A 56,245-nucleotide genomic window follows, 5' to 3' on the forward strand; every position below is an offset into this window, starting at 1 on the left:
CGCAGTGCGCCGATCTTCCCCGCAATCCTGCGCGCTTTCAGCTGCGACCGAGGTGCCCGCGATGATGCGTTGTGAACCGGCGTTCAGGCCGCAGGATCGTGCTGCGGGGTGCCGGTGTTGATCGCGATGATCTTGGGCTCGGTGAGTTGCTGCACCGCTGACTCGACGCCTTCTCTGCCGATGCCGGAACGCTTGAAACCGCCGAAGGGCATGGCGTCGATGCGGAAGTCCGATGTGGAGTTGATCAGCACCGCGCCGACGGTCAGGGCGTTGGCGATCGTCATCGCTCGGTCGATGTCCTGGGTGAAGACTCCTGCTTGCAGACCGGTGTTCACCGCGTTCGCCGCGTCGATGGCGGCGGTCGTGTCGGTGAACGGGTCGAGCAGCACGACGGGGCCGAAGACCTCGTCGGTCCGGACCCGCGCGTCGGAGGGTGCGCCGGTGAGCACGGCGGGCCGCACGAAGGTACCCCGCCGCTGACCGCCGGTGTGCAGCGTTGCGCCGCCGGTGACCGCTTCGTCGATCCAGCGCACCACGCGCTCGGCCGCGTCGGCGTCGATCATCGGTCCGACGTCGGTCGCGGGGTCGCGCTTGCTGCCGACGACCAGGTCCCGCGCCGCGCTGACGACGCGTTCGAGCACCGCGCGATAGCGGGAAGCGTGCACGAGAACCCGCTGGACCGACAGGCAGTTCTGGCCGGCGACGCCGAAAGCGCCGTCCACGACGGCGGTCGCGACCCGGTCGGGATCGGCGTCGGAGCAGACGATCAGCGCGTTGTTGCCGCCGAGCTCCATCAGGAGCTTGCGCGCCGGACCGGCCTGCGCGATGCGGTCGGCGGTGCGGGGACCACCGGTGAAGGACACCACGTCGATGCGCGGGTGGCGGACGAGCGCCTGCCCGGACGTGCGGCCCGGAACAGCGGCGATGCGGTCGCCGGGAACACCGTTGCGCAGCAGGAGTTCGACGAGCGCGAGCGCGCTCAGCGGTGTTTGCTCGGCGGGTTTGAGGACCACGGCGTTGTCCGCGACGAGGGCGGGGCCGAGCTTGTGGGCGACCAGGTTGAGCGGGTCGTTGAACGGGGTGATCGCGGCGACGATGCCGAGCGGTTCGCGGGTGTGCCAACCGGTCCAGCCCAGGCCGCGCGGGGTGTTGTCGAAAGGCACTGTTCGACCGCTGAGGCTCGCGGCGGCGTGGGCTGCCAGCTCCAAGGTCTCGACGGCGCGGGACACCTCCGCGCGGGCTTCGGAGACCGTTTTGCACCCCTCCGCGGCGATGATCGCGGTGAACCTGTCCACCGACCTCGACAGCTCGTCAGCGGTGCTTTCGAGCGCTCGGCGGCGTTGCCAGAGCGGCCAGCAGCCGGGGCGCCAGTGCTCGGCCAGGTGCGCGACGGCGCGGTCGACCTCCGCGTCGGTGGTGTCCACGACGGACCCGACGGTCGAACCGTCCTCGGGGTCGCGCACCGGCATCCGGCGGTCGCCGTCCTGCCAGCTGCCCGCCCAGAAGCCTCCGGCCGGTGGTGTCCACACCTGGTCTTCGAGGGGTGCCGGTGCGCTGGTGGTCATCGGGACTCCTCGGTCGCCAGCGTGATCCGCGCTTCGTTCCAGTGGTGGCAACGCACCTGGTGCCCCGGTGCGATCTCCTGCGGTTGGGGGACTTCCGAGCGGCACCGCTCGGTCGCCAGCGGACATCGCGGGTGGAAGCGGCACCCCGACGGCGGATGGATCGGCGACGGCGGCTCGCCGGTCGCGGTCACCTCCGGCGGGGCTTGCGCGCAGGCCCCCGCGGAGGCCAGCAAGGTCAACGTGTACGGGTGGCAGGACCGCTCGAAAAGCACGTCCCGGTCGGCGATTTCGACGATCTGGCCGAGGTACATCACCGCGATGCGGTCGCCGATGAACCGCACCACGCGCAGGTCGTGCGAGATCATCACCATCGTCAGCTGGTGGTCGCGGCGCAGCCGGTGCAGCAGGTTCAGGATCCGCGCCTGCACCGAGGCGTCGAGCGCTGAGGTCGGCTCGTCGCAGATCAGCAGCTTGGGTCGCAGCAGCAAAGCGCGGGCGATCACCACGCGCTGCAGCTGCCCACCGGAGCATTCGGCCGGATAGCGGTCCAGGTAGCCCTGGTCCAGGCCGACCTCGGCCAGCGCCTCGGAGGCCGCCTGCACGCGCTGGTGCTTCCTGCCGATCCCGTGCTGCGCGAAGACGCTGCAGAGGCTTTCGCCGATGGTCATCCGCGGATCCATGGCGGCGTGCGGGTCCTGGAAGACCAGCTGCGCGGTGCGGGTCAGCCGCTTGCGCTCCGCCCCGCTCAGGTGGCCGACGTCCACGCCGTCGACGGCGACCCGACCGGACGTGGTGGGCGTCAGGCCGAGGACGACCCGGGCGAGGGTGCTCTTGCCGGAGCCGGATTCGCCGACCAGTCCCAGCACTTCCCCGTGGCGGACCCGGAGCGTGACGCCGTCGATGGAGTGCACCCGCTCGCGAGGCCGAAAACCGCGCCGCGGCAACGGGAAGTGCTTGACGGCGTCGTCCAGGACGATGACATCGCGGTCCTCAGCGCTCATAGCGGTTCCTTCGTCTGCTGCAGCGGAATCCAGCACCGGCTGGTGTGCCCGGGCGTGCCCGAATCGACGAGCGCCGGTTCGGCGTGCGCGCACTGGTGCTCGATGTGCGCGGACTGCGCGGTCGCGCACCGGTCCCGGAACCGGCAGCCGACCGTGATCTCCCGCGCCGAACCGGCCTGGCCCGGGATGGCGTAGAGCTCGCCCTGCGCGTTCTGCCGCAGCAGCGAGCACTCGATGAGCGCGCGCGTGTAGGGGTGTTCCGGTGCGGTGAGGATTTCCTCGGCCGGGCCCTGTTCCACGATGCGCCCGGCGTACATGACCGCGATCCGGTCGGCGATCGCGGACACCACGTTGAGGTCGTGCGAGATGAACAGCACCGACATGCCCAGCTCGCGCTTCTTCGCCGCGATGAGCCGGAGGATCTGGGCCTCGACGGTGGCGTCCAGGGCGGTGGTCGGTTCGTCGGCGATGAGCAGGCTCGGTTGCCCGGCCAGCGCCACCGCGATCATGACGCGCTGCGCGATGCCGCCGGAGAGCTGGTGCGCGTATGAGCGGGCGCGCCGCTCGGGTTCGGGGATCCCGACGTCCCGGAGCAGTTCGACGGTCGTCCTCCGCGCCGCGGACCGGCTCATGCCGCGGAACCGGCGCAGCGGTTCGGCGATCTGCGCACCCGCGGTGCAAGTGGGGTCGAGCATCCGCTTGGGCTGCTGGAACAGGACGCCGACCTGCCCGCCCCGGATCGAGTTCATCTCCTTGTCCGTGGCGCGCAGCAGGTCGTGGCCGCCGAGCGTCATCTCGTCGGCGCCGGCGGTCAGCGGTGCGGGGAGCAGGCGGATGAGCGACATCGCCGTCATGCTCTTGCCGGAGCCCGACTCGCCGACGACGGCCAGGACCTCGCCCTCGCCGATGCGCAGCGAAACGCCGTCGAGGATCGGCGGGCCGGTGGGCGAACCGACCGAGAGGTTGGTGACGGTCAGCAGATCGGTCATGCCCGCCTCCCCGGTCCGGGCGGCACCTCGGTGTCGGTGTGGTGCCGCAGGGTGATCATCGCTTCCCCGAAGTGCCGGTCCAGGGCCTCCAGCACGGCCGGGCGATCGCCGGCGCTGATCAGCTTGAGCAGCTCCCGGTGTTCGTCGACGAGGTCGGTGCGCCCCTTGTAGGTGCCCAGCATCAGGTTGAGGCCGAGCCGGGTCTGGTCCGCCAGCGAGCCGTACATCAGCGAGAGGCGTTCGCTGCGCGCGGCGTTGACGATGTGCTGGTGGAAGCGCAGGTCGGCGGCCGAGACCTGGTGCCAGTCCTCGTTCTCCACGGCCTGCGCCAGCTGCTCCACCGCCTGCTCCAGGTTCGCGATCAGCGCTGCCGGGGCGCCGTGCGAGGTCAGCCGCTGCAGCGCGGCGCGTTCGAGGGCGGCGCGGGCGAAGTACAGGTCGTCCAGGTCGTCGGCGGTCAGCACCCGAACGGCGATGCCCTTGTGCGGGGTGCTGATCAGCAGACCTTCCTGCACCAGTCGTTGCAGCCCCTCGCGCACGGGCCCGCGGCTGGTGGCGAAGCGCGCTGCCAGCTCGCCCTCGTTCAGCTGGGTACCGGGCGGGTAGGCGCCCGCGATGATCCGTTCGCGGATCTGCGACGTGACGACGGCGGCCAGCGTGCGCTTCGGGACACGCGGCTCGGGCTTGCGTTTCGGCGAGCTCACGGCTGCTCCTCGATCCAGATGCATCGGCTCAACCCCGGCTGCTCCGCCGGGCGTTGATTCCCTGACCTATCAGTGTGATGCTCAGCGCGGTCGCGAAAATGGCCAAACCGGGGTAGATCACCAGCCACGACGCGCGGGTCAGGTAGGGCTGCCCGTCGGCGAGCATGGAGCCCCAGTCGGCATCCGGGGGTTGCACGCCGAGACCGAGGAAGGACAGCGCGCCGACGGTGATCAGCTTGTGCCCGAAGCGGGTCGCGGCGTGGGCGAGCAGCGGGCCGAGCACGTTCGGCAGCACGTGGCGGAACACGATGAACGACTTCGAGCAGCCGAGCGCTCTAGCGGCCTCGACGAAGTCCCGCGCGGACACCTCCAGGGCCAGCCCGCGGGCGAGCCGGGCGAACGGGGTCCACCCGCTGATCACCAGCGCCAGCACCAGGGTCAGGTAGTTCGCCCCCAGCACGGACACCAGGAACATCGCGACGATGATCTCGGGGAAGGCCAGCAGCACGTCGCTGAGGCGCATCACGAACTCGTCCAGCGCGCCACCGCGCCGCGCGCACACGATGCCGATCAACGTGCCGGACAACGCGGAGATGGCCAGCGTGATCGCCGCGATCGACACCGAGAAGCGACCGCCGTCCATCAGCCTGCTCAGCACGTCGCGGCCGAGCTGGTCGGTGCCGAGCAGGTGCTCGCCACCGGGTGGCGCCAGCCGGGCCGCCAGGTCCTGCGCGGTCGGGTCGTGCGGTGCGATCCACGGGGTCAGGGCCAGCACCAGCAGCACGGCGGCGAACACCGCGACGCCGACGCGGAGGCTCACCGGCCAGGTCCGGACGTTCGCCCAACCGCGCCTGCGGGTGAGCCGCGGGGACGAGGTTTCGGTGCGTTGCGCTTCGGGTGCGCGCAGGTGGTCGTCAAGCAGAGACATGGGCTGTCCTCACCGTCGGATTGATGCACGCGTACACCAGGTCGGTCAGCGTCGTGATGAGCACCGCCAGCCCGACCAGGCTCACGATGCCGGCCTGCAGCGCGGGGACGTCGTTGTTCACCACCGACTCGTAGAGCAACCGCCCCATGCCAGGGATGGAGAAGATCACCTCGACCACCACGGATCCGCCCAGCAGCCCGGCCAGCCACACCGAGAAGAGCGTGATCACCGGCAGCAGCGAGTTGCGCACGCCGTGCCGGAGCATCGTCGTGCCGAATGCCAGCCCGCGGGCCCGGGCCGCGGTGATGTGCGGGGATTCGAGCACCTCGATCATCGATGCCCGGGCCACCTGCGTGAAGTAGCTCATCGGCCGGAGGGCGAGGGTGATGCAGGGCAGCACCATCGACTGCGGGCCCTGCCACCCCGCGGAGGGCAGCAGCCCGAACTGCATCGCCAGGACCAGGATCAGCACCGGTGCCAGCCAGTACTCGGGGATGGCCACGAAGCCCTGCGTCACCGTGGTGATCGCGGTGTCGGTCGGCTCGCCGCGCTTGACCGCGGCGAGCGCCCCGAGCGGCAGCGCGACCAGCAGGGCCAGCAGCAGCGACGCGACGGCCAGCACCGCGGTCACCGCGAGTCCGTGCCCGATCATCTCGATGACGGGGGAGCGGCTGGTGTAGGACAGGCCGAGATCGCCGCGCAGCGCGCTGCTGAGCCAATCCCAGTACTGCACGAGCAGTGGCCGGTCCAGGCCGTACTGGTGGCGCAGGTTCTCCAGCGCGGCCGGGTCGACGTCGAGGTCGCCGACCCGGGCCCGCAGGATCTTCCGCACCGGATCCCCCGGTGTGAGGTACGGGATCAGGAAGACCGCGAACGAGACGATCACGAGCGTGCTCATCAGCACGATGAGCCGTTTGACGACGTGGAACACGGCACGCCCCCTTTCCGCTGCTGGTAGGGGAGTTCAGCTGACGCGGTCGAGGAACTTGAAGAGCACACCTGCCGGGGGGAGGAACCACGGCGGGCCGAAATGTCCTGGCATGGCGCGGAACTTCAGGTCGCGCCACGGGTTGGCGGCCGGTTCGCCGGCGAGGACCTGGGCGAGCACCTTGCCCATGTGGGTGGCCATCTGCACGCCGTGGCCGCTGTAGCCGACCGAGTAGAACACCCCGTCGCGCTCCCCGGCGTGCACCATCTGGTCGAGGGACATGTCGACCAGCCCGCCCCAGCAGTAGTCGATGCGGGTACCGGCCAGCTGCGGGAAGACCTCGCGCATCGCGCGCTGCAGGATCCGCCCGCTCTTGCGGTCGGAGTCCTGGTTCGACAGGGCGAAGCGGGCTCGTCCGCCGAACAGCAACCGGTTGTCCGGGGTGATCCGGAAGTAGTACGTCAGGTGCTTGCTGTCGGAGGCGACCCGCCGGTTCGGCAGCAGCTCGTCGACCACCGCCGGGGAGAGCGGTTCGGTGACGACGATGAAGCTGCCGATCGGCACGATCCGCCGCTGCAGCCACGGGGTCAGGTTCCCGGTGTAACCGCTGGTCCCGACGACGACCTGATCGGCGCGGACCGTGCCGAGCTCGGTGCGCACGTCGTGGGCGTGCTCACCGCGCCGGACCAGCTCGACGACGCGGCATTCCTCGTGGATCGACACGCCGTTCGCCGCCGCCGAGCCGGCCAGCCCGGCCGTCAAGCGGCCGACGTGCACGGCCGCGCCGAGCGGATCGACCATGCCGCCGTGGTAGTACGGGCTGCCGATCTCGTCCCGGAGCCGGGACGGCGGCACGAGCCGCACGTCCTGCCCGGCCATGGTCCGCATCAGCTCGGCGGATTCCTCGAAAGCCCGGTAGTGCGACGGTTTCGCGGCCAACGTCAGCTTCCCGGTGCGCTCGAAGGAGCAGTCGATCCCCTCGGTCCGAACCAGTTCTTCCAGCGTGTCGATCGCGTCGTTGTAGGCGCGGAACATCGCCGTCGCCGGTCGCTCGCCGTATCGCTGGACGCCGGTGGCGAACGAGATGGCCAGCCCGGTGGTGGCCATCCCGCCGTTGCGCCCGGAGGCACCCCAACCGACGGTGTGCGCGTCCAGCAGCGCGACCTGCGCACCGCGGCGAGCCAGGTGCACGGCGGTCGACAGACCGGTGAGCCCGGCACCCACCACGACCACGTCCGCCCGCGCCGGGAGTTCGTTGCGCCGGAAGTCACCAGCGGGTTTCGCGGTGTCCAACCAGTACGACAGCAGTTTCACGAGGTCCTCCGATGTCCTGGTTCACAGACCGAGCAGCGGCGGCACGCCGGCCAGGTCGGTGGTCTCGGCGTACTCGTAGAACGGAACCGACGGGTCGTAGCCGCGGTTGACGTACACCTTGTGCCGGATGCGCAGCTCGTGCGCCGGGATCACGTCGTACCAGATGTGCGAGGAGACGTGCAGGATCTCGTCCCGCTCCGCGCCGAGCTGGTCGAGCATGTACTCGAACGCCCGGTAGCGCGGCTTGTACGCGCCGGCCTGCTCCGCGGTGAACACCCGGTGGAAGTCCACCCCGAGCTGCTCGACGTTGTTGCGGAACATCGCGTCCGCGGCGTTGGAGAGGATGACCAGCGGGTAGGCCGCGGCCAGTTTGCCGAGCGCTTCCGGCACTTCGGGATGCGGTCCCCACGAGCCGACCGCCTCGACGATGGTGTCGGCGTCGCCGGCGCGGTACTGGATCCGCCACCGGTTGCAGGCCCGCTGCCAGGAGTCGCGGAGGACCTGCTGGTAGGGCTTGTACTCGCCGATGACCTCGTCGATGCGGTAGGCGCGGAAGTCCTTGATGAACGTCGGGGTGTCCTCCGGCGCGATGCGGTCCGCGATGAGCGGGAGCACCGTCTCGGTCATCTGGAAGTTGGTGAGGGTTCCGTAGCAGTCGAAGGTGATGTACTTGGGTGTGTAGCCGAGCAGGTCCATGCGGAGCCTTCCCTTCGGTGCTTACTGGTTCGCCACGGTGAGCGAGTTGGTGACCGCGTACCTGGCCATCGGGTCGTCGACGAATCCGCGCACGGAGTTGCGGTGCGCGGCGAAGGTCTGCTCGTGCACCACGAAGGCGGTGACGGCGTTGTCCTCGAGCTGTCGCGCGATGTCGGCGTAGACGGCGTTGCGCTCGTCGGGTGTGGCCATCGCGTTCGCGGAGTCGAGCGCGGCGTCCACGGCCGGGTCGCAGAACTTGCTGATGTTGAACCCGCCGTTGCAGCTGTAATCGGCGGTCAGGTAGCCGATCGGATCGGCGATGTCGGTGAGGTGGTTGCGGGACAGCAGCGCCAGGTCGTAGTTGCCGTCCAGCAGCGTGGGTTCGATCGCGGAGTAGTCGCTCATCCGCACCTCGACGGTGATCCCGATCGCGGCCAGGTTGGCTTGGACAACTGCGGCCAGGTCGCCGAACTCCGGCCGTTCGGCGTAGGCGAGCAGGGTCAGCTTGAGCTGCCCCGGGGCGTATCCGGCGTCGGCGAGCAGCTTCTTGGCCTTCGCGACGTCCTGCGCCGGCGGCTTGGCGCCTCGCGGTGCCCACGCTTCGTCGGGGGAGAACGGTCCCACGGCCGGTTTCGCGCCGTTGTCGTAGACGCTCGTGGCGATGGCCCCGAGGTCGAGCGCGGCCTGAACGGCCTTGCGCAGCTCGGGTTTGTCGAACGGGGCGCGGGAGTTGTTGAAGTACAGGCCGGTGGTGCGAGGGGTGAACGCCTCGGTCACGGCGAGCTCGCTGTTGCTGCGCAGCTCGGCCAGCTTGGTGGCGGGGATGCCGAGCGCGATCTGGGATTCACCGGTCTGCAGCTGGGTGGCTCGGGTGGTGCCTTCCGGGGTGAACCGAGCCTCCACATGGGACACTGCAGCAGGGGGACCCCAGTAGTTCGCGTTGCGCTCCAACGTCATCGATTGGCTCGGTGCCTCGGAAACCGGGGTGTACGGGCCGGTGCAGTGGCGAACGGGGTCGATGCCGGAGTCGGTGTAGGCCGCGGGGGCGAGGATCCCGGTGTTCGCGCTCGCCAGCCGGAAGGGCAGCAGCGCGCTCGGTTTTCCGGTGGTGATCCGCACGGTCGACGGGTCGAGGGCGTCCACGCCCGCGATCACCTTCGGCGTGAACGCGCGCGGCGGTGCCTCGGCCTTGAGCAGTCGCCGCAGCGAATCCGCCACCGCGGCCGCGGTCAGGTCGGTGCCGTCCTGGAACTTGACGTTCTCGCGGAGCTTGAAGTCCCAGGACGTCGGGCTGCTCTGCTGCCAGGACGTGGCCAGCATCGGTTTGAGCTCGCTCGCTCCGGCGTCGTAGGTGAGCAGCGTTTCCAGGCAGCCGACCTGGCTGAGCACCAGGGCGTCGTCGGTTTCCAGGGCGTAGTGGGACTTGGGGGTGAACTGGAGGTTGATCACCAATCCGCCGTCGGCGCCGCCGGGGGAGCCGTTCTCGAAGGTGCCGCAGCCGGCCAGCGCCAGTGCGGTCGCCGCGGTGAGGGCGGCGTAGCGGACGAGTCGTGAGCTTCTCATGGGAACCACCTGGGGAGGGGGACAGCCGCCGGTAGATCACGACCGCCAGGCGTGTGCGTCGATCTCGTGGTCGGTTCCGGGCGACGGGCGCCTCGTCGACTTCTCGTCTCCCGCTCCGCTGCTCGCCGGTAGTCCTGGCCATCGGCGAGGACGGGCGATCGCGGCGCACTACTGGCAGCTGCTGCAACGGTGCGGACGCCGACCGCTGGGGAGAGCGGCCGACCGAGGTGAGCCGGATGATCGGCTCGGCAAGGATGCGGGCAATCATGTGGCAGCGATCAGGCGTTGTCAACAATTCCTTCTGCTGAGCGGATCGTTGACCGGTCACCTCCCGCCGGGATGCGTCTGAACGGGCGAAAAAGCTTTGCGCACCAGGAGTTTCGCGAGGAGTGTCGGTAGCCCGCCGGGCCGGCTCGCGGTCTGGGCCACTTTGTTAACAACCTGGGTCGGACGTCTTCCGGAGCTCGTTCAGCGGTTGACGGTCCGGGCCGAGCATTTGTAACGTCTCACGTGAAACATCACGCGCTGAACATCTCGCGCGCTCCCACCACAGACGGGAATTCGGTCTCGATGAGCAGCGAAAACTCGACCAGTGCGGCCGGAGCTCGGGCAGTCGGCCACGAGCACGAACACGACGACCACGGCGCGCACCACGGACACGGACATGGACATGGGCACGGCCACGGTCATGGGCACGGCGACGAGCACGGCTTCCTGGCGAAGCTGAAGCACGTCGTGGTGCCGCATTCGCACGACGCCAACGAAGCCATCCAGTCGGCGGAGGAGACCAGCGGTCAGGGGATCCGGGCGGCCTGGATCGGCCTCGCCGGGATGATGGCGACCGCGATCCTGCAGATGGCGATCGTGGCGATCTCCGGATCGATCGCGCTGCTCGCCGACACCCTGCACAACCTCGGGCACGCGGTCACGACGATCCCGCTGGTCATCGCCTTCCGGCTCGGCAGGCGCGCGGCCACGAAGCGCTACAACTACGGCTACCGCCGGGCCGAGGACCTGGCCGGCGTGCTGATCTCCCTGGTGATCGCGGCCTCCGTGGTGCTGATCATCTGGGAGTCGGTGGACGCCCTGATCAACCCGCGCCCGCTGACCAACCTGTGGTGGGTCTTCGCCGCGGGTTTCGTCGGCGCCGCGGGCAACGAGATCGTGGCGATCTACCGGATCCGCACCGGCCGCAAGATCGGCTCGGCGGCGCTGATCGCCGAAGGGCAGCACGCCCGCGCCGACGGGCTCACCTCGATCGCCGTGGTGCTCGGCGTGGTCGGGGTGTGGCTCGGCTTCGAGCGGGCGGACGCCATCATCGGCCTGATCATCGCGCTGGTGATCTCGGGCATCCTGATCAGCACCATGCGCACCGTGTTCCGCCGGCTGATGGACGGCGTCGAACCCGGCGTCATCGATTCGATGACCCGCACGACCTCCGCCGTCGACGGCGTGGTGGCGGTGGACCGGGTCCGCGCCCGCTGGAACGGCCACCGCATGGAGGCCGACGCGGAAGTCGCGGTGGCGGGCGACCTGAGCGTCCTGGAAGGACACCGGATCGCCGACCGCGTCGAACACGAACTGCTGCACGCGACACCGCACCTCGAATCGGTCGTCGTGCACCTGCACCCGATCGTCGACGGAGCAAGACCAGCAGATCTGCACGAACTCGCCGGACACCACGCGAGCGCCGAAGCCCGCGCCGAGTACCGGGCGAAACTGGCCGCCCAGCAGTAGCGGCGGTTCCGCAAGCCAACACCGAACCGGAGGTTCGCGCCATGCCAGCGAATTCCGACCACGACACCGGATACCTCGTTCGAGAACTCACCGCCGCCGACATCCCGGAAGCGCGAGCGCTGATGCTGCGCACCGTCCGGGAGGACTTCGGCGACCCCTACGACCCGGTCGTGCACGCCGACATCGACGACATGGCCGGCTGGTACCTCGAACCCGAGGCACCGTTCCTGCTCGTCGCCGAGGACCAGCGCACCGGTGAACTGCTGGCCACGGCGGGCATCCGCGGCGGAGCGCTGAAGGAAGGGCTCAGCCCGCCGCACCTGGTGGAACGCTACCGGGACGGTCGCACCGGCCAGCTCGTCCGCGTCTACGTCCTGCGCGAGCACCGGCGACGCGGCATCGCTCGGGTCCTGATCCGCGAAGTCCTGGACCGCGTGCGGAGCGAAGGCCACTACGACACCGTCGCGCTGCACACCTTCCGCCACTCGCCGGGCGCGGTGCCGTTCTGGCTGTCCATCGGCTCGGTCCTGGTCGAGGACGACACCGCCGGGGTGTCCCGCGCGGTGTTCATGGAAATCCCGCTCGCCGTGCGCAACTCCGCATCGGTCTGATCGACGAAATGAGGAACTGACGATGGCCAAACGGCGTGACGTCTTCATCTACGTCTCCGAACCGGGCAAGGTCGACGAGGCCAAGGACTGCCTCCGCGAGTTCCTGCGGTCCCTGGACGGGCATCCCGGCTACCTCGGCGGCTCGGTCCTGGAAGAAGTCGCGAACGAGCTGCTGCCGGGCACCCTCGTGCTGATCATCGAATTCGAGTCCACCGAAGCGGCCCGCGCGTTGTGGCCGAAGATCGAGAACACCAGCAACCCGCTGTACCCCGACGACAAGTCCGACAAGTCCCCGGACCAGGGCGCGGCGTTCTTCAACCGGGCCGAGCCGCGGCTGAAGTTCTCGCGCGGCAACGGTTCGCTGGCCCGCATGCTGCACGTCCACGCGTCCGAGGTCGACGAGTTCGTCGCGGCCTGATGGGTCTGATGTCCATGTCCCCCGAGGCGCAGCACGACGCCGATGTCGCCGTGATCGGACTCGGTGCGATCGGAGCCATGGCCGCGTGGCGGCTCGCCGTCCGCGGCCACGGCGTCCACGGGTACGAGCGGTTCGGCATCGGGCACGACCGGGGCGCGTTCTCCGGGCAGACGCGGCGGTTCTCCGTGCAGAGCCAACGAGAACCGCGGCTCACCCCGCTCGCGCTGCAAGCGCTCGACCTCTGGCGCGGCCTGGAGAGCGCGACCGGGCGCAGCCTCCTGCACCTCGTCGGCGGCCTGATCCTCGGGCCGTCCGACGCGCCGGCGCTCGTCGCCGCGCACGCTTCGGCGCGCGCGGCCGGGCTCGACCACGAGGTGCTGGACAGCGCCGAGCTCAAGGAACGCTTTCCGCAGCACCTGGTCCGAGCCGGCGACGCGGGCGTCCTCGACCCGAAGGCGGGTTTCCTGCGACCGGAGCTGTCGGTGGTGACCGCGGCCCAACGGGCCGAGGAACTCGGTGCGGTCGTGTTCGACCACACGCGAGTGCTGGGCGTGGAGCCGGAAGCCGACGGCGTCGTGGTCCGGACCGAGACCGGTTCCCGGCGCTACGCCCACGTCGTGGTGGCGCCGGGAGCGCGGGCGCGCGACGTCCTCCCGGCGATGCGCACCGCGGTGCTGCCCCGGCGGGTGGTGCAGGCCTGGTACGTGCCGGACGACATCGACCGGTACCGCGGCGACGTGTTCCCGGTCTTCGAACGCGTCGGGGACGTCAACGCCTACGGCTTCCCGGTGGTCGACGGCGCCACGATCAAGATCGGCATCTACACCACCGGGCACCCCGTCGTCCACGACACCGACAACCCGCCGCTGACCGTCGGCCGGGAACTCCTGCACCTCTTCCGGGACGCGGTGGCGACCTACTTCCCCGGGCTGCACGCCGACCCGGTGGCCACGACGATCGGGCTGGAGGGCTACACCACCGACGGACAACCACTGCTGGGCGCGCTGCCCGACGAGCCGCGGATCATCGTTGCCTGCGGCTTCTCCGGGGCCGGGTTCAAGTTCGCCCCCGCCGTCGGCGACGTCGTCGCCGACCTGGTCACCGACGGGCGCACCCCGCGCGACGTCGACTTCCTGGCCCCGGACCGGCCGCTGGCGGACTGGCCCCCGGACGCCCTGACCCCGGCGTGACCTGCCGCGGCGCTGCCGAGCGGTATCATCGCACCTGACATGTCACGAAACGTTTCAGGCAGCGCGACCGAGAGCGCCTACCAGCACCTCAAGCACCTGATCCTGACCAGCGAGCTGGCGCCGGGGGAGGAGCTGCGCGAGGTCGCCCTCACCGAGGCCACCGGGTTCGGCCGCTCCCCGGTCCGCGAGGCGCTGCGCCGCCTGGTGCAGGAGGGTTTCGTCGAGGTGCGCCCTCGGCAGGGCTACCGGGTCTCGGTGGTCACCCTGGCCAGCGTCCAGGACCTGTTCGAAATGCGACTCGTGCTCGAACCGGTGGCGGTCGAGCTCGCCGCGCAGCGCGCACCGCAGGAAGAGCTGGAGGAACTGCACGCGCTCGCCCACAAGACGTACGTGCACGGTGACACGCTCAGCTACGAGCGGTTCCTCCAGGACAACCGGGAGTTCCACGTCCGCATCGCCAAGGCGACCGGCAACGAACGCCTGGCCAGGACCCTGCAAGGCCTGCTCGAGGAGATGCAGCGGCTGTTCTTCATCAGCCTCGGCAACCGCGACCGCGCCGCGGAGATGGTGCACGAGCACCACGACCTCCACGACGCGCTCCTGGCCCGAGACGCTCCCCGGGCCCGCGAGATCGTCGTCCAGCAGATCGAAGCGAGCCGAGCCCGGGTCCTCGAAGGGCTCGTCTCCGGAACCGAGCACCCGAACCGGGCCGCCACCGGCATCGTCCTGGCCGACACCACAGCCCCCCGACGCCGCTGAACACCCGCCAGCCTCAACGGCGTGCAGCGCTAGTGCCGCATCAGGCAACGTTCGCCCTGTCGACTGCGGCTCGCAGTCGTTGATCGTCAGCGTGACGGTTTCGCCAGATGATGCATCTGCCGGTTCCCGTCTTCAGCTACGCTGCCTGCCGTGTCCGCACGAACATGGTCACCCGATCCTGGGACGCCCGTGGTCGAGTATCGATCCGGCCGGGCGATGTTCATCGGCGGGCTGGCCATGTTCGTCTTCTTCGGGATGGCCTTCGTCTTCCCCGACATCGGGAACCCGTCGGGGACGTCGAAAGCCGATCTTTCTCCGGCCCTCGTGTCGTTCCTGTTCGGCGCGTTCGCGCTGGGCGGCCTGCTGGTGATGGTCGGCTCCGTCCCCCGCACGCATCGCTTCGCCGTCGATGAACGTGGACTGTGGTGGCGGGCCGGTCGCAAATCCGACCTGATCGCGTGGGACGAGCTGCGTGCCGTGCGCGGCCAGGAAGCCCGCCCGCCGGTCAAGGACGACCCGAACTCGAGGGCGGTGCGGTCGGCCCTGGTGTTCACCCCCGTGGACCGTCGCTTCGTCACCCGCCACAGCGCGCTGTTGCGACGCCTGCCCACTGCCGATCCGGAAGTGGAGCTGAGACTGCCGGACACCACCACGGTCCGGCAGCTGGCTCAGGAGATAGCCAGAGTCCGGCCGGACCTGCTCCGCTAGGGCGTGTATCGAAGTGCTGGCCCGTTGATGTGCCATCGACCAAGACGATGATCTTTCCGGAGATCTCGTGGCCGGACACGCCCTAGTGGTCGGTGATGGTGGTTTCGGTGCGGTTGTCGGACCACCGGGTGTGGAAGGTGCCGGGTTCGTCGATGCGGTGGAAGGTGTGGGCTCCGAAGTAGTCGCGTTGGCCTTGGACGAGTGCGGCGGGGAGGCGTTTGGCGGCGAGTGAGTCGTAGTAGCTCAGTGCGGCGCCGAATCCGGGGATGGGAACTCCGGAGAGGGCTGCGGTTGCGACAAGTGGATCCGACCCGCGTGACTCCCGAAGCTGTTGCCACGAAGACGAATTCGCGACTCGGTGCCCCGCATCAGGGGTGAGATCACGGCCTGCCGCGGGTGTCAGTCGCGGTCGAGGGCTGGGCGTTTGGGGTTGAAGGTCCAGCCCGGGATCAGGTGCTGCATCGCTGCTGCGTCGTCGCGGGCTCCGAGGCATTGCTCCAGGTAGAGCTCGTGGGCTGCCTGCACCCGGTCCACGTCGAGGACCACCCCGAGGCCGGGGGAGGCGGGGACGTCGATCCGGCCTTCGGTGATGCGCAGCGGATCCCGGGTGATCCGCTGGCCGTCCTGCCAGATCCAGTGGGTGTCGATCGCGGTGATCTCGCCGGGGGCCGCCGCTGCGACGTGGGTGAACATCGCCAGGGACACGTCGAAGTGGTTGTTGGAGTGCGAGCCCCAGGTCAGGCCCCACTCGTGGCAGAGCTGGGCCACCCGCACCGAGCCGCTCATCGTCCAGAAGTGCGGGTCTGCCAGGGGGATGTCCACCGCTGCGGCGCGGATCGCGTGGTGGAGCTGCCGCCAGTCGGTGGCGATCATGTTGGTGGCGGTGGGCAACCCGGTCGCGCGGCGGAACTCCGCCATCGTCTCGCGACCCGAGTAGCCGCCCTCGGCGCCGCACGGGTCCTCCGCGTAGGCGAGGACGTCGCGCAGGGCGCGGCCGATCTCGATCGCTTCGGCCAGCTGCCAGCCGCCATTGGGGTCCAGGGTGATCCGCGCTTCGGGGAACCGCTGCGCCAGCGCGGTGACGACCTCGGCTTCGGCCGGTCCGGGCAGGACACCGCCCTTGAGCTTGAAGTCGCGGAACCCGTAGCGCTGCCGCGCCGCTTCCGCCAAGCGCACGACCGATTCCGGTGTGAGGGCTTCCTCGTGGCGCAGGCGCAGCCAGTCGTCGTCGGGTTCGTCCGCCGGGCTCCGGTAGGCGAGGTCGGTTCGCTTCCGGTCGCCGACGAAGAAAAGGTAGCCGAGCACCGGCACCGAGTCGCGCTGCTGCCCGTCGCCGAGCAGTTCGGCCACCGGCACCTCCAGGTGCTGGCCGAGGAGGTCGAGCATCGCCGACTCGATCGCCGTGCTGGCGTGGACCGCGACGCGCAGGTCGAAGGTCTGCGCGCCGCGACCGCCCGCATCGCGGTCGGCGAACCGGGCGCGCACCTCGCCGAGGACCGAGCGCACCCGGGCGACCGGCCGTCCGACGACCAGGTCCGCCGCGTCGTCGAGCGTGCTGCGGATCGGTTCGCCGCCGGGCACCTCGCCGACCCCGGTCCGGCCTTCGGAATCGGTGAGGATCACCAGGTTTCGGGTGAAGTGCGGGGCGTGGGCCCCGCTGAGGTTGAGCAGCATGCTGTCGTGCCCGGCGATCGGGACCACCCGCATCGCGGTGACCACGGGCTGCTTCTGCGTCATGCGTTCCTCCGCACCAAAACGGTTTTCGCAGCGCGGCTCGCCCGCCGCCGGGCGCCGCTGCCACGTCAGGCGATCGGGATGAAAACCTCGTTGAAATCGCGCGTCCCGTTCAGGAACGCCGGAGCCGGCGATTCGGTGGGTGGTGTCATCACTCCTCCGGCACGCGCTCGACCAGGTCGGCCAGCGCGGCGAGTTCGGCGTCGTCCAGGTCGACGAGCGGCGGGCGCACCGGCCCGGCCGGGCGGCCGATGACCTTCATGCCCGCCTTCACGATGCTCACCGCGTACCCGGCGCGCCGGTTGCGGATGTCGCAGTACGGCAGCACGAACTCGTTCAGGTACCGGTACACCGCGGCGCGGTCCCGATCTCTGACCGCCCGGTAGAAGCGCAGCGCGAACTCCGGCACGAAGTTGAACATCGCCGACGAGTAGGTGGTCACGCCCAGTTCCAGCAGCGGCAGTGCGAACGTCTCGGCAGTGGGCAGTCCGCCGACGTAGGTGAGCCGGTCGCCGAGCCGGGAGTACAGGCGGGTCATCTTCTCCACGTTGCCGACGCCGTCCTTGAACCCGACCAGGTTCGGGCAGTCCTCGGCGAGCTCCGCGACCGTGGTGTCCTCGAAGATCGCGTTGGCCCGGCTGTAGAGGACCACCCCGAGCCCGGTGGCGGCGCAGACCGCCCGGACGTGCGCGGCGAGCCCGGCCTGGTCGGCTTCGGTCAGGTAGGGCGGGAGCAGCAGCAGACCGGCTGCCCCGGCGCGTTCGGCGGCGCGGGCCATCTCCACCGCCGTCGCGGTGCCGTACCCGGCCGGGGCGATCACCGGCAGTCCCGCAGGCACCTCCTGCACGGCGGCGGTCACCACCTGCTCGACCTCGGCCGGGGTCAGCGAGAAGAACTCGCCGGTGCCGCCGGCCGCGAACAGCCCGGCCGCGCCGAAACGGCTCAACCAGCCGATGTTCTCGCGGTAGGCGGCCTCGTCGAAGCCGAGGTCGGGCCGGAAGTGGGTCACCGGGAACGACAGCAACCCGCTGGCGAGCTGCCGGGCCATGCCGGTGGGCGAGTACGCGGACATCAAAGATCTCCTCCGTGGGCGATTCCTGACGACGTCCTTGCCGGCTGCGCGGCCCGGCGGCTGGGCGGTGCGTTCGCCGACGAGCAGGAGCGACTTCCTGGTGTCTTCGGACGGTCGGTCTGCGGATGACAGTAAGGTGGCCCATCAATGCCCGTCCAAATCAAACAATGCATCTACTGATACCGGGGCAGCATCGATGTTCACGCTCAACCAACTCACGGGTTTCGTCGCGGTGGCCGAGGAGCAGCACTTCGGCCGGGCCGCGCAGCGGCTGCGCATGACCCAGCCCCCGCTGACCCGGCAGATCCAGCAGCTGGAGAAGGAGCTCAAGGTCCAGCTGTTCGACCGCACCAGCCGCACCGTGCGGCTGACTCCGGCCGGCCGCGCGTTCCTGCAGGACGCGCGACGTCTGCTGCACGAGGCGGAGAACGCCGCGCTCTCGGTGCGGCGCGCGACCCTCGGCCAGGCCGGCATCATCCGCATCGGGTTCACCGCGACCTCGGCGTACGGGGTGCTCGGCGGCCTGCTGGCCACCGTTCGCGAGCACCTGCCGCACGTGGACGTGGTGCTGCACGAGCTGGTGACCCGCGACCAGGCGGAACGGCTGTCGGGCGGTTCCCTGGACCTCGGGCTCGCCCGCCCGCCGGCCGCGCGTCCCGAGCTGGCGTCGCGGCTGTTCCGCTCCGAACCCCTGCTGGCCGCGCTGCCGGACGGGCACCCGCTCGCGGATGGCTCCGAACCGCTGGAACTGGGCGAGTTCCACGGCGCCGACGTGGTGATGTACTCCCCGACGGAAGCGCGGTACTTCCACGAACTGCTCGTCACCGCCTTCGGCCGGACCGGGGTGCGGCCGACGTACGTGCAGCACGTCAGCCAGATCCACACCGCTCTGGCCCTGGTGCAGGTCGGGCTCGGTGCCGCGCTGGTGCCCGCCACCGCGGCACGGCTGCACTTCGAAGGCGTGCGCTTCCGACCGCTGCAGCTGCCCGAACCGGATCCGGTGGAACTGCACCTGGTCTGGCGCCGCGCGAACGACAACCCGGCTCTGCACGCGCTGCTCGATCTGCTCTGACCCACCACTGTGGACACTCAGCGGCTCCTGGCGCGGACGAGCCGTTGCACGAGCGGGAACAGCGCGACGACGGCCAGGAACACGAGCAGGGTGCCGGAGATCGGCCTGGTGACGAAGCCGGTCGGGTCCCCCTCGAACAGCAGCAACGACCGCCGCAGCGAGGTCTCCAGCAGCGAGCCGAGGACGAACGCCAGCACCAGCGGACCGGGTTCGAAGCCGAACTTCTTCATCAGGTAGCCGAGCACGCCGAAAGCGATCACCAGCGCGATGTCGAAAACGCTGTTGCGGACGGTGTAAACGCCCACCAGCGTGATCAGCACGGTGATCGGCGCGAGCACCGCCGGGCGCACCCGCAGGATCTTCACGAACAGCCCGACCAGCGGGATGCTCATGATCAGCAGCAGGACGTTGCCGAGGTACATGGAGTTCACCACGCCCCAGAACAGCTCCGGGTCCTCGTCGACCAGCTGCGGGCCCGGCGTCACGCCCTGGATCAGCAGCGCGCCGAAGATCATCGCCATCGTGGCGTTGGCCGGGATCCCGAGCGTGAGCAGCGGGATGAACGACGACGTCGCTGCGGCGTTGTTCGCCGTCTCCGGCGCGGCCACCCCCTCGACCGCGCCCTGGCCGAACCGCTCCGGGGTCTTCGACCGGCGCTTCTCCACCGCGTAGGCCGCGAGCGAGGCGAGCGTCGCGCCACCGCCGGGCAGCACCCCGAGCACGAACCCGAGGACCGAACCCCGGCCGATCGCCCCGGCCGACTGCCGGAGGTCGCCGCGCGACGGCCAGGCGTTGGCGACCCGCGTGGCGGTCATCGTGCCCTGCTGCCGCTGTTCGAGGTTGTGGAGGATCTCGCCGAGCCCGAACACGCCCATCGCGATCGGCACGAAGTCGAGCCCGTCCGAGAGCGGCAGCAAGTCGAAGGTGAACCGCTCCGAGCCGGTGAACGCGTCCCGGCCGACGGTGGCCAGCAGCAGGCCGACGCACGCGGCGACGATCGCCTTCACCCGGCCGCCGTTGCTGACGGTGGCGACCAGCAGGATGCCGAGCAGGGCGAGGGCCGCGTACTCGGGCGGGCCGAAGTCGAGCGCGAACCCGGCGATCAGCGGCGCGAGCACCGACAGCACCACGATCGAGGCGGTGCCGCCGACGAACGACCCGATCGCCGCGATGCCCAGCGCGGTCCCGGCCCGGCCCTGGCGGGCCAGTGCGTAGCCGTCGAAGACCGTCACCACCGACGACGCCTCGCCGGGCAACCGCAGCAGCACCGAGGTGATGGTGCCGCCGTACTGCGCGCCGTAGAAGATGCCGGCGAGCATGATGATCGCCGTGACCGGCTCGACGTTGAAGGTCAACGGCAGCAGGATCGCGATCGTGGCGGCCGGGCCGAGCCCGGGCAGCACCCCGACCAGCATCCCGATCACCACGCCGATCAGGCAGTAGAGCAGGTTGGTGGGTTCGAGAACGACGCCGAACCCCTCGATCACCGGGGCCAGATCCATCGCCGCTCCTAACGGGGGGTGTCGTGCACGGCGGCCGGAACCGGGAGCTCTTCTCCGGTTCAGAACAGGTGGGGGATGGGGACGTCCAGCAAGCCGACGAAGACCACGTAGAACCCGACCACGATGCCGAGGCTGCCGAGCACCGACATTCGCCAGGACTCCCGGCCGAGGAACCGCAGCCACACGAACGCCAGCAGCGCGGCCGGGATCTCGAACCCGATCGCGGTGATCACCGCGGCGAAGCAGACCATGCTCGCGATCGCGGCCAGGACCGCCCAGCTCGCCGACGACATCCGCTCCGCGTCGTGCGTGCGCCGAGCCAGCAGTGCGAGCACGACACCGAGCACCGAGATCGCGAGGCTGACCAGGAACGGCCAGGTCCCGGCCGCCGGCTCCGCGGCGCTGCCCAGCCCCAGCGACCAGGACCCGACCGCGCCGCAGGCCCCGACTCCGACCACGACGAGCGCGACGACCAGGTTCGCGGCCATCCCGGCCGGGCGCTCGTGCTCCGGCTGGGCTTCGCTCACTTCGGCCCGCCGAGGCTGATCCCGTACTGCTGGGTCATGGCGCGGTAGCTCTCCAGCGAGCTGGTCCACTCCTGGACCACCTGCGCGCCGTCGACCTCGTGCGGGGTGAGCAGGTTGTCCTCGTTGAACTCGCGGTACCGGTCCGCGGCGAAGGTGGCCTGGAACGCCTTGCGCAGCCGCTCCACCCGCTCCGGCGGGGTGCCCTTGGGTGCGACCACTGCGCGGAACTGCGAAACCCGCACGTCGTAGCCCTGCTCCACGGCCGTCGGGATCTCCGGCAGGTACCGGCTGCGCTGCGCGGAGAAGGTGGCGATCGGGGTCAGCTGACCGGCCTTGATCTGGCTGATCGCCTCGCCGAGCTGGACGGAGGCGACGTCGACCTGGTTGCCGAGGACCGCGGTCATCGCCGGCGACCCGCCGTCGAAGGGAACCGCGGTGCCCGCGATCCCGGCCTGCTTGAACAGCAGTTCCTGGGACAGCTGGCTGCCGGTGCCGACGCCGGTCGTGGCGAACTTGAGGTCCCGGCCGGCCTGGACCAGGTCCGGTACCGAGCGCAGTCCCGAGGAGGAGTTGGCGACGAGGACGTAGTCGTCCTGGGAAACCCCGGTGATCACCTCGAAGTCGTTGATGTCGACGACTTCCTCCGGTGCGACCGCCAGCGGGGTGATCGAGGTCAGCGACGCGTTGAGGACCAGGACGTGCTGGCCGTCCGGCTGCTTGCCGGCGAGTTCCTTCGCGGCCAGCGCCCCGTTGGCGCCGGGCGTGTTGACCACCGGCATCGCGACGCCGAGGTCGTCGGCGGCGCCGTCGGCCAGGGCGCGACCGATGAGATCGGTGCTCCCGCCGGGGGCCTGGCCGACCAGCATCGTCACCGGTCCGCCGGGGAAATCCCCACCACCGCTGGACAGGTTCCCGCCGCATGCGGCGAGCGGTAGGGACAGCGCAGCGGCGAGCACGGACGGCAGAACTCTTCGGAGTGCGGGGACTTTCGACATCACCTGGGGCTCCTTCGGCTGGAGGCGGCCCACCGTCGCGGTGTGAGTGCCGTCACGGTGTCGAACGCTCGGCAGCCTAAGATCGCGTGCGATGCGTGTCCAAGGTCGATTTGGTATCGAGTGATACCTTCCGCGCATCACTGCCCGGCGGCGCGGGGGAGTGCCGCGCCGACTTCCACGCTGGATGCGCCGATGCAGTCCAGGTATTGATCGATGTTGATTTGGTGTTGGACCGGAATCGGTGCGCCGACTTAAAGTCCTGGTCACTGCGGAGCACTGGCCCAGGTCGGGCTGGCGGTTCGGTCACGATCAAGCGCATCCGGTTCGACGAACCCGCCCGCGCGCAGCCGAGTCCACAGTGGACGTCGATGGAGGGGGAACCCGTGACCGCGACCGAATCAGCCGTCCTGGACCGGATCGACTGCGTCGAGATCACCTCGGTGACGCTGCCGCTGCCCACCGCGATCAGCGACGCCAAGGTGCTGACCGGGCGGCAGAAGCCGATGACCGAGGTGGCCGTGCTGTTCGCCGAGATCACCACGGCCAGCGGGCTGGTGGGCATCGGCTTCAGCTACTCGAAGCGCGCCGGTGGCCCCGGTCAGTACGCCCACGCCCGCGAGATCGCCCCGGTGCTGATCGGCGAAGACCCCAGCGACATCGCCAAGATCTGGGACAAGCTCGTCTGGGCCGGTGCCTCGGTCGGCCGCAGCGGGTTGTCGGTGCAGGCGATCGCGGCCTTCGACGTCGCGCTGTGGGACCTCAAGGCCAAGCGCGCGGGCCTGCCGCTGGCGAAGCTCCTGGGCGCGCACCGGGACTCGGTGCGCTGCTACAACACCTCCGGCGGATTCCTGCACGCGCCGATCGAGGAGGTCGTGGACCGGGCGGCGGAGTCGGTGGCCGGCGGCATCGGTGGCATCAAGATCAAGGTCGGTCATCCGGACAACGCCGTCGACCTGGCCCGGGTGACCGCGGTCCGCGAGGAGATCGGCGACGGTGCGGCGCTGATGGTCGACGCCAACCAGCAGTGGGACCGCCCCACCGCGCGACGCATGTGCCGAGCCCTGGATCCGCTGAACCTGGTGTGGATCGAAGAACCCCTGGACGCCTACGACTTCGAGGGCCACGCCGTGCTCGCGTCGAACTTCGACACCTCGATCGCAACGGGTGAAATGCTGACCAGCGTGGCCGAGCACCGCGAGCTGATCCGGGCGGGCGGCGCCGACGTCGTCCAGCCCGACGCCCCGCGGGTCGGCGGCATCACCCAGTTCCTGAAGGTGATGTCCCTGGCCGACGACCGTAACCTCCAGCTGGCCCCGCACTTCGCGATGGAGATCCACATCCACCTCGCGGCGGCCTACGCCAGGGAACCGTGGGTGGAGCACTTCGAATGGCTCGACCCCCTGTTCAACGAACACCTCCGGATCGAGGACGGCCGGATGCACCTCTCCTCGCGCCCAGGCCTCGGAGTGACGATCAGCGACCAAGCCCGGTCCTGGACGGTCGCGCAACACGAAGTCCACGGCTGACCCGGCGAAGTCGGCCCTTCTACCGGGCCCGGCGGGTTCGAAGGCGCGGGCGCGGGTCACCCTTTAAGGCCTTATGCCGACTTCGGAGGCGTGGTTTTCCGCGCTCTTCTTCGGGTGACTTGTAGCGTCGCGGCCGTGCGGTTCAGGAAAGCGTTCCTAGGGTTGTTGGGTGTCTTCGGGCTCGTGGCGGCGGCTTGCGGTGTCCCGGAACCGGACCGCCAGGTGCACGCCGACGTGTCCGCACCCACGGAGGTTCCGGCACCTCCGCAGACCGACTTGCTGGCGGGGATGCCACCCCCGCTCGACGCCGGTGACGTCTACGCGGCGACCCGCCCCGGCCAGCTGTCGGAAGCCATGGACGGGGTGCGCAACCTGGTGTACGTGCCCAACAGCCTGGACGACACCGTGTCGGTGATCGACCCGAACACCTTCAAGGTCGTCGACACGTTCCCAGGAGGAAACGAGCCGCAGCACGTCGTTCCGTCCTACGACCTGAAGACGCTCTACGTCGCCGCCGACGAAGTGCCGGGCGGGACGCTCACCCCGGTCGATCCGAAGACCGGCAAGCCCGGTGTCCCGCTGCAGGTCCAGGACCCGTACAACCTGTACTTCACCCCGGACGGCAGCTCGGCCATCGTCGTCGCGGAGTACTACAAGCGCCTGGACTTCTACGATCCGCACACCTGGCAGCGGCAAGGGCAGGTGTCCGTGCCCGACTGCGCCGGGGTCAACCACATGGACTTCACCGCCGACGGCAAACTCGCGCTGGTGACGTGCGAGTTCGCCAACAGGATGATCGTGCTCGACGTCGCCGAGCGCCGGCAGGTGCGCACCTTCCAGCTCGACCAAGTGCACGACGGGATGCCGCAGGACAGCCGGCTGGCGCCGGACGGCAGCACGTTCTACGTGGCCGACATGATGGCCGGGGGCGTGTACCTGTTCGACGGCGCGGCGAGCCGGCAGATCGGTTTCGTGCCCACCGGCAAGGGCGCGCACGGGATCTACTTCTCCCGCGATTCGCGGCGCGTGTTCGTCGCCAACCGGGGAGAGGGCAGCGTGTCGGTCCTGGACAGCACCACCCACCAGCCGATCGGCAAGTGGCAGGTCCCCGGCGGCGGAAGCCCGGACATGGGCGGGGTTTCCGCCGACGGCAAGCAGCTGTGGCTGTCCGGCCGGTACCACAACGAGGTCTACGTGTTCGACACCGACACCGGTCACCTGCTGGCGCGGATCCGGGTCGGCGCCGGCCCGCACGGGCTGACCTACATGCCGCAGCCAGGCCGGTATTCCCTCGGGCACACCGGCAACCTCCGCTGACGACCACCGGCAGCGGCTGCGCGATACCTCCGATCACACGTCGTAGTAGAGCTCGAACTCGTACGGATTCGGGCGCAGCCGCAGCGGGTCGATCTCGTGCTCCCGCTTGAAGGCGAGCCAGGTCTCGATCACGTCCGAGGTGAAGACATCGCCGCGCAGCAGGAAGTCGTGGTCGGCTTCGAGGCTGTTCAGCACGGCGTCCAGCGACGACGGGACTTGCACCACCGCGCCGGCTTCCTCGGGCGGCAGCTCGTAGAGGTCCTTGTCGATGGGCTCCGGCGGCTCGATCTTGTTCGCGATGCCGTCCAGCCCGGCCAGCATCATCGCCGCGAAGGCGAGGTAGGGGTTTCCGGAGGAGTCCGGGCAGCGGAACTCGATCCGCTTGGCCGCCGGGTTGGCGCCCGTGACCGGGATGCGGATGCAGGCCGAGCGGTTGCGCTGGGAGTAGACGAGGTTCACCGGCGCCTCGAACCCCGGCACCATGCGGTGGTAGGAGTTCACCGTCGGATTGGTCAACCCCAGCAGGCTCGGCGCGTGGTGCAGGACGCCGCCGATGTAGTGCCGGGCGAGATCGGAGAGCCCGGCGTAACCGGCCTCGTCGTGGAACAGCGGCCGGCCGCCCTTCCACAACGACTGGTGGGTGTGCATGCCGGATCCGTTGTCGCCGAACAGCGGTTTGGGCATGAACGTGGCCGTCTTGCCGTGCTGCCACGCGGTGTTCTTCACGACGTACTTGTAGAGCTGGAGGTCGTCGGCGGCGTGCAGCAACGTGTTGAACCTGTAGTTGATCTCGGCCTGGCCCGCGGTGCCGACCTCGTGGTGGGCCTTCTCCACGGTGAAACCCGCATCGATCAGGTTCAGCACGATCTCGTCCCGCAGGTCCGCCAGGTGGTCGGTGGGCGGGACCGGGAAGTACCCCGCCTTGTACTTGATCTTGTAGCCCTGGTTGCCGCCCTCCTCCGCCCGGCCGGTGTTCCACCAGCCCTCAACGGCGTCGATCTCGTGGAACGAAGCGTGCTCCGCGGTGGAGAACCGCACCGAGTCGAAGAGGTAGAACTCGGCTTCCGGGCCGAAGTAGGCCAGGTCGGCGATGCCGGTTTCGGCGAGGTACTGCTCGGCCTTGCGCGCGATGTTGCGCGGGTCGCGGCTGTAGGGCTGCAAGGTGAACGGGTCGTGCACGAAGAAGTTGAGGCTCAACGTCTTCTCGGTGCGGAACGGATCCACCCGCGCGGTGTAGGGATCGGGCAGCAGCAGCATGTCCGACTCGTGGATCGACTGGAAGCCGCGCACCGACGACCCGTCGAAGGCGATGCCCTCGTCGAAGATCTCCGCGGCGAACGACTTCGCGGGCACGGCGAAGTGCTGCATGATGCCGGGAAGATCGCAGAACCGGACATCGACGAACTTCACGTCCTCGTCGGAGATGAACCGCAGGACGTCGTCCGGACTGGTGAACATGGCTACCTCCCACATCTCCTCGGGCGAGGGGCTCGAAGTGCGTTGGTCGTTCCGGGACTCGAATGCGCAGCCGATCACCTCTTCCTCCGGGCTCAGGAAGCGAGCACGTGGCGCAGGAACTGCCCGGTGTAGCTGGTCTCCGCCTCGGCGACCGCTTCGGGGGTGCCCGTGACGACCACCCGGCCGCCCGCCGACCCGGCCTCCGGCCCCAGGTCGACGATCCAGTCGGCGGTCTTGACGACCTCGAGGTTGTGCTCGATGACGATGACCGTGTTGCCCGCTTCCACCAGGCGTTGCAGCACGTCGAGCAGCTTGTGCACGTCGTCGAAGTGCAGCCCGGTCGTCGGCTCGTCGAGGATGTACACGGTGCCCGCGTTGGACCGTCGCGTGAGCTCCGTCGCCAGCTTCACCCGCTGCGCCTCGCCGCCGGACAGCGTCGGTGCCGGCTGCCCCAGCCGCACGTACCCGAGGCCGACGTCCACCAACGTGCGCAGCCGGCGAGCGATCCCCGGCAACGGCCCGAAGAACTCCAACGCCTGTTCGATGGGCATGTCCAGTACCTCGGTGATCGTCTTCGCCTTGTACCGCACGTCCAGGGTTTCCCTGTTGTAGCGGGCCCCGCCGCACTGCTCGCACGGCACGTACACGTCGGGCAGGAACTGCATCTCGATGCGGATGGTGCCCGCCCCGGCGCAGGCTTCGCAGCGTCCGCCCGGCACGTTGAAGGAGAAGCGCCCGGGCTGGTAGCCGCGGACCTTGGCGGTGGTGGTGGCGGCGAACAGCTTGCGGATGGGATCGAACGCCCCCGTGTAGGTGGCCGGGTTGGACCGCGGGGTGCGACCGATGGGGGACTGGTCGACGTGGACGACCTTGGCGATGTGGTGGACGCCGGTGATGCCGCGGTGCTTGCCCGGCACCGCGTGGGCGCCGTGCAGCTGCCTGGCCAGCCCGTTGTACAGGATGTCGTTGACCAGGGTCGACTTGCCCGAGCCGGAAACCCCGGTCACGGCGATCATGCAACCCAGGGGGAAGGACACGTCGATGCCGCGGAGGTTGTGCTCGCGCGCCGCCTGAACGACCAGTGCCCGCGCCGGATCAGCTGGCCGTCGCACGGCAGGCACCGGAATCGAGCGGCGGCCGGTCAGGTACGCAGCGGTCAACGACTTCTGGTTGGCCAGCAAGGTGTCCAGCGGACCGCTGTGCACGATGGACCCGCCGTGCTCGCCCGCGCCCGGACCGATGTCCACGACCCAGTCCGCGGCGCGGATGGTGTCCTCGTCGTGCTCGACGACGATCAGCGTGTTGCCGAGATCGCGCAGCCGGGTCAGCGTTGCGATCAACCGGTGGTTGTCCCGCGGGTGCAGGCCGATCGACGGCTCGTCCAGCACGTAGAGGACGCCGGCGAGACCGGAGCCGATCTGCGTGGCCAAGCGGATCCGCTGGGCTTCCCCGCCGGCGAGCGTGCCCGCGGCCCGGTCCAGCGACAGGTAGTCCAGCCCGACGTCGAGCAGGAAGCCCAGGCGCGCCTGGATTTCCGCGAGCACCCGGCCGACGATCGAGCGTTCGCGGCGGCCGAGCACCAGACCACGCAGGAACTCGGCGCAACCGGCCACCGAGAGGGCGGACACCTCGGCGATCGAGCGCTTCCCGAGCTGCCGGTGTTCCAGGGTGACGGCGAGGACTTCCGGCCGCAGGCGGGTTCCCTCGCATTCCGGGCACGGCACCTCCCGCAAGTACCCCTCGTACCGCTGGCGCACGTACTCCGACTCGGTCTGCTCCAGGCGGCGCTCCAGGAACGGGATCACCCCCTCGAAGCTGGCGTAGTACGACCGCTGCCGGCCGTAGCGGTTGCGGTAGTGCACGTGGATCTGCTCGTCGCAGCCGTGCAGCACCGCCTTCTGGACCTTCGCGGGCAGCCGCCGCCACGGCGCGTCCATCGAGAAACCTCGGGCATCGGCCAAGGAGTGCAGCAGGCGCTGGAAGTACTCCTCGCTCTGGCCGCCCTGCCACGGTGCGATGGCGCCTTCCGCCAACGACAGGTCCGGGTTCGCGACGACCAGGTCCGGGTCGACCTCGCGGCGCACCCCGATCCCGGTGCACACCGGGCACGCGCCGTAGGGCGAGTTGAAGGAGAAGGACCGCGGCTCGAAGTCCTGCACGTCGATGGGGTGCCCGCGGGGACACGCGAGGTTCTGCGAGAACGACCACTGCCGGTCCGGCGAGCGCGGCGGCTGGTCGACGAACTCCAGCGTCACGAGGCCGTCCGCCAACCCCAGCGCCGTCTCCACCGACTCCGTGAGCCGCTGCTTCGCGCCCGGCTTCACCGTGAGCCGGTCGACGACCACCTCGACGGAGTGCTTCTCCTGCTTCCGCAACTTCGGCACCTCGTCGAGGTGGTGCACCTGGCCGTCCACCGACACCCGCGAATACCCCTGCGACCGCAGGCGCGCGAACAGATCGGCGTACTCGCCCTTGCGCCCGCGCACCACCGGGGCCAGCACCTGGAAGCGGGTGCGCTCCGGCAGGCCCAGCACCTGGTCGACGACCTGCTGCGGGGTCTGCCTGCTGATCCGCTCGCCGCAGACCGGGCAGTGCGGCACCCCGGCGCGGGCGTACAGCAGCCGCAGGTAGTCGTAGACCTCGGTGACCGTGCCCACCGTCGAACGCGGGTTGTGGCTCGCGGCCTTCTGATCGATCGACACCGCGGGCGACAAGCCCTCGATGACCTCCACGTCCGGCTTGTCCATCTGCCCCAGGAACTGGCGCGCGTACGCCGACAGGGACTCCACGTACCGGCGCTGGCCCTCCGCGAAGATCGTGTCGAACGCCAGCGACGACTTCCCGGAACCGGACAGACCGGTGAACACGATCAAGCTGTCGCGGGGCAGGTCGACGCCCACGCCGCGCAAGTTGTGCTCACGCGCGCCACGAACAACCAGCCGGTCAGCCACGCCTCAAGACCAACCCACGTCAGGACAACGCAATCAGTTTGGCACAGGGCTTCGAACTCGCCCACCGCAGCGGCCTCGCCGGTGGCGTCCCAGCACACGCCGAGCGCCACATCAGCCACGCTGTGGACGGTGCAGCAGCGAATTGCAGTTGCCCGCGATGCGCATGGTGCCGGTGGAGCCGCTAAGGCGCCGGTGCGGTGGCAGCACGACCTCGCGGATCCGCCGGCCCGCCGGTCACTGGGTCACCGCCCAGCCGCCGTCCACCGGCAGCAGGACGCCGTTGATGTAGGAGGCGAGCGGGCAGAGCAGGAACAGCGCGGACCACGCGATGTCGTCCGCGGTCGCCATCCGCTTCATCGGGTTCTTCTCCAGCGACCGCTGCCCGACCTCGCTCCGCGCGAAGCCCCGGAGTCGCGGGGTGTCGGTCATGCCCGGGGCGACCGCGTTGCTGCGCACCTCGGTGTTCCGGTAGGTGGCGAGGTGCCTGGTGTAGCCGGCGATCCCCGCCTTGGCGGCGCAGTACCAGGGCGAATCCGTGCCCATGAGGTTTCCGGCGACGGAAGCGATGTTCACCAGCGCGGCTCCCTCGGGAACCCCGGCGGAGAGCCAGGTTTCGGTCATCGACCGGACGCTGCCGACTGCGATCCGGACGCCGTCGTCGAAGTCGAGGTCCCCGGCGGAGGACGGCCCGGCGTTGTTGACGAGGTAGCGGATCTCGCCGAGGCGGCGGCTCTCGGCGAAGCCCCGCTCGACGTCGGCGGGTGCGGAGACGTCAGCGGTGACCGCGATGGCCTTGCCGCCGGTCCTGGTGATCCGGTCGACGGTGGCGGCGACGGCGCTCCCGTCGAGGTCCCAGGCGGCGACGGCGAGCCCCAGCTCCGCAGCGCGGAGGGCGATGGCCTCGCCGATCCCGCTCCCGGCGCCGCTGACCAGCAGGACGTCTCCGGGGGTGAAACCGAGGCTGATGGTGGGCTGGGCAGTGTTCAGCACGGGTGCTCCTCGAAGGGTGGTCGGTGGTCGGACGCCGCAGGCGCCGTCCACATCGAGTTCCTGCGGTCAGGTCGGCGGCCTCAGCAGTTGGGTGGTGCCGGTGGGGAAGACGGCCGCCGCGGCGTGGTCGCCATGCTTGCGGTGCAGCCAGTTCGAGGTGTCCTGCCACGTGTTGAACAGGGTCAGCTCGGCCCGTTGTTCGGGGCGCAGATCGTTGGCGCTCACGCCGGGGCTGAAGATCACGAGGTCGAAGTCCCCGCTGGGGGTGGGCGCGAGGTGGCCGAGCGGCATGCCCGGGCCGAACAGGGAGTGGAAGCCCATGCCTTCGGTGGCCGCCGTGGCGATCACCACGGTCCCTCCCGGACGCACCGGGGATCGTCCGGCGCCGGTGGGGGCGGACAGGGCGGTGGAGTACTGCAGGAACTCGTTGTCCTTGGGATAGCTGGCGAACACGGCGACGTCGACCTCGCCCGGGTCCGGTGTGGCGTAGACCTGGCGGGCGATGTCCACCCCGGCGCGGTGCGCTGCCACCAGGTCTCCGGTGACCAGGCCCGCGATGCCGCGGTTGGTGGTGGGGATCGCGTTGACGATGAAGTCCACCCCGGCCATGCGGCCGGCTTCCTCGGCGTCGCGGCGGGCAGTCGTCTCGGTCATGCCCAGCCGCTCACCGCGTTTCGGCACACCGGTGTGGAACGCCTGGGCCGATTCGATGGCCGCCACCGCGGGCAGCACGAGCTTCGCGCCGCCGGAGAAACCGGTGACCGGGTGCGGCACGATCGAACCGACCAGGATCTTCAGGTCGGCGTCGAGGAAATCGGTGTTGAGGCGCACCGGGGTGCCGCGGGTGGTGGTGCCGATCTCGCGGCACCCGGTCCAGGAGAAGTGGTTGCGCACCCGGCAGCGGGACAGCACCTCCTCGCCGACCTTCTTCAGCAGATCGGCGCGCATCAGCGGCCGGTGGTTGGCTGCGCCGATCAGCACCGTGACCTCTTCGGCGGCGATCCCGGCGGCGGCCAACTCGTCGAGCACGGCCGGTATCAGGCGCGCTCCGGGTGTCGGCCGCGAGAGGTCGTCGATCACGACGCACGGCGCGGTGCGACCCGCAGCGATCTCATGGAGTCGCGGTGCGCCGAAGGGTTCGGCGAAGGCCGCCGCGATCCCCCGGGCACCGATGTCGGTTGCGTCCTGCGGAGAGCAGGTGCGCACTGCCCAGCCCGCGGGGAACTCCAGCACCAGGTCGCAGTCGTCGAACCAGGCCTGCCAGCGGACGGACGCCCTAGGCATGGCTCGCCGCTTGCTCGGCGAGCACGTTCGCGCGGACCTTCGCGCGAACGACCTGCCCGGTGGCGCTGGTGCGCGGGATCTCCGCGGCAGCGGCGATGACGCGCGGATGCTTGTAGCTCGCGAGTCCGGGCAGTTGGGCGCGCAGCGACGCGACGGTGGGCATCGGCTGGCCGTCCTCCGGGACGATGGCGGCGCACACCACTTCGCCCCAGGTCGAGTCGGGCAGGCCGACCACCGCGACGTCCCGGACTCCTGGCAGCCCGCGGATCGCCGTCTCCACCTCGGCAGGCGAGATCGTCTCCCCGCCGGAACGGATGACTTCCCGCTTTCGCCCGGTCAGGTACAGGAAACCCCGCTCGTCGAGCCGACCGAGGTCGCCGGTCCGGTACCAGCCGTCGTGGACCGGTTGGTCCGCCAGCCGCAGGTAGCCGTTCATCAGGGTCGGGCCGCGGAACAGGACCTCGCCGTCCTCGGCGATCCGGATCTGCCCGGCGCCGAACGGGGTTCCGACGCTGCCGGGGTGGCCGGCCAGTTCGTGGTGCGCCAGCGAGGTCATCCGGCCGGCTTCGCTGGCGCCGTAGAGGATCCGGGTGCGAGCTCGCGGGATCCGCGCCGCCAGCCGTTCCAGCAGCTCTTCGGCGACCAGCGAGGTCCCGGTGTCGGCATTGCGCAGCGAGCCGAGATCGGCGGGTTCGGCGAGCACGCGTTCCCAGACCGCCGGGATGGCGTACATCGCGGTCGGGCGGTGCCGCTGGATGGCGTCGATCAGGTGTGCCGCGTCGGCCTTCGGCACCAGGTGCACGGCGGTGCGGTTCAGCCATGCTTCCAGCACGTAGTGCCAGCCGCCGTAGTGGAAGAGCGGGAAGCTGCTCAGCATTCCGCGCATCGGCGGGTCCGCCGGGCCCGGTGCGGAGCGCAGCCAGCTGGCGCGGTGGCTGACCAGCACGCCCTTGGGGGTGCCGGTGCTGCCGCTGGTCAGGTACAGGATGTGCGGGTCGTCCTCGGTGAGATCCGGTGTCACCGGCGCTGCCGGGGAAGCCGACCGGATCAGCGAGTCCAGGCCGTCGACGCCTACTGCCCGCACCCCCGAGCCCGGCTCCAGCCGCTCGTCGTCGCAGACCAGCAGCCGGGGATCGAGGTAGTCCAGCACGGGCCGCGCTTCACCGGGCCCGAGCTGCGGTGACAGCGGTGCGAACACCGCGCCGATGCGGGCGCAGGCGAGCATCCCGGTGAGGTTGTGCAGTGCCGCGCCGGACCACCACGCGAGCACGTCACCGCGCCGGACCCCGAGGCCGCGCAGCGCGTTGGCGGCGCGGTTGGCCTGTTCGTCGAGTGCTGCGAAGGAAATCTGGTCCGCGCCGAGGGTGGCTGCGGTGGCTTGAGGTGTCGCGCGGGCCGCATCGCGGATCGCGTCGCCGATCAACAGGGGCATTGCGCCTCCTCGAGGTCGAACCGTTGACCCGGACCGGACTTTAGATTAAAAATCAAAAACCAAGCAAGCGCTTCCTCTGGAGGTGGTGCAGTGGAGTTCGAGGTACTGCTCATGGGCATCGGCGGGCAGGGCATCCAGCTGATCGGCAAGACCCTGGCACTGGCCGCGACCCGGGAGGGCAGGCACGCGATGCTCGCTGCGGAGTACGGCGGGGAGATGCGCGGCGGTCCGTCGCAGTCGACCGTCGTGATCGGTGATGCACCGTTGCGCGCGCTGCCGATCTTGCCGTCCGCGGCGTCGGCGATCGTGGCCAACCACAAGTTCAGCGGCGCTGTGCCGGAACGCTTGCGCCCGGGCGGGTTGCTGCTGCTCAATTCGTCCATTGTGGATCCGGAAACCGCGGGCGACCAGCACCGGGTGGTGCCGGTCGCGGCGACCGCGCTGGCCGTCGAGCTGGGGGCGCCGCAGGCTGCCGGGTTCGTGCTGCTCGGAGCGTTCAACAACGTGACCGGGCTGGTTTCGCAGGAAGCGCTGGTGGCGGCGATGACCGAGCTGCTGCCGCCGTACCGCCGGGAGCACGCCGGATCCAATGCGACCGCGCTGGCCGCGGGCGCCGAAGCCGTGAGCGAGGTGGTGGTGTGAGCGCACCGACGAAGCCGCTCGAACTGCTGGAAGGAAGCGCCGCGATCGCCGAGGCCGCGATCGCCGCGGGCTGCCGGTTCTTCGCCGGATACCCGATTTCCCCGTTCACCTCGCTGCTGGAGAACATGACGCGGCTGCTGCCCGCTGCGGGCGGGGTGTGCATCAACGCCGAGAGCGAGATCGAGGGCGTGAATATGGCCCTCGGTGCGGCGGCGACCGGGGCGAGGGCGGCGACCGGATCGTGCGGCCAGGGCATCGCGCTGATGCAGGAGGCGATCGCCGAGATGGCGTTGAACGAGACGCCGGTGGTCGTGTTCAACATGGCCCGCAACCAGCAGGACTACTTCCAGTGCACCCGCGGCGGCGGGTGGGGTGACTACCGGACGATCACCTTGGCGCCCAAGGACATCCCGGAGGCCGTCGAGCACACCCAGCTGCTGTTCCAGCTCGCCGACACCTACCGCGCTCCGGTGATCCTCTACGGCGACCCGCTGCTGGCGCAGACCCGGGTCGGGGTGCGGATCGACCCGCCGAGCGAACCGGAGCCGGTCAAGGACTGGGCGCTGGACGGCACCATGGGCGGCACCGGGCGGTCCCGGCAGATCTGGACCTGGGCGATGGGCAAGGCAACCGATCCGGGCCCGGGACCGGACGGGCACTGGCGGGCGATCGCGGAGAAGTTCGAGCGCATCGCCGCGGCCGAACAGCGCTGGGAAGCCGACCACACCGAGGATTGCGACACGCTGGTGGTCGCGTTCGGTTCGGCGGCGAAGTTCACCGACCACGTCGTGGCGGAACTGCGCGCCGAAGGCCATCGGATCGGCTCCTTCCGGCCCATCACGTTGTGGCCGTTCCCCGGTGCGGCCTTGGCCGAGGCCAGCCGCGGGTGCCGCCGAGTGCTGGTGTTCGAGCTCAACGCCGGGCAGATGGTCGACGACGTGCGCCAGCACGTGCACGACCGCGGCGCGGTGCGGGCGATCGGCGGGGTCAGCATCCACGAGTCGGGGTTGAGCTACGGGCCGCTGCTCGACGCTCCGGTGATCCGGCAACGGGTGCTCGACGCGATGCGACCCGACGAATCGGAAGGGGTGCGCTGATGGACATCGTCTCCACCGACCGGCCACCGGAAACCGCCAGTCGCAAGGTGGCGGAGTTCCGGCCGCCGTTGCAGCTCGGCGAACATTCGCTGTGCCCGGGCTGCGGGGAACCGGTCGTGCTGCGGGTCCTGCTGGAAACGCTGCAGGAACTCGGCCTGGTGGACCGCACGATCGGCGTGGTCGGTCACGGCTGCTACGGCAGTTTCGTGCGCATCATGGACGTCGACGTGCTGCAATGCCTGCACGGGCGGGCGCCTGCCTGCGCGACCGGGATCAAGCGGATGCGCCCGGACACCGCGGTGTTCACGCTGCAAGGCGACGGCGACATGGTCAACGAGGGGCTGCAGGAGGTCATCCACGCCGCGGCCCGCGCTGAGAACGTCACCTGCATCCTGCTCAACAACGGAGTTTTCGGTGACACCGGTGGCCAGCAGACCACCACCACCGTGCTCGGGCAGCGCACCAAGACCAGTCTGGACGGCCGCGAAGCCGACCAGCACGGATATCCGATCCCCATCGCCGACATCGTCGCGCAGCTGGACGGGGTCGGGTACGTCGCGCGCGGCGCCGTGGGCACGGCCGGCGGGGTGGCGCGCACCAAGCGGATGATCCGCAACGCATTCGAGAGCCAGCTCGCCGGCGAGGGGTTCGGACTGGTCGAAGTGCTGACCATGTGCCCGACGGGGTGGTTCGTCACCGCGCCGCAGGGCCCGGACTACCTCGCCGAGTCGATGGAGCAGACGTATCCGCTCGGCGAGCTGCGTCCGCGCAGGTCGAGCTGAAAGGGGAGTGGAAGATGCCCACGGGCAAGGAGCCCGGCCGGATCACCGCGGCCGAGGCGCGGTCGAGGCTGGTGCGGGTCAAGACCAGCGACGCGGTGGCCGAGTCCATCCTGGACATGCTGTTCAGCGGTGAGCTCAAGGCCGGTGACCGGGTCGACCTCGACGCGATCTCCCGGGAACTCGGCGTGAGCCGGGTGCCGGTGCGCGAGGCGCTGGTGGCCTTGGAACGCGACGGATTGGTCGAAATCCCTTACCACCGAGGCGTTTTCGTGGCGCGGTTCGACGCGGGGACGATCCGGGAGGGCTTCGAGCTCTACGCCCTGCTCAGCGCGCTGACCAGCAGCCGCGTGGCGCGCAGCGGCGACCCGGAGGTGTTGGCGGAGTTGGAGCGTGCCGTGGCAGCGGTGGACGAGGCCACCGAGTACCGCGAGTTCGAGGAATGCGAGCGGGAGTTCCGGCGGATCATCAACGTCGCGTCCGCCGGTCCGCGCCTGCGCGCGACGCTGCGCGGTTTCGGCGGGCTCGTGCCGGTCGCCTCCCGGTTGTCGATGGCCCGGTCGGTGGACATCGAGCGGCGCTTGGTCCACCAGGAGTACGAGGCGATCCGGAGGGGCGACGCGGACGCGTCGGCCGCTTCGGCGGTCGAGCACATCAAGCTGCTCGGCGAATACGCGGTGGAAACCCTGCGCAGCCGCGGGGTGATCGGTGACGAACCGGACGACGAGACCGGGCCGGACGAGCTGTTGCAGGCGTTGGCCGTCCTGGACGGCAAGCGCGGCAAGGGCAAGCGCGGGAAGGGCGGCACGTGATGGGTGCGAGTCGGGGAACGCTGGTCATCGACACCGAGCGGTGCAAGGGCTGCGAACTGTGCATCACGGCCTGCCCTCCGAACGTGCTGGCGATGTCGGAGCAGGTCAACACCACCGGTTACCGCTACCCGGTGCTGCACGAGGGCTGCACCGGGTGCACCGCGTGCGCACTGGTGTGCCCGGACGCGGTCTTCGAGGTCTACCGGTTCGAGAACGAGCGCTAGCCGCTCGAACGCTGCTCGGGGCGCGACAAGTCCCCGATGTTCCCAACCTCAGCGTGGAGGTACCGCAGTGGGACGGTTCCGGCTGTGGGCGGCGTGCTGCGCCCTCTTATTGATCACCAGTTGTGGCAGTGCAGTCCAGTTGACCAGCGCGGGCGCGGCGTTCCGCACCGAACCGATCATCATCGGGCTGGTCTGCGACACCTCCGGGCCGGGCGCCTCCTACGCGGTCCCGGCCTGCAACGCCACCAAGCTCGCCATCGACAAGATCAACAGCGAGGGCGGGGTGCGGGGCAGGCCGCTGGCCTACGTGGAGGGCAACGACGAGAGCGACCCGACCAAGACCGCGACCGTGCTGCAGAAGCAGGTCAGCCGCGGTGCTTCGGCGCTGATCGTGCTGACCAGCTCCTCCGGGGTGCTGCAAGCGAAGCCGATCATCGAGCGGATGGGCGTGCCGGTGATCATGTCGGTGGGCACCACCACCGCTGTCGTGGAACCGCCGAACAACACCTACCTCTACGAGCTGGCGCAACCGTCGTCGGACTGGGGGCGGATGTACTGCGAGGCGTTCCAGCGGCACGGGTACCGCAAACTCGCGGTCGTGCAGGACAATTCGCCGTCCCAGGTGAAGTACAACAAGACCCTGCTGGCAGCGATGCCGTGCGTGCAGCAGCACGTGGAGACGGTGCCCATCGACTCCCCGGACGCCAGCGCGATCGCCTCGCGGACCAAGGACTTCCAACCGGATGCGGTGCTGGTGGCCTCGCAGTCGATCAACGTGGAAGTCCTGGTGCACAACGCCTTCGCCACCCAGCTACCGGACGTCCCGCGCTTCACCGTCGCGACGCTGGCGGCCACCCCCTCGGCGTGGCAGCGGGTGCAGCCCGGTGGATTGAACGGTGTGATCGGGTTGTCCGCGCTCACCGATCACAACGAGCGGTCCCGGGACGTCACCGAGTTCTACCGGTCGCGGCTGGGGGAGGGCTTCACGATGTCGTCGTTCTGGGCCCAGTCCTACGACGGGGTGCAGCTGCTGGCCACCGCCATCGACAACGCCGGCCGCGCCGACGACGGCCCGGCGATCAACGCGGCCATGCAGCGGATCAACGCCTATCCCGCCAGCTTCGGCTACCCGGGCTTCACCCTGTCGTTCGGGCCGGACAAGCACCTGGGGCCGGACGGCCTGTGCGGGCAGGTGTTCGTCACGTGGGGTGCCGACAACCGCCTGGCGGGGCCGTGGCCCGGCTACGAGCCGTCCTGCTGACCGGAGGTGTGCGATGCTGCAACCGCAGCTGTGGGTTTCGGCCCTGGAGATAGGGCTGTTCTTCGGCCTGCTGGCGCTGGCCTACTACCTGGTGTTCCTCGGTGCGGGGCTGTTCAACTTCGCCATCGGCGGTTACGCGATGCTGGCCGGTGTTGCGGCGAGCTGGATGACCACGGCGCACGGTGTCGCGGGCTGGCTGGCGGCACTGCTCGCGGTCGGCACCACGATGGCCGTCGCAGTGCTCACCGAGGTCGCGGTGGTCCGCCCGGTGCAACAGCGCGCCGGTCGTGGCGACCTGCCCGCCTTGGTGGCGGTGGCCGCGACGCTGTTCACCTTGCAGGAACTGGCCGGCACCCTGTTCGGCTTCGATCCGTTCCCGCCACCGAAGGTGATCCAGCTGGACGCCTTCACCGCAGGGTCCGTCCACATCGGATCGGCGACGTTGCCGCTGCTGGGCGGCACGCTGGTGTGCTTCGCGGCCGTGGCGCTGTGGACCGGCCGGACGCGCAGCGGGCGGTTGATGCGCTGCATAGGCGACGACACCGGTGTCGCTCGGCTGCTGGGCCTCCCGGTGCAGCGGACCCGGATCCTGGTGTTCCTGGCCGCCGGGTTGATCGCCGGGGTCGCGGGCTTGCTGTTCGCGGCGAAGTCCGGTGTCGGCGTCGGCGACGGTCTCAAGTGGACGCTCAGCGGGTTCCTGGCGTTCGTGATCGGCGGCTCGGGTTCGGTGTGGGCGCCGCTGCTCGGCGGGCTGCTGCTGGGCATCGGCTACGTGTTCATCCCGCTCTACCTCGGCGGGGCGGCGTTCTACTACGCGCTGGTGGCAGTGGCGATGCTGTTCTTCTCGCTGCGGCCGGAGGGCATCTTCGTGCGAAGGGTGCGGGTGTGATGACGACTCGGATCGGGATGCCCGCACTGCTCTGCGGGGTGGTTGCGCTGGGCGCGCTCGTCGCGTGGGCAGCGCCGGACGGCTACCGGCAGAGCCTGGTTCTGACCGGCCTCGCCTACAGCCTGATCGCCTTGGGCATGTACGTGCCGTTCGTGCTGGCCGGATCGCTGTCGATGGCCTACAGCGCCTACGCCGCGATCGGCGCCTACGGGGTGGCGATCGTCAGCAGCAAGCTGGCGCTGCCGGTGTGGGCGGGCTGGCTGGTCGGCCCGCCCGTCGCCGCCCTGGTGGCGGTCGGGCTCGGGCTGGCCACCCGCCGCCTGTCGAGCTTCTTCCTGGCCGCGGTGACGCTGCTGTTCGCCGAAGCGTTCGCCGAGTGGCTGGCAACGGCGGAAGGCCTCACCGGCGGCAGCGCGGGCCTGTTGAACCTGCCGTTCCTGGACTTCTTCGGCTGGCAGCCCGCTCCGGAGCACATGGTGCTGCTGGCCGCGGTGCTGGTGTGCCTGCTGACCTTCGCGCTGGACCGGCTGCGCCATTCGCCGTGGGGCGTGCTGGTGCAGACGATGCGGGAAACCCCGATCGCGGTGGAGGCCGCCGGGGTCCGGGTGCCCACCCTGCAACTGGTCGCGCTCGGGCTCGGCGCAGCGATCGCCGCGCTGGGCGGGGCGTTGTTCACCACGTTCGCCAGCGCGGTCAACCCGAAGACGTTCGGGACGAGCGTGGTGTTCCTGGCGGTGTTCATGCCGTTGATCGGCGGCCGGCACAGCCCGTGGGGCTCGCTGCTCGGTGCGGGCGTGGTGACGTGGCTGACCCTGGACCTCGACCAGCTCGGGGCCAGCGGAACGCTGATGGTCGCGCTCGGCGTGCTGGTGATCATCCTCGTCGCACCGCGCGGCCTGCTCGGTTACTTGCGGGCGGGGTTCGCCCTGGTGCGGGAACGGAGGTGGAGCGGTGCTGCTCGACGGTAGTGGGCTGGGCAAGGACTACGGCGGCGTGCGCGCGCTGTCGGAGGTGTCGATCCGGGTCGACCGAGGTGAGGTGCTGGGCCTGGTCGGGCCGAACGGGGCGGGCAAGACGACGCTGGTCGACCTGATCTCCGGCGCGCAGCGCGCCGACGCCGGAACGCTCCTGCTGGACGGGACACCGCTGCGCGGACCGGCGTCCAGCCGCGCCCGGGCGGGGCTGGCCCGAACGTTTCAGCACCCGCAGCTGGCCCCCGACCTGTCGGTGCGCGACAACCTGGTGCTGGGCCGGTTGGCCGCACGGCACGGCCGCTGGTGGGACCTGGTTCGCGGGATCGCCACAGGTGTGCTGCACCCGCGGTCGGCGTCCGACGACGCGGCCGTGGAGCGGCTGGCGGCGGAGCTGGGGATCGGCAGACTGGACCGGGCTGCCGGTGACCTGACCTTGGGCGAGCAGCGGCTGGTCGAGGTCGGTCGCGCGTTGGGGCAGGAACCGCTGGTGCTGCTGCTGGACGAACCCTTCGCCGGGGCCGACGCGCACGGCATCAGCGGGATCAGCGACGCGATCCGCGCGGTGCGGCAGCGCGGACACGGCGTTGTGCTGGTGGACCACAACATCGACTTGGTGTCGGCACTGGTGGACCGGATGATGCTGCTGGAGCTCGGTGCCGTCGCTTTCGACGGTGATCCGGCTGACTGCCTGGCGAGCCCGCAGCTGCGCCGCGCGTACTTCGGTGAATGGGCGGAAGGGCTCTCCGATGTCAGCTGATCTGGTCGTCGAGGACCTCGACGTCTCCTACGGACGTGCGACGGCCGTCGCGGGCGTGTCGCTGACGGCGCCTGCCGGTTCGGTGACGGCGTTGGTAGGGCCGAACGGGGCGGGCAAGAGCAGCCTGCTGCTGGCGATCAGCGGTGCGGTCGCGGCGAAGGGGCGGATCCTGGTCGGCGGCATCGACGTCGCGGCGATGCCGGCGCGGGAGCGCACCCAGGCCGGGATCGCGCTGGTGCCGCAGGGCCGCCAGCTGTTCCCGCGCATCAGCGTGGTGGACAACCTGCGGGTGTTCGCCGAGCACCTGCGGTTGCCGCGCAGCGCGGTGGATTCGGCGCTGGACCGGTTCCCGGTGCTGCGGGAGCGGGCGGACCGGCTGGCCGGGGTGCTCAGCGGCGGTGAGCAGCAGATGCTGGCGGTGTCGCGGGCGTTGCTCGGGGAACCGGAACTGCTGCTGCTCGACGAGATGGCGACCGGACTGGCTCCGGCCGTCGTGCAGCGGCTGGCCGAAACCGCCGTGGCGCTGGCCCGTTCGGGTGTGGCGGTCCTGCTCGCCGCACCCGAGCTGGGGATGCAGCGGCGGATCGTGGACCGCGGCTACGTGCTGGTTCGGGGGCAGATCGTGTCGGAGGAGACCGGGGCGGCGTTGGAGGACGCCTACCGTCGTTCGCTCGGGATCGGGGCCGGTTCGTGATCGCTGTGGTGGGTGTCGGCGCGATCGGCGCGGTGACGGCGGCGGCGCTGGAGCTCGCCGGGCACGACCTGGTGCTCTGCGCCCGCCGGGAGCGGCGGCTGACCGTGCGCCTGGATGACGGCAGCCGCCACCGGCTGCGGTCGCCGTGGGTGACCGATCCGGATCAGGTGGGGCCGGTGGATCTCGTCGTGCTGGCGGTGAAAGCCCATCAGACCGGGGCAGCGGTGCCGTGGCTGCGACGGCTGCGCAGCGAGCGGACGCCAGTGCTGGTGTTGCAGAACGGCGTCGAACACGCGGAGCGGCTGGCCGGTGCAGTGCCCGCCGAGTGCGTGGTGCCCGGGATCGTGTGGTGCACCGCGGAAGAGATCGCGGGGGAGGTCCTGGTCCGGCCCGGCGAGCAAGCGATCGAGGTACCGGCAGGGGATGCGCTCGGCGGGGTTTGCGACGGTTCCTTCCTGCGGATCCGGCCGGTCGAGGACTTCACCACGGCGGCGTGGCGGAAACTGGTGTTCAACGCAGTCGTCGCGGTGGAGGCGCTGACCGGTCGCCGGGCCGAGGTGTTCCACGAGCCCGAGGTGCGTTCCCTGGCGCGGGATCTGGCGGTCGAATGCGTCGAGGTCGCCACCGCGGCGGGCGCTCGGCTGCCCGCCGGGTTCGCCGACCACGTGGTGGAGGTGCTCCTGTCGCTGCCACCCGAGAACGGGACGTCGATCCTCTACGACCGGTGCGCGGGCCGGGAACTGGAGTGGGACGCCCGCAACGGCGTGATCAGCCGTGTCGGGGCGGCTCACGGCATCCCCACCCCGATCAGCGACGTCCTGGTCCCCCTGCTGGCCGCAGCCCGGTGACGACTGCGGGAAGCCGCCGATCACCTCCACAGAAACGGATTGGCGGGCTGTCTGTCCATAGTGGACTCGTGCAGCGACCCTCCTGCCGTTCGTGCCCCGTGGGTCGGCGGGGGAGCGCGAGGCGAAGAGAGCACGCAGCGGTGCGGCCGGTGAGGTGCCGTGCTGGCGTCCAGTTGGTCCATTGAACTCGGTCACGGCGTCGATAGCGTGGGAGGGGAGAGGGTCGTTTCTCTGGGGGACAAGTGAAATCCGGTGAAGACTACGAAGCTCTTCTCGCCGAGCAGCGGGCGCGGCTGCAGCGGATCAGAGAGCAGGGCACCTCGGCATCTGAACCGCGCACCGGTGGTCAGGAGTTCGCCGCGACGGCGGGCGACGGGGCGGTGCGCGTGGTCGTGCGGGACCGCCGGCTCGTCACGGTGGAGATCGCCCCGCGGCTGATCGGGGGATCGCGGCGCGAGGTTTCGGAGGTGCTGCGCGAGGCGATTAACCAGGCGCTGGCGCGATCGCTGGCCGAGTCGCCGCAGGTGGGGGACCCGACGCCGGATCTGGGGTCGCTCGGTGACCAGCTCTCCGAATTCGCCCGCCGAGGTGCTGAGGAACTGCGCAGGATCCAGGGCGCGGTGGAGCGGAACATGGCCGAGCTCGCGGGCAAGGTCCAGATCAGCGGCGACGCCTCACCGCAGTACGTGGACTTCCTCTACGAGGACGCGCTGGAAGTCGTGCGGTCGATGCAGTCCGCGCTCGCCGACAGCCCCTCCGAACCGGCCGTCGGCGAGGGGTGGGACGAGTCGGAAGAGGTCGAGGCCGTCGTGAGCCAGGGCGAGCTGACCGAGCTGGCGCTGACCGGCTTCGCCCTGCAGATGCCACCAGGAGAACTGGGTGGCGCCGTGTCCGAGGCGGTGAACGACGCGCTGATCGAGTGGGAGGAACGCAGCGCTGCCACCGCGAACCGGGGAGTGGACGTCGAGGCGCTGCGGAAGCTGGGGGAGCGAGCTGACGCGGTCAGGGCGCAGAGCATGCAGCACCTCCGCAACTACACGGACAGCATGACTTCGATCATGCGCAACGCCGAGTGATGGGGGAACGCACCGTGGCAGAAGGTTTTCAGGTATTCCCGGACGACATCGGCGCATCGGCCAAGAAGTTGCTCGAGATCGGGCAGTCGCTGGGGAGCGACATCGACTCGTTCCAGGCGCAGACCGAGTCCCTGACCAGTGGCTTCGGTGATGACGACCTCGGGTCGGCCATCGCCACGATCTACCAGGCCGCCTCTGAAGCGGCGTTCGAGAGCTTCCACGACAACGCCGAGGGGCTCGGCGAGATCGGCCAGGAGCTGCAAGCCATGGCCGAGGAGTACAGCCAGATCGACGTCGCCCACCAGGAAGCGTTCCAGCAGCTGATGGGGAGGATGACATGACCAGCGGGATCATGCTTCCGCCCGAACTCTCCGGGCTGCTCAACACGCTCGGCTTCAACTGGCCGCTCAGCGACGAGGGCAAGCTCTACGACCTCGGCGGGCAGTGGTCGGGGTTCGCGGACAAGCTCTCACCCGCCGCAGCCGAAGCGGACAGCCACGCGCAACAGGTCCAGGGCCAGAACACCGGTGAGGCCGTGGACGCGTTCGGCACGTTCTGGGGCGACGGCGAAGCACCGAAGACGAACCTCGAGGACGGGGCCACCGCTTCCACGATGATCGGCACGGGGATGTACGTCGCCGCCGGTGTCGTGGTGGCGTTGAAGACCGCCGCGGTGGTCCAGCTGGCGATGCTCGCCGTGCAGATCGCCCAGGCGATCGCCACCGCGGTGCCGACCTTCGGCGCCTCGCTGCTGGAGATCCCGGTCTTCAAGCAGATCACCAAGATGCTGCTGGACCAGGCGCTCGACCTCGCGATCAATTCGGTGCTCAATGGCTAGGACCAGAGGAGGCGGGAAAGCCGCGGGCAAGGCCGCAGCCGGGATCCTGTCGCCGGCGACCGCCAAGCTGCGGAGGAGCAAGCGGCTCAGGAGCGCGGCCGCGGGTGGTCCCAAGCCGGCGCCGAAGCCCGGTCCGAAGTCCGGTCCGGTCGACATCAAGGTCCCGAAGTGGGCGACCCAGGCCGAGAAGGCGCAGTTCCGCGAGTACGTCAAGGGCGCCAACGAGGCCAACCGCAAGGGCCTGCTCTCCAAGAGCGGTCGAGTGGCCTCCGGTTCGTCGGGGGCGCGCAAGGCGGCTGAGCGCGAGGCCCGGGCGGAGCGGTTGCGGGCGAAGAAGGCGGGCAAGCCGTACCAGGGGGTGGCGGCGCACATCCCCGACGCGACCTGGCTCGGCCACGGCAAGCCCTACGCGTGGGGCGACCACACCTCGCGGGTGAACAGTTCGATCGCCGGTCAGCAGAACCGGTACCCGATCGGCTACAAGCCCTCGACATTTAGACTCAAGTAGTCCGCTGTGCGAGCCTTGGCGCTGGACAGCAACGCGGCAACCAGGAGGGAACCACACCATGCCCGCCGAGGCAGAAATGCCGCCCTGGCCGGATCTGATCGCTGAGATGGGCGAGCTGCGCGAGCAGGTGAGCCACATCGACGAGGACATGTTCCCCTTCACCGTCCCGCACCTGGCCGCGACCCCGGACCAGATCGCCGCCGCCGAACAGCGCCTCGGCCACCCGCTGGACCCGCAGCACCGGTCGTTCCTGTCCTACGGCAACGGCTGGCCGGACTTCTACCTGGGGTCGAGCCTGCTGAGCACCGAGGACTTGGGCCAGGGCCCCAACTGGGCGAAGGCCAACCAAGTCCTGGACGCCCTGTACGAGGGCGTGGACGACCCGGACGTGCTGCCGCCCCGCGCCGACATCTACCCGTTCACGGTCAGCGAGGACACCGCCTCGGTGTTCGTGTTCTGGCGGGGCAGCGAGCTCGACGAAGGCGGGCACACCGTGCTGTGGCTGCCGTGGGCGGACACCGATCCGATGCCGAACTTCTTCGAGTTCTACCGCATGGTGTACCAGGAGTACGAATCGGAGCTCGAAGCCGACGACTCGTGACGAAGTCCGGCGGCGGGATCCGATCCCGCCCGCCGATCGGTGAACGCCGTAGCTACGGGCGGCTGTCGACGGGTTCGCCGGTCATGTCGGCGGTGTGGGTTTCGCGCATGAACCACACGCACACGGCGCAGATCAGGGCGATCAGCACGAGGTACGCCGAGATCGGCAGGGACGAACCGGTCGACGCGATCATCTGGGTGGCCAGGATGGGGCTGAGGCCGCCGCCGACGATGCTGCTGGCGTTGTAGGCGACGGAGGAACCGGTGTACCGGTACCGCGTCGCGAACAGTTCGGGCAGGAAAGCGCCCATCGGGGCGAACAGCGCGGCGAACGCGATCATCCCGACCGACATGCCGATGCCGATGAGCAGCGGGTGCCCGGTGTTGATCAGCCCGAACAGCGGGAACGCCCACACGACGGCCAACCCGGCGGCGCCCAGGCACACCCGACGTCGACCGACCCGGTCGGAGAGCACGGCGAAGACCGGGGTGGCCACGCCCATCACCGCCGCGGCGATCATGGAGCAGACGATCAGCATGTTCTTGTCGAGGTCCAGCACCTCAGTGCCGTAGGAGAGCGAGAACGTGGTGATCGTGTAGAACAGCGTGTGCGCGAGGATGAACGAGCAGGTGGACAGCACCAGGGTGCGGGGCTGGCGCTTGATCACCTCGACGATCGGGGCCTTGGACTTCTCGTGCTCCCGCATGGCCTTCTCGAACACCGGTGTCTCGGCGATCTTCATCCGCACGTAGAAGCCGACGACGAGCAGCAGCGCGCTGGCCAGGAACGGCACCCGCCAGCCCCACGATTCGAACGCCGCGTCCGACAGCGTGCCGCCGAGCACCAGGAACGCCGTTCCGGCGACGACGAACCCGACCGCCGGCCCGACCTGCGGGAAGCTGGACCACAGCCCGCGGCGGTTCTCCGGGGCGTACTCGGTCGCCAGCAGGACCGCGCCGCCCCATTCACCACCGAGGCCGAACCCCTGCAAGAACCGGCACAGCACCAGCAGCACCGGGGCACCGATCCCGATCGTCTCGTAGGTCGGCAGCAGGCCGATCGCGACCGTCCCCGTTCCCATCGTCAGCAGGGAGACGATCAGCATCGTCTTGCGGCCGATCCGGTCGCCGAAGTGGCCGAACACCACCGCACCCACGGGGCGGGCCACGAACCCGACGCCGAACGTGGCGAACGCGGCCAGCGTCCCGGCGAGGGCCGAGAAGGTGGGGAAGAACAGGTGCCCGAGAACGAGCGCGGCAGCGGTCCCGTAGATGTAGAAGTCGTAGAACTCGATCGCGGTGCCGATGAAGGTGGCGGCCGCGATTCGCGATCTCGGCACCGCGGCCGGCGGTGCGGCGGTGGTGGGCATGGCTACTCCTTCGTGGCCGGTCGAGCCGCGGCTGGGCGGTGTGGCCCTCGGTGCCCGATCCGTGGTCCGTTCTCGGCCCAGGTGTGCAGGGAGTATGTTCCGGCAGCGTCCACGTCACGACCTCCTCGTGTCGAAGCCTCGCCCACCGACTTCCTCCTGTTGTAGAAAAGCGCAGGTCGAACCGCTCAGCTCGGATCGTCGAGCAGCGCCATCATCCGCACGCCGAGGTGCAGGGCCAGGCGGTTGTCACCGTTGGCCAGGCTGAGCCCGGTGATCTGCTCGATCTGGTGCAACCGGTAGTACAACGAGGTCCGGTGGATGTGCAGCGCCGCGGCCGCGTCCGGCCCGGAGCCGGCGTTGTCCAGGTAGACCGCGAGGGTCCTGACCAGCCGCCCGTGCGGATCGTTCGCGATCAGCTCGTTGAGCGCCGCCGGGAGCAGCCGGGGAGTGAGCCGGTCGTCCGGGATCTGCAGCAACGTCGCGTAAACGCCGAGCTCTTCCCAGAACACGACGTCGGCCGCATCGGGCAGGGTTCGTGCGCTGCGGGCCGCTGTGGACGCTTGTTCCCGCGAGATCCACGCTTCGGCCAGACCGCCAGCGGTGGTCCCGATCCCGACGACGCAGCGCGCCGACCCACCGAGGGCATCGCGGACCTGCTTGGCGACCATCGCGCCTTGGTCCCGCAGGTGTTCCTTCGGCGCCGGTGCGCTCTGCAGCAGGAAGCCGCGGTTTCCGTCGACGGCGAGGGCGAATTCGGCGAAGCGGTTGCGCGAGACGGCCTCGAGCGCCACCCGGAGGGCGACCTCGACCTGCGCCTTTTCCTTCCCCGGTGCGACGACTTCAGCGACGCTGACGGTCGCGTGGTGTCCACCGCGAAGCCAGCCCTGCCCGCCCAGCGCCCGTTGTGCGGCCGTTCGTCGCTCCGCCGTTCCGCAGAGCAGTTCCAGCACAGCCCCTTCCCTCGCGACGCGCTGCTCGTCTTCGGCGACGAAGTCCCGGTACAGCAGCGCCGCCATCGCCGCAGCGGAGTCCTCGATGGCGCCGATGTCGGCTTCGGTGAGCGATTCCGGGTCGATCACCATCAGCAGGCCGAGGAGCTCGCCGCGGCACCGGATCGGCCTGCACAGGCGGGCCCGCATGTGCAGGTCCGCCCGGGCCGGGATGACGCCCGGTCCGGTCCACTCGGTGATGCCTTGCGACAGCATGTGCCCGATGGCCGCACTGCCGCCCTCGCGCTGCAGCACCGCGTGGACGCGCACCTCGTCCTCGTCGCCGAAGTGCCTGCTCGCGCACTTCAGGTGGACCGAAGGATCGTTGATCGCGACCGATCGGCCGATCTCCTCGGCCAGCGCGTCGACCATCCGCTGCAGATCGCTACCGCTCATGTCCAGTGCGTGCGGCCGGTGGTCCGCACTGCTCCTCTCCGATGTCGTCATCGTCGTCGTCGGGGCAGTTCACGCTCCGGAGCACCGCTCGAAGGGGCGTCGACTAGGAATTTTCTACAGCGGAAGGAAGATTCGCGGCAAGGTCTCGACGACGTGCGGTGTCGGCGGAGCGGTTGTGGTGCCAATACTCGGTTCTCCGAGGTGGTCCGCGCGGGCGAACCCCACTGTCGCCTTCGAACCGTTCATCGCAGGAGAGCACGAGGGACTCGAATCATGGGCAACCGACTGACCGGAAAGGTCGCGCTCGTCTTCGGTGCCGGTTCCAGCGGCGCAGGGATGAGCAACGGGAAAGCCGCGGCTCTGACCTTCGCGCGCGAAGGAGCCGCCGTTGCCGCGATCGACATCAACCCGGGGGAAGCCGACCGCACCGCCAGCGCGATCCTCGACGAAGGGGGGACCGCTGTCGCGATCGAGGCCGACATCACTTCCGAAGAGCAGGTCGCCGCGGCTGTCGTCTACGCCGAACGACGACTCGGCACACCATCGGTCCTGCACAACAACGTCGGGCTCGCGCGCACCGGCGACCTCGCCGACCTCGACTTGCGGACCTGGCAGGACGTCTTCTCGGTCAACGTGACCGGAGCGTTCCTGACCTGCAAGCACGTCTTGCCCCGCATGGTCGGGGCGGGCCGGGGCGCGGTCGTCAACGTCTCGTCGATCGCGGCCATCCGCGACACGGGCTACCCCTATCCCAGCTACAGCGCGGCCAAAGCCGCGGTCAACCAGCTCACCGTCGCACTGGCCCTGCGGTACGCGGCCGACGGCATCCGGGTCAACGCGGTGGTCCCGGGTCTGATCGACACACCTCTCGTCTCGCAGCAGGTGATTTCCGGAGCCGCCGATGCGCAAGCCGCGCTCGACGAGCGGAATGCCGCCAGCCCCACCGGCCGGGTCGGGACGCCGTGGGACGTCGCTTCTGCGGCGCTGTTCCTCGCATCCGACGAATCCGCCTACGTCAACGGGGTTTGCCTCCCCGTCGACGGGGGGCTTTCCATGCGGTGCGCCTGAAACCGCCAACTCCTGCGCGGATTCGCGGCGTTGAGCTTCCCGCCGGCCTGTTGGTAGGTTGGCCCGATCGGTGCAATGCCCAGGGGAGATCACGTGAACCTCCATCGTCTGCTGGTCGAGCGGAACCGGAAGTCCGGCCCGATCAAGGTCGGCGTCATCGGGGCCGGGAAGTTCTCCTCGATGTTCCTCACCCAGGCACTGCACATCGAGGGCCTGCACCTGGTGGGCGTCGCCGATCTCAGCCCGGATCGCGCCCGCGCTGCGCTCGCTCGAACCGGTTGGCCGCCCGAGCGGTACGCCGCCACGTCCTTCGACGAAGCGCTGCGCACCGGCGGTACGCACGTTTCCGACAGCGCGGACGACCTCATCGACGTGCCCGGTCTCGAGGTGGTTCTCGAGATCACCGGCGATCCGGTCGCCGGCACCCACCACGCCGTCCGCGCCATCGACGCCGGTCGCCACGTCGTCATGGTCAACGTCGAGGCGGACTGCCTGGTCGGACCGCTGCTCGCCGAACGCGCCCGCCGGGCCGGCGTCGTCTACACGATGGCCTACGGCGACCAGCCCGCCTTGATCTGCGAGCTCATCGACTGGTGCCGCACCGTCGGCTTCGACGTGGTCGCGGCAGGCAAGGGCACCAAGTACCTGCCGGAGTACAGCAGCTCGACCCCGGACACGGTCTGGGACCACTACGGCTTCACCGCCGAGCAGCTGGCCGGCGGCGACTACAACCCCAAGATGTTCAACTCGTTCCTCGACGGGACCAAGTCGGCGATCGAGATGGCCGCCGTCGCCAACGGCACGGGCCTCCAGCCGCAGGACGAGGGCCTGCTCTTCCCGCCGGTCGGGGCCGACGACCTGGCCACCGCGCTGCGGCCGAAGGAGCTGGGCGGTTCGCTGACCCGGCGCGGCACGGTCGAAGTGGTCTCCAGCCTCAACCGCGACGGGACGGAGGTCGACCGCGACCTGCGCTGGGGCGTGTACGTCACCTTCGAGGCCCGCACCGACTACGCGGTCCAGTGCTTCGCCGAGTACGGCGTGCGCACCGACCCCACCGGCCGCTACGGGTCGCTCTACCGCCCGTACCACATGATCGGCCTCGAACTGGGGGTCTCCATCGCCTCCGCGGTGCTGCGCGGCGAGCCCACCGGCACCGCCGACGCCTTCCGCGGCGACGTCGTCGCCGTCGCCAAGCGCGACTTGAAGGCCGGCGAGGTGCTGGACGGTGAAGGCGGCTTCATGGTCTACGGCAAGCTCGCCCCCGCCCACGCCTCCCTGGCCGCCGAAGCGCTCCCGATCGGCTTGGCGCACGGCTGCAAACTGCTGAACGACGTACCTGCTGGCGCGATCCTCACCTGGTCGGACGCCGACCTCGATGACTCGGTGCTCGCGGTGAAGCTCCGCCGCGAACTCCAGGAGCGCTGACCGGAGCTGCGATGCGGCCTGCTCCTGGGGGCGACTCCACTGTGGACGAATCACCAGTGGTGCAGAGGTCAACTCGGCATTTGACGGTTACCTTCCGAGCGCGGCTTGGCATCGGAGCAGATCGGCTTTGAAGGTGTCGAACCGCTCTGCGTCGAGGACGTTTCGCAGGTCGCGTTCGAGATCTCCCATGATGGCGTCGGAGCGCTCCATCTGGGCCAGGCCGCGGGGCGTCGGGACGATCAGCTTCGCGCGCCGGTCGCGGGGGTCGGGTTCCCGGTTGACGTAGCCGAGTTGCTCCAGTTCGTCGAGCAGCTTGCTGACGACCTGCTTGTGCACGCCCGAGCGTCGGGACAGGTCGACGGCCCGGCTGCCGTCTTCGTCGAGGTAGGCGAGCACCGCGCCGTGCTGGGGGCGGAGGTCGTCGAAGCCCTCGTCGGCGAGGCGGCCGAACAGGGTTCGCTGGACGCCGTGCAGCAGCCTGGCGGTGAGGATTCCGATGTCGGGATCCTGGTCCTTCTTCTCGCTCCGGCGCGCCTCGCCCATGGAATAGTCACCTTTCTTGACGATCACCTTTGCTTACCATAACGTGCGGTCGCGGCGTCCGACGAGTGGGCGCACGGGAAGAGCGGATGATCATGACTGCCACGCCGCAGGTCCACGGTTCCACGACTCCGGCTTTCGAGCCGGTCCGAGCCGCCTTCGCCGACATCGCCGCGTGTGAGCCCGGGCTGGAAGCTCAACTCGCGGTGTACCACCAGGGCGTGCCGGTGGTGGATCTGTGGACCGGCGGCGAATCGACCGGTGACTCGCTCCTCGCCCTGTACTCCACCGGGAAGGGCGCCGCATTCCTGGTGCTCGCCCTCCTGGTGCAGGAGGGCGCCATCGACCTCGACCGCCCCGTCGCCGAGTACTGGGCCGAGTTCGCGACGGCCGGCAAGTCCGGGATCACCGTGCGCCAGCTCGCCTCCCACCAAGCCGGTCTCCTCGGCGTCGCCGGGGGGGTTCAGCGAGGATGAGCTCTCCGACGACCGCCAGCTCGCCGCGCGGCTCGCGGCCCAGGAACCGCTGTGGACACCGGGGAGCGGCTACGGCTACCACGCGTTCGTGATCGGTGCGCTGATCGGCGAGGTCGTGCGCCAGGTGACGGGTCGGTCGCTGCAGGAGGTCTTCGACGAACGCATCCGGCGACCCCGCGGACTCGACTTCTACCTGGGGCTCCCCAGCGCGGAGGAGAACAGGTTCCTGCCCGCGCTGCCGTTGCTGCCGGAAGAGCAAGCCGCCCAGGCGTTGCCGTCGCCGGACTCGTACACCGGGATCGCGTTCAACCTCAACGCCCCTGCTCCGACCGACCTGGTGACGTTCGGCAACAGCCGAGTGGTCCACCAGCGCGGGCCCGCCTCCTCGGGAAGCGTTGGCACGGCACGAGGTGTCGCCCGCATGTACGCCGCAGCGCTCACCGGCCTCGACGGCGGTCCCGCGTTCCTCCTGCCGCGCACCGTCGAGGAGTTCACCCGGAAGCAGTCGACCGGTGTCGACCTGGTGACCGGCGAGCGGGACCACTTCCTCCTCGGGTTCGAAGCTCAAGCATCCCGCTACCCGACGCTCAGCTCTCGCGCGTTCGGCCACAGCGGAGCCGTCGGAGCCCAGGCGTTCGCCGATCCCGCAACCGGTATCGCCTACAGCTACACCCGCCGCAAGTTCTCGTTCGGCGGCGGCGGACGCGCCTCCGAGAACCAGTCCCTCATCGAGGCGATCACCGGCCTGGCGCCTGCGGTGGCGGCGCCGGGCGAGGTCGGGGCGGGCGTATGAGCATCCGGCGGTCGGACGTGTCGTTGCGACGCGGGGCGCGGATGGCCGCGCCCCGCGTCGGGTTTCACCGTTGGAAGAAGCGGCGGTACTGGTCGGCCACCGCGTCCGGTTCGGCCGCCGCGTCCAGGAACATCAGCGAGTCCATCCGGCAGTTGCACGGGTTCCGCTCCGCCGTGTTCTGCGGGAAGCTGCCGCCGATCTTGATCCCCCGCGGGTTCGTCCCCGTCGTTCCCGTCCCGTCGAGCTGCCACGGATCGCCCGGGACGGTGTAGAAGCCCGGGAGCGGCTGGCCGTTGCGGTAGAGGGCGATCTCGCCCGTCGTGTAGTCGAACGTCGCCGCCAGGTGCACCCACTCGCCGGGCGGGAGGAGCTCGCGCCAGTCCTGCTGGGCGGCGAACGTCTGGGAGCTGCCGCCGTCGATGCGGCGGCCCAGCCCCACCAGCCGCAGCTCACCGTCGACCTGGATCAGCTCCAGCAGCGCCCGGACGTCGTGGCCGTCGGAGTTGCCGCTGAGGATCCCGGCGAGACCGACGGCGTTGTACCGATCGCCCGGGTCCGGTGAGCCCGAGTTGGGGCCGGGGTTCTCGCCGGTCATCTTGAACCAGCCCATCACGGTCGCGCCCTCGGTGCCGTTGAACGCGCTGAGCGACGACACCCCGTTGCCGTCCCAGACACCGGCCTTCCAGTCGTCGTTGCCCGCCACTTCGGGGTTGACCTGCTGGGTCTGGAGGGCGTTGTTGCTGCCGGGGAACGCGCCGTCGGCCACCCGCATGTCCTCGCCGCCGCCCAGCAGGCTCAGCAGGGTGCGGGACGAGCCGCGGTCGAGCTCGCGGGAATCGTCGGCGGCGAAGGGGCGCTCGAAGTCGTAGTGGGCGACCAGGTTCCGCTGCACCTGCGGGGTGACCTCCGAGCCGGGGGCCATCCGCGTGCCGACCACCTTCCAGATCTTGCCGTTGGCCTTGGCGAGCAGGTACAGGTCGCGCCGCGAATCGGTGCCGAAGCGCAGGTCCACCCGGCCGTCCCCGGCGAAGTCCGTCATCCGCAGCTGCTTGCCCGCGGTGTCGAACAGCTGCAACTCGTGCAGGGGAGCGCGCTCCGCGCCGCGCTTCATCCGGTTGACGTCGGTGTAGAACACGCGGCCGTCCACCAGGTCGCCGAAGACGTACTTGCCCCGCAGCACCGGGAACTGCGCTCCCCGGTACACCTGGCCGCCGGAGATCGCGTGGCCGCTGTCGGAGTTGCACGGCCAGCCCTGCGGCGGATCGTGGTCGTAGGCGGCGACCGGGTAGACGTAGCCGTACTTCTCGTCGTCGGCGGGCAGCGGGTACAGGTAGCACTGGTTCTCCGGGCGGAAGGTGAAGGCGCCCTCGCGCTCGCTCCACCCGAAGTTGTCCCCGGCGCGGACCTCGTACACCGCTTCGATCGCGTGCTGGCCGATGTGGCCCAGGTACATCGCGTGCTGCCCCTCGGGGTCCCAGCTGAACCGGTGCGGGTCGCGCATGCCGACGGCGTAGATCTCGCCCAGCGCGCCGGGCTTCCCGACGAACGGGTTCGACGCCGGGATGCCGTACTGGCCGTCGGGTCCGTTCGTGCCCGCCGGATCGATCCGCAGGATCTTGCCCGCCGGGGTGGTCATGTCCTGGGGCACGTCGGAGTCCAGGCCGATGCCGCCGTCACCGATCCCCAGGTACAGCAGGCCGTAGTCGGGGTCGCCCGGCTCGGCGGTGGGGTTGAAGTCGATCTGCTGGATCGCGTGGATCTGGGTGCTGAAACCGAAGCGGAAGATCTCCCGCTGGGAGCCGGAGAAGACGTCGGCGGCCGGATCGTCGGCGGTCCACTCGGTCACCACGCTCTGCACGAACGCGTCCGGCTGGTTCGGGTAGGTCGGCTCCTCGGAGTCGATGGCCGCCTCGTCCTCGCTGTGCACCGTGTAGAACTTGCCGTTGCGCGCGAAATCGGGGTGGAAGGCGACGAAGCCGAAGCCGCTGCCCATCCCGCGTCCGGAGAAGAAGTGCTCGAAACGCGCCTTGAAGTCGAGGTACACGTGCTGCTGGCCGCCGTCGAGAAGGTAAAGCGGGCCGTTGAGGTCGGGCACGAACATCCGCCCGGAGCCGTCCGGAACCTCGCCGACGTAGTTGATCCGGTTGTGCCGGATCAACCGGGGGTCGGTCGCCGGTGGTGTCGCCTCGGTCGCGGGTAGCTGCGCGACTTCCTGGAGCACCAAGCCGAGTGGGGACTGCTGCGGCTCTTCCGGGATCGGATCGATGATCGGTTCGTCGGCGGCACCGGCCGCCGGTGGGGCTAACAGGGTCGCTGCGGCCACCACTGCGGTGATCGCGGCGCACCAGGATCTGCGCACGCGCATGGTAGGGCTCCATCCCTCGCCGTTGTGGGTCGGTGGTGCATCGCAGACCGCATCCGGGAAGCGGCGGACTGCGGATCAGGAAGCGGGAGCGCCGATGATGGTGACGTCGCGAACGCGCCCGTAGTTGTCGAACGAGCCGAAACCGACGCGGCCACCGGAGAAGGTCTTGTCGGTCGCGGTCATCAGCGGCTCGTCGGCGCCGTCCACGTGCACCGCGATCTCACCCGTCGCGGCGCGGTAGTCGAGGCGGACGTCGTGCCAGTCGGTGTCGTCGATGGCGGGCGGTGCACCGGTGGTGCCGTCCCACTGGTCGTCGATGCGGACCCGGTCTGCGTCGTCGACGACGAAGATCCCGTTGTGCGGGTAGATCGTGTTGTCCTGCGACAGGTGCGCGTAGTAGAAGCGGGTGGGGGACCGGTAGTTGAAGATCAGCACGACGTCGCGGTCGTTGCGGGTCACCGGTTCGTCGATGCGGACCTCGCCGGTCAGGCTCAGCGAGCCGAACTCCGGTCCTTTTCGGACGATGGCGTACTCGAACGGGCGGCGCGGGCCTTCCGGCGGCACCCCGCGCTCGGTCATGACGATTTGGCCGGCGGTGAACTCCCACTTCTCTGGCGTCAGCGGGGACCAGTCCCGGTCCGTGGCGGCCGGCCGGACCACCACCAAACCCGGTGCGGCGGAGGCGGTCGGGACGGCCGTCGCGCACAGTCCGGCGACCAACCCGGTGAGCACTGTTCTTCGTCTCATGTGGACTCCTGGCGGCTAGAGGTGCGGCTCCACGAACTCGACGTACCGGCGGGTCAGGGTGGCGACGACGTCGGAGCCGGGGGCGGCCCAGACGTCGGCGTTGAAGATCTCGACCTCGACGTCCCCGCGGTACCCGGCGGCGGAGACCGCGCGCGTGAGCGCGGCGAAGTCGATGTGGCCGTCGCCCACCATCCCGCGGCTGAGCAGCGCGTCCGCGGGCAGCGGGGTGATCCAGTCGCAGATCTGGTAGCTGGTGATCCGCGGCCCGGCGCGCGCGATCTGCTCCAGCACGCCCGGCTCCCACCACACGTGGAAGGTGTCGACCACGACGCCGACCACGTCCGGCGGGTGCTGCTCGGCGATGTCCAGGGCCTGGGCGAGGGTCGAGATGACCCCGCGGTCGGCAGCGTAGATCGGGTGCATGGGTTCGATGCCGAGCCGCACGCCGCGTTCGCGGGCGTGCGGGACCAGCGCGGCGACGGCATCGGCCACGCGCTGCCGAGCACCGGTGAGATCGCGGTCGCCTGCGGGCAGCCCGCCGGGCACGAGCACCAGCACGTCGCAGCCGAGGGCTGCGGCCTCGTCGAGGGCGGTGATGTTGTCGCCGATCGGGTTTCCATCGGTGAAGAAACCACCGCGGCACAGCGAGGAAACCCGCAGCCCGGCATCGCGGACCATCCGCGCGGCGACCTCCAATCCGACCTCAGCGACAGGTTCGCGCCAGACCCCGATGGAGCCGAGCCCGGCGGCCACGCAGCCCTCCACCGCTTCGCGCAGCGACCAGCCGGCGGTCGTGCGCTGGTTCAGCGAGAGCCGGGCCAACCGCGGGTCACCGGCCTGCGGAGTCGGCACCCGGGCCGGTGCGCTCGTCGGCACGTCGCGTGCGCTCATGCAACGGCCCCCGCGGCTTCGAGCCACAACCGCATCCGGTGCGCGGCCAACTCCGGATCGACCAGCAGTTGCGCGTCGTTGGCCAGTGAGAAGATCCGCGCCAGGTGCACGATGCTGCGCGCGGACTGCAGCCCGCCGAGCATCGTGAAGCCCGGCTGGTGGCCGTTGAGCCAGGCCAGGAAGGCGATCCCGGTCTTGTAGTAGAAGGTGGGTGC

Annotated in this window: 56 protein-coding genes and 1 pseudogene (1 of these 57 cut by a window edge); 29 read left to right on the top strand and 28 right to left on the bottom strand. The window is 69.9% G+C overall.

What is annotated here, in order from left to right; translation table 11 throughout:
- Positions 1-83 precede the first annotated feature (83 nt).
- Genes OU415_RS08705 through OU415_RS08745 form a run of 9 tightly spaced genes read right to left on the bottom strand, consistent with a single transcriptional unit; the run spans position 84 to position 9,688 of the window.
- Positions 84-1,565: an aldehyde dehydrogenase family protein gene (locus OU415_RS08705; RefSeq protein ID WP_270948093.1), complete on the bottom strand. Its 1,482-nt coding sequence runs from the start codon at positions 1,563-1,565 to the stop codon at positions 84-86.
- Complete coding sequence (locus tag OU415_RS08710) at positions 1,562-2,566, bottom strand: ABC transporter ATP-binding protein (protein ID WP_270948094.1); 1,005 nt, start codon at positions 2,564-2,566, stop codon at positions 1,562-1,564. Before OU415_RS08710 ends, OU415_RS08705 begins: the two co-directional genes overlap by 4 nt.
- Positions 2,563-3,555 (bottom strand): ABC transporter ATP-binding protein, encoded by a 993-nt coding sequence (locus OU415_RS08715; protein ID WP_270948095.1) that lies wholly within the window; start codon positions 3,553-3,555, stop codon positions 2,563-2,565. Before OU415_RS08715 ends, OU415_RS08710 begins: the two co-directional genes overlap by 4 nt.
- Positions 3,552-4,259, bottom strand: coding sequence for a GntR family transcriptional regulator (locus tag OU415_RS08720; RefSeq protein ID WP_270948096.1), 708 nt, complete (start codon positions 4,257-4,259; stop codon positions 3,552-3,554). The genes OU415_RS08715 and OU415_RS08720 overlap by 4 nt, the downstream gene beginning before the upstream one ends.
- A gap of 28 nt (positions 4,260-4,287) precedes the next feature.
- Entirely contained in the window at positions 4,288-5,187 is a 900-nt protein-coding gene (locus OU415_RS08725; protein WP_270948097.1) for an ABC transporter permease, read from the bottom strand.
- Positions 5,174-6,118, bottom strand: a complete 945-nt coding sequence (locus OU415_RS08730) for an ABC transporter permease (RefSeq protein ID WP_270948098.1) — start codon at positions 6,116-6,118, stop codon at positions 5,174-5,176. The genes OU415_RS08725 and OU415_RS08730 overlap by 14 nt, the downstream gene beginning before the upstream one ends.
- Positions 6,119-6,151: 33 nt before the next feature.
- Positions 6,152-7,429 carry an NAD(P)/FAD-dependent oxidoreductase gene (locus tag OU415_RS08735; protein WP_270948099.1) on the bottom strand — a complete coding sequence of 426 codons (1,278 nt, stop codon included), beginning with the start codon at positions 7,427-7,429 and terminating at the stop codon, positions 6,152-6,154.
- 21 nt (positions 7,430-7,450) lie between these two features.
- Positions 7,451-8,125 (bottom strand): haloacid dehalogenase type II, encoded by a 675-nt coding sequence (locus OU415_RS08740; RefSeq protein WP_270948100.1) that lies wholly within the window; start codon positions 8,123-8,125, stop codon positions 7,451-7,453.
- A gap of 21 nt (positions 8,126-8,146) precedes the next feature.
- The gene (locus OU415_RS08745) at positions 8,147-9,688 is read right to left on the bottom strand and encodes an ABC transporter substrate-binding protein (RefSeq protein WP_270948101.1); all 1,542 of its coding nucleotides are present in this window, start codon (positions 9,686-9,688) and stop codon (positions 8,147-8,149) included.
- A gap of 570 nt (positions 9,689-10,258) precedes the next feature.
- Here OU415_RS08745 and OU415_RS08750 point away from each other — a divergent pair.
- The 6 genes from OU415_RS08750 (at position 10,259) to OU415_RS08775 (ending at position 15,111) form a co-directional block, all read left to right on the top strand.
- A complete protein-coding gene (locus tag OU415_RS08750; RefSeq protein WP_270948102.1) occupies positions 10,259-11,425 on the top strand; it encodes a cation diffusion facilitator family transporter in 1,167 nt (388 codons plus the stop codon).
- 41 nt (positions 11,426-11,466) lie between these two features.
- Positions 11,467-12,036 (top strand): GNAT family N-acetyltransferase, encoded by a 570-nt coding sequence (locus OU415_RS08755; RefSeq protein WP_270948103.1) that lies wholly within the window; start codon positions 11,467-11,469, stop codon positions 12,034-12,036.
- Between the two features lie 22 nt (positions 12,037-12,058).
- Positions 12,059-12,454 (top strand): hypothetical protein, encoded by a 396-nt coding sequence (locus OU415_RS08760; protein WP_270948104.1) that lies wholly within the window; start codon positions 12,059-12,061, stop codon positions 12,452-12,454.
- 8 nt (positions 12,455-12,462) lie between these two features.
- On the top strand, positions 12,463-13,644 hold the full coding sequence (solA, locus tag OU415_RS08765; protein WP_270948105.1) for an N-methyl-L-tryptophan oxidase: 1,182 nt from the start codon (positions 12,463-12,465) through the stop codon (positions 13,642-13,644).
- A 39-nt stretch (positions 13,645-13,683) separates the two neighbouring features.
- Positions 13,684-14,403, top strand: coding sequence for a GntR family transcriptional regulator (locus OU415_RS08770; RefSeq protein WP_270948106.1), 720 nt, complete (start codon positions 13,684-13,686; stop codon positions 14,401-14,403).
- 189 nt (positions 14,404-14,592) lie between these two features.
- On the top strand, positions 14,593-15,111 hold the full coding sequence (locus OU415_RS08775; RefSeq protein ID WP_270948107.1) for a hypothetical protein: 519 nt from the start codon (positions 14,593-14,595) through the stop codon (positions 15,109-15,111).
- Positions 15,112-15,193: 82 nt separating this feature from the next.
- On the opposite strand, the gene OU415_RS38300 is transcribed toward OU415_RS08775, so the two are convergent.
- From OU415_RS38300 to kdgD, 3 genes are all read right to left on the bottom strand, one after another.
- A complete protein-coding gene (locus tag OU415_RS38300) occupies positions 15,194-15,604 on the bottom strand; it encodes a hypothetical protein (protein ID WP_408641824.1) in 411 nt (136 codons plus the stop codon).
- Entirely contained in the window at positions 15,511-16,848 is a 1,338-nt protein-coding gene (locus OU415_RS08785) for an enolase C-terminal domain-like protein (protein ID WP_270948108.1), read from the bottom strand. The genes OU415_RS38300 and OU415_RS08785 overlap by 94 nt, the downstream gene beginning before the upstream one ends.
- A 148-nt stretch (positions 16,849-16,996) precedes the next feature.
- Entirely contained in the window at positions 16,997-17,917 is a 921-nt protein-coding gene (kdgD, locus tag OU415_RS08790) for a 5-dehydro-4-deoxyglucarate dehydratase (protein ID WP_270948109.1), read from the bottom strand.
- Positions 17,918-18,113: 196 nt separating this feature from the next.
- Between kdgD and OU415_RS08795 the strand changes: the two genes are divergently transcribed.
- A complete protein-coding gene (locus tag OU415_RS08795; protein WP_270948110.1) occupies positions 18,114-18,989 on the top strand; it encodes a LysR substrate-binding domain-containing protein in 876 nt (291 codons plus the stop codon).
- A gap of 17 nt (positions 18,990-19,006) precedes the next feature.
- On the opposite strand, the gene OU415_RS08800 is transcribed toward OU415_RS08795, so the two are convergent.
- Genes OU415_RS08800 through OU415_RS08810 form a run of 3 tightly spaced genes read right to left on the bottom strand, consistent with a single transcriptional unit; the run spans position 19,007 to position 22,013 of the window.
- Entirely contained in the window at positions 19,007-20,491 is a 1,485-nt protein-coding gene (locus OU415_RS08800; RefSeq protein ID WP_270948111.1) for a tripartite tricarboxylate transporter permease, read from the bottom strand.
- A gap of 59 nt (positions 20,492-20,550) precedes the next feature.
- A complete protein-coding gene (locus OU415_RS08805; RefSeq protein WP_270948112.1) occupies positions 20,551-21,018 on the bottom strand; it encodes a tripartite tricarboxylate transporter TctB family protein in 468 nt (155 codons plus the stop codon).
- The gene (locus OU415_RS08810; RefSeq protein ID WP_270948113.1) at positions 21,015-22,013 is read right to left on the bottom strand and encodes a tripartite tricarboxylate transporter substrate binding protein; all 999 of its coding nucleotides are present in this window, start codon (positions 22,011-22,013) and stop codon (positions 21,015-21,017) included. Before OU415_RS08810 ends, OU415_RS08805 begins: the two co-directional genes overlap by 4 nt.
- 383 nt (positions 22,014-22,396) lie before the next feature.
- On the opposite strand from OU415_RS08810, the gene OU415_RS08815 reads away from it, so the two are divergent.
- Together OU415_RS08815 and OU415_RS08820 are read left to right on the top strand one after the other, a co-directional pair.
- A complete protein-coding gene (locus tag OU415_RS08815; RefSeq protein WP_270948114.1) occupies positions 22,397-23,539 on the top strand; it encodes an L-talarate/galactarate dehydratase in 1,143 nt (380 codons plus the stop codon).
- A gap of 135 nt (positions 23,540-23,674) precedes the next feature.
- A complete protein-coding gene (locus OU415_RS08820; RefSeq protein WP_270948115.1) occupies positions 23,675-24,856 on the top strand; it encodes a YncE family protein in 1,182 nt (393 codons plus the stop codon).
- 33 nt (positions 24,857-24,889) lie between these two features.
- Here OU415_RS08820 and glnA read toward each other — a convergent pair whose 3' ends face one another.
- From glnA to OU415_RS08850, 6 genes are all read right to left on the bottom strand, one after another.
- Entirely contained in the window at positions 24,890-26,314 is a 1,425-nt protein-coding gene (glnA, locus tag OU415_RS08825; protein ID WP_270948116.1) for a type I glutamate--ammonia ligase, read from the bottom strand.
- Positions 26,315-26,406: 92 nt separating this feature from the next.
- Positions 26,407-29,265, bottom strand: a complete 2,859-nt coding sequence (gene uvrA, locus OU415_RS08830) for an excinuclease ABC subunit UvrA (RefSeq protein ID WP_270948117.1) — start codon at positions 29,263-29,265, stop codon at positions 26,407-26,409.
- On the bottom strand, positions 29,184-29,384 hold the full coding sequence (locus OU415_RS08835; RefSeq protein WP_270948196.1) for a hypothetical protein: 201 nt from the start codon (positions 29,382-29,384) through the stop codon (positions 29,184-29,186). Before OU415_RS08835 ends, uvrA begins: the two co-directional genes overlap by 82 nt.
- 115 nt (positions 29,385-29,499) lie before the next feature.
- On the bottom strand, positions 29,500-30,255 hold the full coding sequence (locus tag OU415_RS08840) for an SDR family NAD(P)-dependent oxidoreductase (RefSeq protein ID WP_270948118.1): 756 nt from the start codon (positions 30,253-30,255) through the stop codon (positions 29,500-29,502).
- 66 nt (positions 30,256-30,321) lie between these two features.
- A complete protein-coding gene (locus OU415_RS08845) occupies positions 30,322-31,539 on the bottom strand; it encodes a lactate racemase domain-containing protein (protein ID WP_270948119.1) in 1,218 nt (405 codons plus the stop codon).
- Positions 31,532-32,971: a class I adenylate-forming enzyme family protein gene (locus OU415_RS08850; RefSeq protein WP_270948120.1), complete on the bottom strand. Its 1,440-nt coding sequence runs from the start codon at positions 32,969-32,971 to the stop codon at positions 31,532-31,534. Before OU415_RS08850 ends, OU415_RS08845 begins: the two co-directional genes overlap by 8 nt.
- 90 nt (positions 32,972-33,061) lie before the next feature.
- Between OU415_RS08850 and OU415_RS08855 the strand changes: the two genes are divergently transcribed.
- From OU415_RS08855 to OU415_RS08930, 16 genes are all read left to right on the top strand, one after another.
- Positions 33,062-33,613 carry a 2-oxoacid:acceptor oxidoreductase family protein gene (locus OU415_RS08855; protein ID WP_270948121.1) on the top strand — a complete coding sequence of 184 codons (552 nt, stop codon included), beginning with the start codon at positions 33,062-33,064 and terminating at the stop codon, positions 33,611-33,613.
- Positions 33,610-34,710 carry a hypothetical protein gene (locus OU415_RS08860; RefSeq protein WP_270948122.1) on the top strand — a complete coding sequence of 367 codons (1,101 nt, stop codon included), beginning with the start codon at positions 33,610-33,612 and terminating at the stop codon, positions 34,708-34,710. The genes OU415_RS08855 and OU415_RS08860 overlap by 4 nt, the downstream gene beginning before the upstream one ends.
- Positions 34,710-35,492, top strand: a complete 783-nt coding sequence (locus OU415_RS08865; RefSeq protein WP_270948123.1) for a thiamine pyrophosphate-dependent enzyme — start codon at positions 34,710-34,712, stop codon at positions 35,490-35,492. Before OU415_RS08860 ends, OU415_RS08865 begins: the two co-directional genes overlap by 1 nt.
- Positions 35,493-35,506: 14 nt before the next feature.
- The gene (locus OU415_RS08870) at positions 35,507-36,301 is read left to right on the top strand and encodes a GntR family transcriptional regulator (protein ID WP_270948124.1); all 795 of its coding nucleotides are present in this window, start codon (positions 35,507-35,509) and stop codon (positions 36,299-36,301) included.
- Positions 36,301-36,525, top strand: coding sequence for a 4Fe-4S dicluster domain-containing protein (locus OU415_RS08875; RefSeq protein WP_270948125.1), 225 nt, complete (start codon positions 36,301-36,303; stop codon positions 36,523-36,525). The genes OU415_RS08870 and OU415_RS08875 overlap by 1 nt, the downstream gene beginning before the upstream one ends.
- A gap of 139 nt (positions 36,526-36,664) precedes the next feature.
- Positions 36,665-37,786: an ABC transporter substrate-binding protein gene (locus tag OU415_RS08880; protein ID WP_270948126.1), complete on the top strand. Its 1,122-nt coding sequence runs from the start codon at positions 36,665-36,667 to the stop codon at positions 37,784-37,786.
- A 13-nt stretch (positions 37,787-37,799) separates the two neighbouring features.
- Entirely contained in the window at positions 37,800-38,675 is an 876-nt protein-coding gene (locus OU415_RS08885; RefSeq protein ID WP_270948127.1) for a branched-chain amino acid ABC transporter permease, read from the top strand.
- Positions 38,675-39,643 (top strand): branched-chain amino acid ABC transporter permease, encoded by a 969-nt coding sequence (locus OU415_RS08890; protein WP_270948128.1) that lies wholly within the window; start codon positions 38,675-38,677, stop codon positions 39,641-39,643. The genes OU415_RS08885 and OU415_RS08890 overlap by 1 nt, the downstream gene beginning before the upstream one ends.
- Positions 39,627-40,406, top strand: coding sequence for an ABC transporter ATP-binding protein (locus OU415_RS08895; RefSeq protein ID WP_270948129.1), 780 nt, complete (start codon positions 39,627-39,629; stop codon positions 40,404-40,406). The genes OU415_RS08890 and OU415_RS08895 overlap by 17 nt, the downstream gene beginning before the upstream one ends.
- Positions 40,396-41,100 (top strand): ABC transporter ATP-binding protein, encoded by a 705-nt coding sequence (locus tag OU415_RS08900; protein ID WP_270948130.1) that lies wholly within the window; start codon positions 40,396-40,398, stop codon positions 41,098-41,100. Before OU415_RS08895 ends, OU415_RS08900 begins: the two co-directional genes overlap by 11 nt.
- Positions 41,097-41,948: a 2-dehydropantoate 2-reductase gene (locus OU415_RS08905; RefSeq protein WP_270948131.1), complete on the top strand. Its 852-nt coding sequence runs from the start codon at positions 41,097-41,099 to the stop codon at positions 41,946-41,948. Before OU415_RS08900 ends, OU415_RS08905 begins: the two co-directional genes overlap by 4 nt.
- Before the next feature lie 242 nt (positions 41,949-42,190).
- A complete protein-coding gene (locus OU415_RS08910) occupies positions 42,191-43,024 on the top strand; it encodes a hypothetical protein (protein WP_270948132.1) in 834 nt (277 codons plus the stop codon).
- 14 nt (positions 43,025-43,038) lie between these two features.
- Positions 43,039-43,365: a PE domain-containing protein gene (locus tag OU415_RS08915; RefSeq protein ID WP_270948133.1), complete on the top strand. Its 327-nt coding sequence runs from the start codon at positions 43,039-43,041 to the stop codon at positions 43,363-43,365.
- A complete protein-coding gene (locus tag OU415_RS08920; RefSeq protein WP_270948134.1) occupies positions 43,362-43,862 on the top strand; it encodes a WXG100-like domain-containing protein in 501 nt (166 codons plus the stop codon). Before OU415_RS08915 ends, OU415_RS08920 begins: the two co-directional genes overlap by 4 nt.
- The gene (locus OU415_RS08925; protein WP_270948135.1) at positions 43,855-44,370 is read left to right on the top strand and encodes a hypothetical protein; all 516 of its coding nucleotides are present in this window, start codon (positions 43,855-43,857) and stop codon (positions 44,368-44,370) included. Before OU415_RS08920 ends, OU415_RS08925 begins: the two co-directional genes overlap by 8 nt.
- Positions 44,371-44,428: 58 nt before the next feature.
- A complete protein-coding gene (locus OU415_RS08930) occupies positions 44,429-44,971 on the top strand; it encodes an SMI1/KNR4 family protein (RefSeq protein WP_270948136.1) in 543 nt (180 codons plus the stop codon).
- Between the two features lie 52 nt (positions 44,972-45,023).
- Here OU415_RS08930 and OU415_RS08935 read toward each other — a convergent pair whose 3' ends face one another.
- On the bottom strand, positions 45,024-46,340 hold the full coding sequence (locus tag OU415_RS08935; protein ID WP_270948137.1) for an MFS transporter: 1,317 nt from the start codon (positions 46,338-46,340) through the stop codon (positions 45,024-45,026).
- A 185-nt stretch (positions 46,341-46,525) separates the two neighbouring features.
- Positions 46,526-47,725: a PucR family transcriptional regulator gene (locus OU415_RS08940; protein ID WP_270948138.1), complete on the bottom strand. Its 1,200-nt coding sequence runs from the start codon at positions 47,723-47,725 to the stop codon at positions 46,526-46,528.
- A 273-nt stretch (positions 47,726-47,998) separates the two neighbouring features.
- Here OU415_RS08940 and OU415_RS08945 point away from each other — a divergent pair, with 273 nt between their 5' ends.
- Both OU415_RS08945 and OU415_RS08950 read left to right on the top strand, forming a co-directional pair.
- The gene (locus tag OU415_RS08945; RefSeq protein WP_270948139.1) at positions 47,999-48,793 is read left to right on the top strand and encodes an SDR family NAD(P)-dependent oxidoreductase; all 795 of its coding nucleotides are present in this window, start codon (positions 47,999-48,001) and stop codon (positions 48,791-48,793) included.
- Between the two features lie 93 nt (positions 48,794-48,886).
- Positions 48,887-50,218, top strand: coding sequence for an NAD(P)H-dependent oxidoreductase (locus OU415_RS08950; protein WP_270948140.1), 1,332 nt, complete (start codon positions 48,887-48,889; stop codon positions 50,216-50,218).
- 87 nt (positions 50,219-50,305) lie between these two features.
- Here the strand turns inward: OU415_RS08950 and OU415_RS08955 are convergent, their stop codons facing one another.
- Positions 50,306-50,761, bottom strand: a complete 456-nt coding sequence (locus OU415_RS08955; protein ID WP_270948141.1) for a MarR family winged helix-turn-helix transcriptional regulator — start codon at positions 50,759-50,761, stop codon at positions 50,306-50,308.
- A 92-nt stretch (positions 50,762-50,853) separates the two neighbouring features.
- Between OU415_RS08955 and OU415_RS08960 the strand changes: the two genes are divergently transcribed.
- Positions 50,854-51,234, top strand: coding sequence for a serine hydrolase domain-containing protein (locus tag OU415_RS08960; protein WP_270948142.1), 381 nt, complete (start codon positions 50,854-50,856; stop codon positions 51,232-51,234).
- Between the two features lie 37 nt (positions 51,235-51,271).
- A pseudogene (locus tag OU415_RS08965) lies at positions 51,272-52,027 on the top strand (serine hydrolase); the annotation flags it as partial.
- A 64-nt stretch (positions 52,028-52,091) separates the two neighbouring features.
- Here the strand turns inward: OU415_RS08965 and OU415_RS08970 are convergent.
- From OU415_RS08970 to OU415_RS08985, 4 genes are all read right to left on the bottom strand, one after another.
- Complete coding sequence (locus tag OU415_RS08970) at positions 52,092-54,392, bottom strand: PQQ-dependent sugar dehydrogenase (protein WP_270948143.1); 2,301 nt, start codon at positions 54,390-54,392, stop codon at positions 52,092-52,094.
- Positions 54,393-54,467: 75 nt separating this feature from the next.
- Complete coding sequence (locus OU415_RS08975; protein ID WP_270948144.1) at positions 54,468-55,139, bottom strand: hypothetical protein; 672 nt, start codon at positions 55,137-55,139, stop codon at positions 54,468-54,470.
- 15 nt (positions 55,140-55,154) lie between these two features.
- A complete protein-coding gene (locus OU415_RS08980) occupies positions 55,155-56,030 on the bottom strand; it encodes a sugar phosphate isomerase/epimerase family protein (protein ID WP_270948145.1) in 876 nt (291 codons plus the stop codon).
- Positions 56,027-56,245: the end of a dihydrodipicolinate synthase family protein gene (locus OU415_RS08985; protein ID WP_270948146.1), read on the bottom strand. It continues 939 nt past the right edge of the window; only the last 219 of its 1,158 coding nucleotides appear in the window; the start codon falls outside the window, past its right edge; its stop codon occupies positions 56,027-56,029. The genes OU415_RS08980 and OU415_RS08985 overlap by 4 nt, the downstream gene beginning before the upstream one ends.

Origin of the sequence: Saccharopolyspora oryzae, from assembly GCF_027853915.1 — a bacterium.
Classification (GTDB): domain Bacteria; phylum Actinomycetota; class Actinomycetes; order Mycobacteriales; family Pseudonocardiaceae; genus Saccharopolyspora; species Saccharopolyspora oryzae.

Coding starts and splice junctions, on each gene's coding strand:
- OU415_RS08705 (WP_270948093.1), bottom strand. CDS start 1,565: ATGACCACCAGCGCACCGGCACCCCTCGAAGACCAGGTGTGGACACCA.
- OU415_RS08710 (WP_270948094.1), bottom strand. CDS start 2,566: ATGAGCGCTGAGGACCGCGATGTCATCGTCCTGGACGACGCCGTCAAG.
- OU415_RS08715 (WP_270948095.1), bottom strand. CDS start 3,555: ATGACCGATCTGCTGACCGTCACCAACCTCTCGGTCGGTTCGCCCACC.
- OU415_RS08725 (WP_270948097.1), bottom strand. CDS start 5,187: ATGTCTCTGCTTGACGACCACCTGCGCGCACCCGAAGCGCAACGCACC.
- OU415_RS08740 (WP_270948100.1), bottom strand. CDS start 8,125: ATGGACCTGCTCGGCTACACACCCAAGTACATCACCTTCGACTGCTAC.
- OU415_RS08745 (WP_270948101.1), bottom strand. CDS start 9,688: ATGAGAAGCTCACGACTCGTCCGCTACGCCGCCCTCACCGCGGCGACC.
- OU415_RS08750 (WP_270948102.1), top strand. CDS start 10,259: ATGAGCAGCGAAAACTCGACCAGTGCGGCCGGAGCTCGGGCAGTCGGC.
- OU415_RS08755 (WP_270948103.1), top strand. CDS start 11,467: ATGCCAGCGAATTCCGACCACGACACCGGATACCTCGTTCGAGAACTC.
- OU415_RS08760 (WP_270948104.1), top strand. CDS start 12,059: ATGGCCAAACGGCGTGACGTCTTCATCTACGTCTCCGAACCGGGCAAG.
- solA (WP_270948105.1), top strand. CDS start 12,463: ATGTCCATGTCCCCCGAGGCGCAGCACGACGCCGATGTCGCCGTGATC.
- OU415_RS08770 (WP_270948106.1), top strand. CDS start 13,684: ATGTCACGAAACGTTTCAGGCAGCGCGACCGAGAGCGCCTACCAGCAC.
- OU415_RS38300 (WP_408641824.1), bottom strand. CDS start 15,604: ATGCCTCGGAGCCCGCGACGACGCAGCAGCGATGCAGCACCTGATCCC.
- OU415_RS08785 (WP_270948108.1), bottom strand. CDS start 16,848: ATGACGCAGAAGCAGCCCGTGGTCACCGCGATGCGGGTGGTCCCGATC.
- kdgD (WP_270948109.1), bottom strand. CDS start 17,917: ATGTCCGCGTACTCGCCCACCGGCATGGCCCGGCAGCTCGCCAGCGGG.
- OU415_RS08795 (WP_270948110.1), top strand. CDS start 18,114: ATGTTCACGCTCAACCAACTCACGGGTTTCGTCGCGGTGGCCGAGGAG.
- OU415_RS08800 (WP_270948111.1), bottom strand. CDS start 20,491: ATGGATCTGGCCCCGGTGATCGAGGGGTTCGGCGTCGTTCTCGAACCC.
- OU415_RS08810 (WP_270948113.1), bottom strand. CDS start 22,013: ATGTCGAAAGTCCCCGCACTCCGAAGAGTTCTGCCGTCCGTGCTCGCC.
- glnA (WP_270948116.1), bottom strand. CDS start 26,314: ATGTTCACCAGTCCGGACGACGTCCTGCGGTTCATCTCCGACGAGGAC.
- OU415_RS08845 (WP_270948119.1), bottom strand. CDS start 31,539: ATGCCTAGGGCGTCCGTCCGCTGGCAGGCCTGGTTCGACGACTGCGAC.
- OU415_RS08850 (WP_270948120.1), bottom strand. CDS start 32,971: ATGCCCCTGTTGATCGGCGACGCGATCCGCGATGCGGCCCGCGCGACA.
- OU415_RS08865 (WP_270948123.1), top strand. CDS start 34,710: ATGGACATCGTCTCCACCGACCGGCCACCGGAAACCGCCAGTCGCAAG.
- OU415_RS08870 (WP_270948124.1), top strand. CDS start 35,507: ATGCCCACGGGCAAGGAGCCCGGCCGGATCACCGCGGCCGAGGCGCGG.
- OU415_RS08875 (WP_270948125.1), top strand. CDS start 36,301: ATGGGTGCGAGTCGGGGAACGCTGGTCATCGACACCGAGCGGTGCAAG.
- OU415_RS08885 (WP_270948127.1), top strand. CDS start 37,800: ATGCTGCAACCGCAGCTGTGGGTTTCGGCCCTGGAGATAGGGCTGTTC.
- OU415_RS08890 (WP_270948128.1), top strand. CDS start 38,675: ATGACGACTCGGATCGGGATGCCCGCACTGCTCTGCGGGGTGGTTGCG.
- OU415_RS08900 (WP_270948130.1), top strand. CDS start 40,396: ATGTCAGCTGATCTGGTCGTCGAGGACCTCGACGTCTCCTACGGACGT.
- OU415_RS08920 (WP_270948134.1), top strand. CDS start 43,362: ATGACCAGCGGGATCATGCTTCCGCCCGAACTCTCCGGGCTGCTCAAC.
- OU415_RS08925 (WP_270948135.1), top strand. CDS start 43,855: ATGGCTAGGACCAGAGGAGGCGGGAAAGCCGCGGGCAAGGCCGCAGCC.
- OU415_RS08930 (WP_270948136.1), top strand. CDS start 44,429: ATGCCCGCCGAGGCAGAAATGCCGCCCTGGCCGGATCTGATCGCTGAG.
- OU415_RS08935 (WP_270948137.1), bottom strand. CDS start 46,340: ATGCCCACCACCGCCGCACCGCCGGCCGCGGTGCCGAGATCGCGAATC.
- OU415_RS08940 (WP_270948138.1), bottom strand. CDS start 47,725: ATGAGCGGTAGCGATCTGCAGCGGATGGTCGACGCGCTGGCCGAGGAG.
- OU415_RS08945 (WP_270948139.1), top strand. CDS start 47,999: ATGGGCAACCGACTGACCGGAAAGGTCGCGCTCGTCTTCGGTGCCGGT.
- OU415_RS08955 (WP_270948141.1), bottom strand. CDS start 50,761: ATGGGCGAGGCGCGCCGGAGCGAGAAGAAGGACCAGGATCCCGACATC.
- OU415_RS08960 (WP_270948142.1), top strand. CDS start 50,854: ATGACTGCCACGCCGCAGGTCCACGGTTCCACGACTCCGGCTTTCGAG.
- OU415_RS08970 (WP_270948143.1), bottom strand. CDS start 54,392: ATGCGCGTGCGCAGATCCTGGTGCGCCGCGATCACCGCAGTGGTGGCC.
- OU415_RS08975 (WP_270948144.1), bottom strand. CDS start 55,139: ATGAGACGAAGAACAGTGCTCACCGGGTTGGTCGCCGGACTGTGCGCG.
- OU415_RS08980 (WP_270948145.1), bottom strand. CDS start 56,030: ATGAGCGCACGCGACGTGCCGACGAGCGCACCGGCCCGGGTGCCGACT.